This window comes from Brevundimonas sp. GW821-FHT12E07, assembly GCF_058807035.1.
Map to the genome: position 1 here is coordinate 54717 of NZ_JBXAQH010000002.1, position 54853 is coordinate 109569.

At 67.9% G+C, this 54853-nt stretch carries 58 protein-coding genes (2 of these 58 only partly in view); 36 read left to right on the forward strand and 22 right to left on the reverse strand.

Annotated features, from left to right (window positions below):
* From AC1ROD_RS08295 to chrA, 4 genes are all read left to right on the forward strand, one after another.
* Window positions 1–1642, forward strand: the 3' portion of a protein-coding gene (locus AC1ROD_RS08295; RefSeq protein ID WP_492947799.1) for a methyl-accepting chemotaxis protein. Its footprint begins 185 nt before the window's first position; the window shows 1642 of its 1827 coding nt (coding positions 186–1827); its start codon lies off the left edge, out of view; it ends in the stop codon at window positions 1640–1642.
* A 92-nt stretch (window positions 1643–1734) separates the two neighbouring features.
* A complete protein-coding gene (locus AC1ROD_RS08300) occupies window positions 1735–4152 on the forward strand; it encodes a penicillin-binding protein 1A (protein WP_492947800.1) in 2418 nt (805 codons plus the stop codon).
* Between the two features lie 177 nt (window positions 4153–4329).
* Window positions 4330–5452 (forward strand): peptide chain release factor 2 gene (prfB, locus tag AC1ROD_RS08305; RefSeq protein WP_492947801.1). Its coding sequence is split into 2 segments (ribosomal slippage): window positions 4330–4398 and window positions 4400–5452, totalling 1122 coding nucleotides; the frame shifts between segments, so codons are not numbered across the junction.
* A 180-nt stretch (window positions 5453–5632) separates the two neighbouring features.
* Window positions 5633–6847, forward strand: coding sequence for a chromate efflux transporter (gene chrA / locus AC1ROD_RS08310; RefSeq protein ID WP_492947802.1), 1215 nt, complete (start codon window positions 5633–5635; stop codon window positions 6845–6847).
* Window positions 6848–6920: 73 nt separating this feature from the next.
* Here chrA and AC1ROD_RS08315 read toward each other — a convergent pair whose 3' ends face one another.
* The 4 genes from AC1ROD_RS08315 to tyrS all read right to left on the reverse strand — a co-directional run bounded on the left by AC1ROD_RS08315 (window position 6921) and on the right by tyrS (window position 10584).
* The gene (locus tag AC1ROD_RS08315) at window positions 6921–7502 is read right to left on the reverse strand and encodes a bactofilin family protein (RefSeq protein ID WP_492947803.1); all 582 of its coding nucleotides are present in this window, start codon (window positions 7500–7502) and stop codon (window positions 6921–6923) included.
* Entirely contained in the window at window positions 7486–8640 is a 1155-nt protein-coding gene (locus tag AC1ROD_RS08320) for a M23 family metallopeptidase (RefSeq protein WP_492947804.1), read from the reverse strand. The genes AC1ROD_RS08315 and AC1ROD_RS08320 overlap by 17 nt, the downstream gene beginning before the upstream one ends.
* Before the next feature lie 181 nt (window positions 8641–8821).
* Window positions 8822–9298 carry a thioredoxin-dependent thiol peroxidase gene (gene bcp / locus AC1ROD_RS08325; protein ID WP_492947805.1) on the reverse strand — a complete coding sequence of 159 codons (477 nt, stop codon included), beginning with the start codon at window positions 9296–9298 and terminating at the stop codon, window positions 8822–8824.
* 17 nt (window positions 9299–9315) lie between these two features.
* Window positions 9316–10584: a tyrosine--tRNA ligase gene (gene tyrS, locus AC1ROD_RS08330; protein WP_492947806.1), complete on the reverse strand. Its 1269-nt coding sequence runs from the start codon at window positions 10582–10584 to the stop codon at window positions 9316–9318.
* Between the two features lie 201 nt (window positions 10585–10785).
* On the opposite strand from tyrS, the gene AC1ROD_RS08335 reads away from it, so the two are divergent.
* Genes AC1ROD_RS08335 through AC1ROD_RS08345 form a run of 3 tightly spaced genes read left to right on the forward strand, consistent with a single transcriptional unit; the run spans window position 10786 to window position 13481 of the window.
* Window positions 10786–11307: a DOMON-like domain-containing protein gene (locus AC1ROD_RS08335; protein ID WP_492947807.1), complete on the forward strand. Its 522-nt coding sequence runs from the start codon at window positions 10786–10788 to the stop codon at window positions 11305–11307.
* Between the two features lie 12 nt (window positions 11308–11319).
* Complete coding sequence (locus AC1ROD_RS08340) at window positions 11320–12522, forward strand: exo-beta-N-acetylmuramidase NamZ family protein (RefSeq protein WP_492947808.1); 1203 nt, start codon at window positions 11320–11322, stop codon at window positions 12520–12522.
* Window positions 12523–12557: 35 nt separating this feature from the next.
* Window positions 12558–13481, forward strand: a complete 924-nt coding sequence (locus tag AC1ROD_RS08345; RefSeq protein WP_492947809.1) for a DMT family transporter — start codon at window positions 12558–12560, stop codon at window positions 13479–13481.
* A 434-nt stretch (window positions 13482–13915) separates the two neighbouring features.
* Here AC1ROD_RS08345 and AC1ROD_RS08350 read toward each other — a convergent pair whose 3' ends face one another.
* Window positions 13916–14566, reverse strand: a complete 651-nt coding sequence (locus AC1ROD_RS08350; RefSeq protein ID WP_207931755.1) for an alpha/beta hydrolase — start codon at window positions 14564–14566, stop codon at window positions 13916–13918.
* Window positions 14567–14724: 158 nt separating this feature from the next.
* Here AC1ROD_RS08350 and AC1ROD_RS08355 point away from each other — a divergent pair, with 158 nt between their 5' ends.
* The 10 genes from AC1ROD_RS08355 to AC1ROD_RS08400 are packed head-to-tail and all read left to right on the forward strand — an operon-like array spanning window position 14725 to window position 22208.
* The gene (locus AC1ROD_RS08355; RefSeq protein ID WP_492947810.1) at window positions 14725–15207 is read left to right on the forward strand and encodes an Rrf2 family transcriptional regulator; all 483 of its coding nucleotides are present in this window, start codon (window positions 14725–14727) and stop codon (window positions 15205–15207) included.
* On the forward strand, window positions 15204–16343 hold the full coding sequence (locus tag AC1ROD_RS08360) for a cysteine desulfurase family protein (protein ID WP_492947811.1): 1140 nt from the start codon (window positions 15204–15206) through the stop codon (window positions 16341–16343). The genes AC1ROD_RS08355 and AC1ROD_RS08360 overlap by 4 nt, the downstream gene beginning before the upstream one ends.
* A complete protein-coding gene (sufB, locus tag AC1ROD_RS08365) occupies window positions 16343–17809 on the forward strand; it encodes a Fe-S cluster assembly protein SufB (protein WP_492032956.1) in 1467 nt (488 codons plus the stop codon). Before AC1ROD_RS08360 ends, sufB begins: the two co-directional genes overlap by 1 nt.
* Window positions 17806–18048, forward strand: a complete 243-nt coding sequence (locus AC1ROD_RS08370) for a hypothetical protein (protein WP_492947812.1) — start codon at window positions 17806–17808, stop codon at window positions 18046–18048. The genes sufB and AC1ROD_RS08370 overlap by 4 nt, the downstream gene beginning before the upstream one ends.
* Window positions 18049–18050: 2 nt before the next feature.
* The gene (sufC, locus tag AC1ROD_RS08375; protein WP_492948425.1) at window positions 18051–18812 is read left to right on the forward strand and encodes a Fe-S cluster assembly ATPase SufC; all 762 of its coding nucleotides are present in this window, start codon (window positions 18051–18053) and stop codon (window positions 18810–18812) included.
* Window positions 18809–19837: a Fe-S cluster assembly protein SufD gene (sufD, locus tag AC1ROD_RS08380; protein WP_492947813.1), complete on the forward strand. Its 1029-nt coding sequence runs from the start codon at window positions 18809–18811 to the stop codon at window positions 19835–19837. The genes sufC and sufD overlap by 4 nt, the downstream gene beginning before the upstream one ends.
* A gap of 2 nt (window positions 19838–19839) precedes the next feature.
* Window positions 19840–21060 carry an aminotransferase class V-fold PLP-dependent enzyme gene (locus tag AC1ROD_RS08385; RefSeq protein ID WP_492947814.1) on the forward strand — a complete coding sequence of 407 codons (1221 nt, stop codon included), beginning with the start codon at window positions 19840–19842 and terminating at the stop codon, window positions 21058–21060.
* A complete protein-coding gene (locus AC1ROD_RS08390) occupies window positions 21060–21443 on the forward strand; it encodes an SUF system Fe-S cluster assembly protein (protein WP_492947815.1) in 384 nt (127 codons plus the stop codon). The genes AC1ROD_RS08385 and AC1ROD_RS08390 overlap by 1 nt, the downstream gene beginning before the upstream one ends.
* A gap of 8 nt (window positions 21444–21451) precedes the next feature.
* Window positions 21452–21847, forward strand: a complete 396-nt coding sequence (locus AC1ROD_RS08395) for a HesB/IscA family protein (RefSeq protein WP_492947816.1) — start codon at window positions 21452–21454, stop codon at window positions 21845–21847.
* A gap of 1 nt (window position 21848) precedes the next feature.
* Window positions 21849–22208, forward strand: a complete 360-nt coding sequence (locus AC1ROD_RS08400) for a TfoX/Sxy family protein (RefSeq protein WP_492947817.1) — start codon at window positions 21849–21851, stop codon at window positions 22206–22208.
* A gap of 157 nt (window positions 22209–22365) precedes the next feature.
* On the opposite strand, the gene AC1ROD_RS08405 is transcribed toward AC1ROD_RS08400, so the two are convergent.
* The 3 genes from AC1ROD_RS08405 to AC1ROD_RS08415 all read right to left on the reverse strand — a co-directional run bounded on the left by AC1ROD_RS08405 (window position 22366) and on the right by AC1ROD_RS08415 (window position 25969).
* Window positions 22366–23142, reverse strand: coding sequence for a lysophospholipid acyltransferase family protein (locus AC1ROD_RS08405; RefSeq protein ID WP_492947818.1), 777 nt, complete (start codon window positions 23140–23142; stop codon window positions 22366–22368).
* Window positions 23143–23231: 89 nt separating this feature from the next.
* A complete protein-coding gene (locus AC1ROD_RS08410; protein ID WP_492947819.1) occupies window positions 23232–24290 on the reverse strand; it encodes a GGDEF domain-containing protein in 1059 nt (352 codons plus the stop codon).
* Between the two features lie 119 nt (window positions 24291–24409).
* Window positions 24410–25969 (reverse strand): DEAD/DEAH box helicase, encoded by a 1560-nt coding sequence (locus AC1ROD_RS08415; RefSeq protein ID WP_492947820.1) that lies wholly within the window; start codon window positions 25967–25969, stop codon window positions 24410–24412.
* A gap of 249 nt (window positions 25970–26218) precedes the next feature.
* On the opposite strand from AC1ROD_RS08415, the gene AC1ROD_RS08420 reads away from it, so the two are divergent.
* The gene (locus tag AC1ROD_RS08420; protein WP_492947821.1) at window positions 26219–26575 is read left to right on the forward strand and encodes a hypothetical protein; all 357 of its coding nucleotides are present in this window, start codon (window positions 26219–26221) and stop codon (window positions 26573–26575) included.
* 24 nt (window positions 26576–26599) lie between these two features.
* Here the strand turns inward: AC1ROD_RS08420 and AC1ROD_RS08425 are convergent, their stop codons facing one another.
* The 3 genes from AC1ROD_RS08425 to AC1ROD_RS08435 form a co-directional block, all read right to left on the reverse strand.
* Window positions 26600–27568, reverse strand: a complete 969-nt coding sequence (locus tag AC1ROD_RS08425) for a hypothetical protein (protein ID WP_492947822.1) — start codon at window positions 27566–27568, stop codon at window positions 26600–26602.
* A 24-nt stretch (window positions 27569–27592) separates the two neighbouring features.
* On the reverse strand, window positions 27593–28561 hold the full coding sequence (locus AC1ROD_RS08430) for a hypothetical protein (RefSeq protein ID WP_492947823.1): 969 nt from the start codon (window positions 28559–28561) through the stop codon (window positions 27593–27595).
* 94 nt (window positions 28562–28655) lie between these two features.
* Entirely contained in the window at window positions 28656–29225 is a 570-nt protein-coding gene (locus AC1ROD_RS08435) for a LabA-like NYN domain-containing protein (protein ID WP_492947824.1), read from the reverse strand.
* A gap of 52 nt (window positions 29226–29277) precedes the next feature.
* On the opposite strand from AC1ROD_RS08435, the gene folK reads away from it, so the two are divergent.
* From folK to AC1ROD_RS08455, 4 genes are all read left to right on the forward strand, one after another.
* On the forward strand, window positions 29278–29790 hold the full coding sequence (gene folK, locus AC1ROD_RS08440; RefSeq protein WP_492948426.1) for a 2-amino-4-hydroxy-6-hydroxymethyldihydropteridine diphosphokinase: 513 nt from the start codon (window positions 29278–29280) through the stop codon (window positions 29788–29790).
* A gap of 103 nt (window positions 29791–29893) precedes the next feature.
* Window positions 29894–30310 (forward strand): hypothetical protein, encoded by a 417-nt coding sequence (locus AC1ROD_RS08445; RefSeq protein WP_492947825.1) that lies wholly within the window; start codon window positions 29894–29896, stop codon window positions 30308–30310.
* Between the two features lie 145 nt (window positions 30311–30455).
* On the forward strand, window positions 30456–30815 hold the full coding sequence (rpoZ, locus tag AC1ROD_RS08450; RefSeq protein WP_207931773.1) for a DNA-directed RNA polymerase subunit omega: 360 nt from the start codon (window positions 30456–30458) through the stop codon (window positions 30813–30815).
* Window positions 30816–31009: 194 nt separating this feature from the next.
* The gene (locus tag AC1ROD_RS08455) at window positions 31010–33106 is read left to right on the forward strand and encodes a RelA/SpoT family protein (protein WP_492947826.1); all 2097 of its coding nucleotides are present in this window, start codon (window positions 31010–31012) and stop codon (window positions 33104–33106) included.
* Between the two features lie 19 nt (window positions 33107–33125).
* On the opposite strand, the gene AC1ROD_RS08460 is transcribed toward AC1ROD_RS08455, so the two are convergent.
* Entirely contained in the window at window positions 33126–33626 is a 501-nt protein-coding gene (locus tag AC1ROD_RS08460) for a hypothetical protein (protein WP_492947827.1), read from the reverse strand.
* Between the two features lie 96 nt (window positions 33627–33722).
* Here AC1ROD_RS08460 and pyrE point away from each other — a divergent pair, with 96 nt between their 5' ends.
* The 8 genes from pyrE to AC1ROD_RS08500 all read left to right on the forward strand — a co-directional run bounded on the left by pyrE (window position 33723) and on the right by AC1ROD_RS08500 (window position 40036).
* Window positions 33723–34307: an orotate phosphoribosyltransferase gene (gene pyrE / locus AC1ROD_RS08465; protein WP_492947828.1), complete on the forward strand. Its 585-nt coding sequence runs from the start codon at window positions 33723–33725 to the stop codon at window positions 34305–34307.
* 14 nt (window positions 34308–34321) lie between these two features.
* On the forward strand, window positions 34322–35077 hold the full coding sequence (locus AC1ROD_RS08470; RefSeq protein WP_492947829.1) for a pyridoxine 5'-phosphate synthase: 756 nt from the start codon (window positions 34322–34324) through the stop codon (window positions 35075–35077).
* Window positions 35074–35475, forward strand: a complete 402-nt coding sequence (gene acpS / locus AC1ROD_RS08475; RefSeq protein WP_492947830.1) for a holo-ACP synthase — start codon at window positions 35074–35076, stop codon at window positions 35473–35475. Before AC1ROD_RS08470 ends, acpS begins: the two co-directional genes overlap by 4 nt.
* Window positions 35476–35882: 407 nt before the next feature.
* Window positions 35883–36662 carry a signal peptidase I gene (gene lepB, locus AC1ROD_RS08480; RefSeq protein ID WP_492948427.1) on the forward strand — a complete coding sequence of 260 codons (780 nt, stop codon included), beginning with the start codon at window positions 35883–35885 and terminating at the stop codon, window positions 36660–36662.
* Window positions 36662–37375: a ribonuclease III gene (gene rnc, locus AC1ROD_RS08485; RefSeq protein ID WP_492947831.1), complete on the forward strand. Its 714-nt coding sequence runs from the start codon at window positions 36662–36664 to the stop codon at window positions 37373–37375. Before lepB ends, rnc begins: the two co-directional genes overlap by 1 nt.
* Window positions 37376–37380: 5 nt before the next feature.
* Window positions 37381–38331 (forward strand): GTPase Era, encoded by a 951-nt coding sequence (gene era, locus AC1ROD_RS08490; protein ID WP_492948428.1) that lies wholly within the window; start codon window positions 37381–37383, stop codon window positions 38329–38331.
* Between the two features lie 28 nt (window positions 38332–38359).
* Window positions 38360–39625, forward strand: coding sequence for a serine hydrolase domain-containing protein (locus tag AC1ROD_RS08495; protein ID WP_492947832.1), 1266 nt, complete (start codon window positions 38360–38362; stop codon window positions 39623–39625).
* A gap of 63 nt (window positions 39626–39688) precedes the next feature.
* The gene (locus AC1ROD_RS08500) at window positions 39689–40036 is read left to right on the forward strand and encodes a hypothetical protein (protein ID WP_492947833.1); all 348 of its coding nucleotides are present in this window, start codon (window positions 39689–39691) and stop codon (window positions 40034–40036) included.
* Window positions 40037–40104: 68 nt separating this feature from the next.
* Here the strand turns inward: AC1ROD_RS08500 and AC1ROD_RS08505 are convergent, their stop codons facing one another.
* The 3 genes from AC1ROD_RS08505 to plsY all read right to left on the reverse strand — a co-directional run bounded on the left by AC1ROD_RS08505 (window position 40105) and on the right by plsY (window position 43164).
* A complete protein-coding gene (locus AC1ROD_RS08505) occupies window positions 40105–41349 on the reverse strand; it encodes a sensor histidine kinase (protein ID WP_492947834.1) in 1245 nt (414 codons plus the stop codon).
* A gap of 100 nt (window positions 41350–41449) precedes the next feature.
* Window positions 41450–42529 (reverse strand): DNA-processing protein DprA, encoded by a 1080-nt coding sequence (gene dprA, locus AC1ROD_RS08510; RefSeq protein WP_492947835.1) that lies wholly within the window; start codon window positions 42527–42529, stop codon window positions 41450–41452.
* Window positions 42526–43164, reverse strand: coding sequence for a glycerol-3-phosphate 1-O-acyltransferase PlsY (gene plsY, locus AC1ROD_RS08515; protein WP_492947836.1), 639 nt, complete (start codon window positions 43162–43164; stop codon window positions 42526–42528). Before plsY ends, dprA begins: the two co-directional genes overlap by 4 nt.
* A gap of 146 nt (window positions 43165–43310) precedes the next feature.
* On the opposite strand from plsY, the gene AC1ROD_RS08520 reads away from it, so the two are divergent.
* Complete coding sequence (locus tag AC1ROD_RS08520) at window positions 43311–44237, forward strand: glycerophosphodiester phosphodiesterase family protein (protein WP_492947837.1); 927 nt, start codon at window positions 43311–43313, stop codon at window positions 44235–44237.
* Window positions 44238–44400: 163 nt separating this feature from the next.
* Here the strand turns inward: AC1ROD_RS08520 and pyrC are convergent, their stop codons facing one another.
* Genes pyrC through ruvX form a run of 4 tightly spaced genes read right to left on the reverse strand, consistent with a single transcriptional unit; the run spans window position 44401 to window position 48078 of the window.
* On the reverse strand, window positions 44401–45678 hold the full coding sequence (gene pyrC, locus AC1ROD_RS08525; protein ID WP_492947838.1) for a dihydroorotase: 1278 nt from the start codon (window positions 45676–45678) through the stop codon (window positions 44401–44403).
* Window positions 45675–46655: an aspartate carbamoyltransferase catalytic subunit gene (locus AC1ROD_RS08530; protein ID WP_492947839.1), complete on the reverse strand. Its 981-nt coding sequence runs from the start codon at window positions 46653–46655 to the stop codon at window positions 45675–45677. Before AC1ROD_RS08530 ends, pyrC begins: the two co-directional genes overlap by 4 nt.
* Before the next feature lie 23 nt (window positions 46656–46678).
* Window positions 46679–47608: an AEC family transporter gene (locus tag AC1ROD_RS08535; protein WP_492947840.1), complete on the reverse strand. Its 930-nt coding sequence runs from the start codon at window positions 47606–47608 to the stop codon at window positions 46679–46681.
* A complete protein-coding gene (gene ruvX / locus AC1ROD_RS08540; protein ID WP_492947841.1) occupies window positions 47599–48078 on the reverse strand; it encodes a Holliday junction resolvase RuvX in 480 nt (159 codons plus the stop codon). The genes AC1ROD_RS08535 and ruvX overlap by 10 nt, the downstream gene beginning before the upstream one ends.
* A gap of 139 nt (window positions 48079–48217) precedes the next feature.
* Between ruvX and AC1ROD_RS08545 the strand changes: the two genes are divergently transcribed.
* Together AC1ROD_RS08545 and AC1ROD_RS08550 are read left to right on the forward strand one after the other, a co-directional pair.
* A complete protein-coding gene (locus AC1ROD_RS08545; RefSeq protein WP_492947842.1) occupies window positions 48218–49051 on the forward strand; it encodes a flagellin in 834 nt (277 codons plus the stop codon).
* Between the two features lie 72 nt (window positions 49052–49123).
* Entirely contained in the window at window positions 49124–49684 is a 561-nt protein-coding gene (locus AC1ROD_RS08550; protein ID WP_492947843.1) for a hypothetical protein, read from the forward strand.
* On the opposite strand, the gene AC1ROD_RS08555 is transcribed toward AC1ROD_RS08550, so the two are convergent.
* On the reverse strand, window positions 49681–50295 hold the full coding sequence (locus AC1ROD_RS08555; protein WP_492947844.1) for a hypothetical protein: 615 nt from the start codon (window positions 50293–50295) through the stop codon (window positions 49681–49683). The genes AC1ROD_RS08550 and AC1ROD_RS08555 overlap by 4 nt on opposite strands.
* 142 nt (window positions 50296–50437) lie before the next feature.
* On the opposite strand from AC1ROD_RS08555, the gene gatC reads away from it, so the two are divergent.
* A complete protein-coding gene (gatC, locus tag AC1ROD_RS08560) occupies window positions 50438–50725 on the forward strand; it encodes an Asp-tRNA(Asn)/Glu-tRNA(Gln) amidotransferase subunit GatC (protein WP_207931788.1) in 288 nt (95 codons plus the stop codon).
* A gap of 2 nt (window positions 50726–50727) precedes the next feature.
* Window positions 50728–52206 (forward strand): Asp-tRNA(Asn)/Glu-tRNA(Gln) amidotransferase subunit GatA, encoded by a 1479-nt coding sequence (gatA, locus tag AC1ROD_RS08565; protein WP_492947845.1) that lies wholly within the window; start codon window positions 50728–50730, stop codon window positions 52204–52206.
* Window position 52207: 1 nt separating this feature from the next.
* Here the strand turns inward: gatA and AC1ROD_RS08570 are convergent, their stop codons facing one another.
* Complete coding sequence (locus AC1ROD_RS08570) at window positions 52208–53539, reverse strand: glycoside hydrolase family 1 protein (RefSeq protein WP_492947846.1); 1332 nt, start codon at window positions 53537–53539, stop codon at window positions 52208–52210.
* 133 nt (window positions 53540–53672) lie between these two features.
* Window positions 53673–54002: a hypothetical protein gene (locus AC1ROD_RS08575; RefSeq protein ID WP_492947847.1), complete on the reverse strand. Its 330-nt coding sequence runs from the start codon at window positions 54000–54002 to the stop codon at window positions 53673–53675.
* A 97-nt stretch (window positions 54003–54099) separates the two neighbouring features.
* On the opposite strand from AC1ROD_RS08575, the gene gatB reads away from it, so the two are divergent.
* A protein-coding gene (gatB, locus tag AC1ROD_RS08580; RefSeq protein WP_492947848.1) for an Asp-tRNA(Asn)/Glu-tRNA(Gln) amidotransferase subunit GatB crosses the window boundary here: on the forward strand, window positions 54100–54853 show its 5' portion. It continues 752 nt past the right edge of the window; the window shows 754 of its 1506 coding nt (coding positions 1–754); the start codon lies at window positions 54100–54102; the stop codon falls past the right edge of the window.

The window sequence follows — 54853 nt, forward strand, 5'->3', positions numbered from 1 at the left end:
CGTCTCGGGCGGCCGGATGACCATCGGCTCGACCGCCCTGAACGACTTCTTCGCCCCCGTGGACAAGATCAAGACCCTGGTCGGGGGCACCGCAACCGTCTTCATGGGCGACACCCGCATCACCACCAATGTGAAGAAGCCCGACGGCAGCCGGGCGGTCGGTACGCCTCTGGCCAAGGGGCCGGTCTATGACGCCGTCCTGACCCGGGGCGAGACCTATCGCGGTCGGGCGGACATCCTCGGCAAGCCCTTCTTCGTCGCCTACGACCCGATCAAGAACGTCCGGGGTGATGTGATCGGCGTTCTCTATGTCGGCATCCCCGAGGCCGAGTTCATGAAGTCGGTCACCGACACCCGCAACGCCCTGATGATCATCGGCGGCGTCTTCACCCTTCTGGCCACCCTGATCTGCCTTCTGGCCACGCGTCGGCTGCTCAAGCCGCTGGAAGGGCTGGGCGCCTTCATGCACCGGCTGGCCGGCGGCGCGATGGACGTCGAGACGCCCTGGGCGAACCGTCGCGACGACATCGGCCAGATGGCCCAGGCCGTCGAACGCTTCCGTGTCGCCGCTCTGGACCGCGAGCGCCTCGCCGCCGAGGCCCAGGAGACCCGCGCCGCGACCGAAGCCGAGCGCGCCGCCGTCAGCGCCGACAAGGCCCGCGAGGCGGCCGACGACCAACATCTGATCGAGGTTCTGGCCGAGGGGCTGGCCGCCCTGGCCGACGGCAATCTGACGTATCGGATCTCGACCCCCGTCGCCCCCAAGGCCGAGCGGCTGAAGGAGGACTTCAACGCCGCCGCCGCGACCCTGGGCGAGGCGCTCGGCGCCGTCGCGGGCGCCGTGGACGAGATGCAGAACGGCGCCGGCGAGATCACCACCGCCGCCGACGACCTGTCGCGCCGCACCGAACAACAGGCTGCGGCTCTGGAAGAGACCGCCGCCGCCCTCGACCAGATCACCGCCACCGTCCGCTCCACGGCCGAAAGCGCCGGCAAGGTCGCGGGCGTGTCCAATACCGCTATGGACGCCGCCCGCGCGGGCGGAGAGGTGGCGCACGACGCCAACACCGCGATGACGGCCATCGCCGCCAGCTCGCAGCAGATCAGCCAGATCCTCGGCGTCATCGACGAGATCGCCTTCCAGACCAATCTTCTGGCCCTGAACGCGGGCGTCGAGGCGGCGCGGGCGGGTGACAGCGGTCGCGGATTCGCCGTGGTCGCGCAGGAAGTCCGGGCCCTGGCCCAGCGCTCGGCTGACGCCGCCCGCGAGATCAAGGCGCTGATCACCGAATCCAGCCGTCAGGTCGAGGCCGGGGTGAAGCTTGTCGACCAGACCGGCTCGGCCCTGAGCGCCATCGCCGAAGAGGTCGATCAGGTCCGCGTCCTGGCCGCCGAGATCGCCGCCTCGGCCCGCGAACAGGCCAGCGGCCTGCAGGAGGTCAACACCGCCATCAACCAGATGGACCGCGTGACCCAGCAGAACGCGGCGATGGTCGAGGAATCCACCGCCGCCAGCCACATGCTGGCCCAGCAGTCGCGCGAGCTGGCCGATCTCGTCGCCCGCTTCGAGCTGGATCATCGCGCCCAGCCCGCCCGGAACAGCGCCCACGCCACAGGGCGGGGATATTCGCGAGCCGCCTGAGGCTTTTAACGGCCCGGTTTCGTCGATGACTGTTTGCGCAGACGGCGACGCGGGCTAAACCCACCTCTGGGGAGTTCCCGTCGGAGTTTGCGGTGAAGGTTGCGGAACGCTGGTTCGTGTGGGCGGGCATCGGCCTGCTGGGCGCTATTGCGCTGGCCGGACTGGTGGTCGCCGTCTATGCGGCCTGGCTGTTCCATGACCTGCCGGACGCCTCCGAACTGGCCGACTATCGCCCGCCGACCGCGACGCGCGTCTATGCCGGCGACGGCACCCTGATCGGCGAGTTCTCGGACGAGCGGCGCATCTATGTGCCCTATGAGCAGATCCCGCAGCAGGTCGTGCACGCCTTCATGGCGGCCGAGGACAAGAATTTCTTCCAGCACGGCGGCATCGACGTCTCCGGTCTGGGCCGGGCCATGTTCAAGAACGTCTTCAACTTCGTCTCCGGACGGCGTCTGGAAGGCGGCTCGACCATCACCCAGCAGGTGGCGAAGAACGTTCTGCTGACCAATGAATCGACCGTGGGCCGCAAGCTGAAGGAGGCCATCCTCTCCAGCCGCCTGGAAGCGACCCTGACCAAGGAGCAGATCCTCGAGCTCTATCTGAACGAGATCTTCCTCGGCTACCGGTCCTATGGCGTGGCCTCGGCCGCCTACAACTACTTCGGCAAGTCGCTGCAGCAGCTGACGCCGGACGAGGCGGCCTTCCTCGCCTCCCTGCCCAAGGGCCCGAACAACTACCATCCCAAACGCCACCCCGGCGCGGCCAAGGGCCGGCGCGACTGGGTGCTGGGCGAGATGGAGCAGAACGGCTGGATCACCGAACAGCAGATGATCGACGGCCGCGCCCGGCCCCTGATCACCCAGGACGCCCCCAAGCGCGCCCAGTACGCCGACGCCGACTTCTTCGTCGAGGAAGCCCGCCGTCAGGCCCTGGCCAACACCGACATCGGCGACCAGCTGAACGCCGGCGGCTTCTATATGCGCACGACGCTGGATCCGACGCTGCAGACGGCGGCCCGCGACGCCCTGATGACCGGGCTCGAGAACTACGACCGCCGCCACGGCTGGCGCGGCGCCTGGGGTTCGACCGACTTCGCCGACGGCTGGCAGGCCCAGGCCCTGAAGAAGACCGCGCCGCCCGAACGCCGCGCCTGGCAGGCCGCCGCCGTGACCTCGGTCTCGGGCAACAGCGTCTCGATCATCACCGCGCGGGACGGAGACACCGGCAGCCTGATCGTCGCCGACGCTGCCTGGGCCAACGCCAACCGCCAACTGCGTCGCGGCGACCTGATCTTCGTCGAGAAGAAGGGCGGCCAGTACGCCCTCAAGCAGATCCCCGCCGTCAACGGCGCCCTGGTGGCCATCGAGCCCCAGTCGGGCCGGGTCCTGGCCATGGTCGGCGGCTATTCCTACGCCCTGTCGAGCTTCAACCGCGCCACCCAGGCCGAGCGCCAGCCGGGTTCGGCTTTCAAGCCCATCGTCTACGCCACGGCGCTGGAGACTGGCGACTTCACCCCGGCCTCGGTCGTGCTGGACGCCCCGATCAGCTTCGCGGGCGGCGCCAACGGCGGCCGCTGGACGCCTGAGAACTATTCGAAAGAGTATTACGGCCCCTCGACCCTGCGTCGCGGTCTGGAGCTGTCGCGCAACGTCATGACCGTGCGTCTGGCCTCGACCATCGGCATGCCGCGCATCATCGATCTGGCCAAGAAGATGGGCGTCTCGAACACCCTGCAGCCCAATCTGTCGGTGTCGCTGGGGGCAGGGGAGACGACCCCCTATCGCCTGACCGCCGCCTACGCCGCCTTCGTCAACGGCGGCCGCCGGGTCGATCCCTATCTGATCGAGATGGTCCAGGACCGGAACGGCGAGACCGTCTATCGCGCCGACCGCCGCCAGTGCCGCGAGTGCGATCGCGGCTTCAGCGGCCAGCCCTCGCCGCGTCTGGAGCCGCGCGGGACCCAGGTCATCGACCCGATCACCGCCTATCAGATCTCCTCCATGCTGGAAGGCGTGGTCCAGCGCGGCACCGCGGCCAGCGCCCGTGGCCTGGGCCGCTGGATCGGCGGCAAGACGGGCACGACCAACGACTATCGCTCGGCCTGGTTCGTCGGCTTCTCGTCCGACATCGTGGTCGGGGTCTTCATCGGCTTCGACGACAACCGCTCGCTGGGTTCCGGCGAGACCGGCGCCGCGACCCCGGTGCCGATCTTCACCGACTTCATGCAGCGCGCCCTGCGCGAGCGTCCGGCCCGGCCGTTCGTGCGTCCGCGCAACGCCGTCTTCCGTACGGTCAACGGCATCGAGGAGGCCTTCCGCCCCGGCACCGAGCGCGCGCGCAACGACCAGGCGCCGGATCCGAACGCCCCCGTCGGCCCGATGAACTACAATGACGTCATCCGTCAGGAGCAGCAGGGCGTCGGCCCGACGATCCCCAACCTGCCGCCGCCCTCGGCCCCGCCGCCGCCGCAGAAGCCGCCGGCCGAGGACCTGAGCGGACTGTACTGAGGCCGTGAGGCGTGATTGGTGAGTCGTGAGGGGTGAGTGTGGCTGGTTCCGCGCCGGTCCGCCGCGGTCTCAGCTGGTTGAACCGCCAATCACGACTCACGGGTTACCATTCACCCTTCCTATTCCCCCCGGCGCGCTCTATGTCCGCGCCTCACTTATGTATCGCCGGAGATTGCGATGAGACCGGATGTCGAGGCCATGAAGGCCGACATCGAGCAGAGCGTCGCTCTGCTCAGGAGGCGTCTTTGACTGGGATGTCGCCGTCAGAAAGCTCGATGAGCTGAACGCCCGGGTCGAGGACCCGACCCTGTGGGACAAGCCCGACGAGGCCCAGGCCGTCAGTCGCGAACGCGCCCAGCTCGAAGGCAAGATCAACACCGTCAAGGAGATGGTGCGCGACCTGGAGGACGGCGTCATGCTGTCCGAAATGGCCGACGAGGAGGGCGACGAAGCCACCCTCGAGGAGGCCCGCGCCCAGCTCAAGGCTATCAAGGACCGCGCCGCCCGCGCCGAGCTGGAGGCCCTGCTGTCCGGCGAGGCCGACGGCAACGACGCCTATCTGGAAGTGAACTCCGGCGCCGGCGGCACCGAGTCCAACGACTGGGCCGGCATGCTGCTGCGCATGTACACCCGCTGGGCCAAGGCCCACGGCTATGAGGTCGAGATCGAGGCCATGGAAGACGGCGAACAGGCGGGGGTCAAGTCGGCGACCGTCCTGATCACCGGCCCCAACGCCTATGGCTGGCTGAAGTCGGAATCGGGCGTCCACCGCCTGGTCCGCATCAGCCCCTATGACGCCGCCGCCAAGCGCCACACCTCCTTCGCCTCCATCGGGGTGTCGCCGGTCGTGGACGATGCGATCGAGATCGACATCAACCCGTCCGACGTTCGCACCGACACCTATCGCGCGTCCGGCGCGGGCGGTCAGCACATCAACAAGACCGACTCGGCCGTGCGCCTGACCCACATCCCGACCAACACCGTGGTCGCCTGTCAGGCCGGCCGCTCCCAGCACCAGAACCGCGAGATGGCGTGGAAGATGCTGCGCGGCCGTCTGTACGAGCTGGAGCTGCAGAAGCGCGAGGCCGCGGCCCAGGCCCTGGCTGACGCCAAGACCGACATCGGCTGGGGTCACCAGATCCGCTCCTACGTCCTGCAGCCCTATCAGATGGTCAAGGACCTGCGCACCGAGGTCGAGACCTCGGACACTGCCGGGGTCCTCGACGGCGACCTCGACGCCTTCATGGGCGCCGCCCTGGCCCAACGGGTCGGCGAGACCCGCGGATCGTCGGTGGACTAAAGACAAGGGGCCCGGAGCGATCCGGGCCCTTTTGCTTTCGGGCGCGCTCAGGCCCCCCCTTTGACAAAGCCTCATCCGACCCACTAGCGTGATCATATCGGGCTCATGCGGACGCCCGGTCAGACGGAACCCGTCCAAGCGCCGCTCCTTGAACCGCGCCCGTCGCGGAGGAGACTGGCTATGACGACCGCCCTCGAAGACGCACGTCCGCCCGCCCTGTCCTACAGCCAGCTGTTTCTGCGGTTTCTCCGCTTTGGCCTGCTCGCGTTCGGAGGGCCGGTGGCGCAGATCGCGATGATCCGACGCGAACTGGTCGAGGAGGGGCGCTGGATATCGAGCGCCGGGTTCAACCGGTTGCTGGCCGTGATGCAGGTGCTTCCCGGACCCGAGGCCCACGAACTCTGTGTCCACCTCGGCATTCGGGCGAAGGGGCGGTGGGGCGGGCTTCTGGCCGGGTTTGCGTTCATGCTGCCCGGTTTCGTGCTGATGCTGGGCGTCGCCGCCGCCTATGTCGCGCTGGCCCCATCGAGGGACCTATTGGCGGGCGCCTTTCTGGGTGTCCAGATCGCCGTCATCGCCATCATCGTGCGGGCCGTTCAGCGCATCGGCAAACACGTTCTGGAGGACCGTGTGCTGTGGGGGCTCGCCTTCGCCAGCCTGGCCGGATCACTGATTGGCGTCAGCTTCTGGATTATCCTCGGGGCGAGCGGAGCGCTCTACCCGCTCGTTCAGTCACGGCGTTGGGGCTGGGCAGCTGGCGTCACAGGTCTCGCCATCCTGGCGGCCTTCGGGCTGTCTCATCTCTCCGGGCGATCGGTCTCGCTGGATGGTCTGGCCGTGGCGGGGGCGGCGGCGCCCGGCGCCTTGCTGATGTTCTGGACAGGACTGAAGGCCGGTCTGCTGACGTTCGGGGGAGCCTATACCGCAATCCCCTACGTCCGCACGGATACGGTCGGCCGGGGCTGGCTGTCGGACGCGACATTCCTGGACGGCGTGGCCTTCGCCGGGATGCTGCCGGCGCCTCTCGTCATCTTCTGCACCTTCGCGGGCTATGTGGTCGCCGGATGGGGCGGGGCGGTCGCGATCACGGCAGGGGTCTTCCTTCCCGCCTTCGCCTTCTCGATGCTCTTCTATGAACGTCTGGAGGAGTTCGCCGAAAACCCGCGGCTTCATCAGATTCTGGCCGGGGTCGCCGCCTCGGCGGTCGGGATCATTGCCGCCACCAGTCTGCAGCTGGCGTGGACGACGGCGCAAAGGGTCGCGCTGGCCGACGTCATTCCGGCCGTTCTCATCTTCCTTGGCGCCATGGCGGTGACGGTCAGGTGGAAGAGCCGGTTCAGCGCGCCAGTCGTCGTTCTTGTGGCCGCGCTCGCGGGTTGGGCCGCTCTGGCTTGAGGCGCCGCGTCGCCCAAACAGAAAGGGCCCGGATCGCTCCGGGCCCTTCTATGGTTCAGCCTGTGGCCAGTCCTCAGAAGCTGGGGATCTGGGGCTTGTCTTCGGCCGGCAGCGGCGGGGCGCTGAAGGCGTCGGCGGCCGGGGCGGGCGTCGGGACAGGCGTCGGAGCCGGGGCCACCGGAGCCACCACCGGAGCCTGCGGGCGGCTCTGCAGGACGCGGCCCTGGAAGTAGGCGCCGATGTCGATCGACAGCTGTTCGGCGGTGATGTCGCCGTCGACATAGGCGGTCGAGACCAGCTTGACCTGCTTGCCCGTGACGCCGCCGACGATGCGGCCGCGCACTTCGAGGTAGTCGGCGCTGACATTGCCCTCGACGGCGCCGGTCTCGCCGACGATCAGGCGGCCGACGCGGATGTCGCCCTTTACCGAGCCGTCGACCTGCAGGTCGCCGCCGCCGGTGACCGTGCCCTCGAACTGGAGGTCCGACGACAGGGTCGACAGGCCGCGCGACGAGATCGACGGGGCGGGAGCCGGGGTGGGGGCGCTGGTCATGGGACGTCCTGGCGAGGGCAGATCCGGCAGGGGCGGGATCGGCGCGGGTGTCGGCCGGGCTTGGCCGGGAGCGGGCGTGGCGGGCTTAGTCTTGTTGAACAAGTTGGTCTCCTGCTCTGAGGAAGCGGGCTGGATTCTGGGCTCGGCCGTTGACCCACACCTCGTAGTGCAGATGAACGCCCGTGGAGCGGCCGGTGGTTCCCATCGCGCCGATCCTCTGGCCAAGCGCGATCGCCTGGCCGGACTTGACGGCGATGGAGTTCAGATGGGCGAACCGGGTCTTGAAACCGTGCCCATGGTCTATCTCAACGGTGTTGCCATACCCTGAACGAACGCCCGTAAAAGAGATGACGCCGGGCGCCGTCGCATAGATGGGGGTGTTCAGCGGGGCGGCGAAGTCCTGGCCCTGATGCAGGGCGGGACGGCCGTTGAAGGGGTCGAAGCGGACACCGAAGCCCGAGGTGGTGCGGGCCTGGGTCGGGCGGGCGAACGGCAGGCCATCGGCGACGTCGGCCAGCCGGCGCATGTCGTTCAGATTGTCGGCGGCGTTGCGGATGCGGACGGCGAAGCCTTCATCGACGTCCAGGATGGCGGCCAGGGCGCGCGGGTCCTTGGCCTCGACCAGCGGACCGCCGAGGCCGGCGCCGTGGACGACATAGGCGGCCGGGTTCAGGCCGGCGAGGCGGAAGGCGAGGCGCAGCCGCTCGGCGCGGCTCTGGGCGACGGTCTCGGCGCGGGCGATCAGGCGGTCCTGATCCAGCCGCACGGCCATGACGCGCTGGACCGGGCTGTGGTTGGCGGGGTTCAGACCCTCGGCGGGCTTCAGGGCCGCCGAGGCGCCCGGGACGCCGTGGAACATGGACATGACGCCGGTCAGGGCCGCGTGGCGGTGCTCGACCATCTGGGCCATCTCGTCCAGCGAGCCGTTGGTCGCCGACATTCGCACCACGGCGGTCTCGAGGCGGGCCTGAAGGTCGGCGTTGGCGCGTTCGGAGGCGGCCCGGGCGCGCACGACCTGGCTGTCCGCCTGGGTCTGGGCCACGACGTCGAAGAGGAAGCCGCCCGAGGCGACCAGGGTCCAGCCGACCGCCAGCGCCGCGACGCCGGCCATGATCATCTGGCGTCCCGTCGTCAGCACATAGCCACGAACCTCGCCGTTGCTCTCACGCAGATAGAGACAACGCTCGGGGAATAGGCGTTCGATCAAGGAGCGCCTGACCACTCCTGTATCTTCCTGCATTGTAATCACGCCCCCACGCTTACGGGGACACTTATCCGGGAACAGAGGCAGGACGGCAACAGCGTTCACGCGTTGTTAACCATCATTGTGCGCCGCAACGCCTGAAACGAATCTAGGGCAGGGCCAGATTCGCGCCATTGGGGTATTGTTGCAGGGGCGCACTCTGCTTGCGCGGGTTAGATCAGGAGGCGGACAGTTCCTGGGCGGCCGCGAGCACCGCCGCCGCGTGGCCCTTGACCGACACCTTGCGCCATGTGCGGCGCACAACGCCTTCACCGTCGATCAGGAAGGTGGCGCGCTCGATGCCCATATAGACCCGGCCGTAGAGGGTCTTCTCGCCCCAGACGCCCCAGGCTTCGGTGACCGAGCCCGTCTCGTCCGAGCCGAGGATGACGCCCAGCGCCGCCTTGGTCTTGAACCGGTCCAGCTTCTTCACCGGGTCGCGGGAGACGCCGATGACGACGGCGTTGGCGGCGGCGAACTCATCGCCGAGGGCGGTGAAGTCCTGGCCCTCGGTCGTGCAGCCGGGGGTGTCGGCCTTGGGGTAGAAGTAGAGGACCACGGTCTTCCCCTTCAGCCCTTCGAGCGAGACGGAGCCGCCGCCGTCGACAGTCAGGTCGAACGCGGGGGCCTTTTGGCCTTCGGTGATGTCGGTCATCGGCGGCGGCTCCGGGCTCAGACGGGTTTGACCAGGACGATCTTCTTCTTGCCGGCGGCCAGCTTGATCACCCCGTCGGCATTGACGTCGGAGGCCTCGATCAGACGGGCGCCGTCGGCGATGGCCTCGTCGTTCAGACGCAGGCCGCCGCCCTGGGCCAGGCGACGCGCCTCGCCGTTGGACGCGGTCAGGCCGGCCTTGGTCACGACGGCCGCGACCATGGCCCCGATGACTTCGGCGGACGGCAGTTCGACGGTCGGCAGGTCGGCCGACAGCTGGCCCTTCTCGAAGGCGCTTTCGGCGGCCGCGCGGGCGGTCGCCGCCGCCTCGGCCCCGTGAAGCAGGGTCGTGGCGGCGTCGGCCAGCGCCTTCTTGGCGTCGTTGATGGCGGCGCCTTCCAGCGCCTCCAGACGGGCGATCTCGTCCAGCGGCAGGTCGGTGAACAGGCGCATGAACTTGCCCACGTCGCCGTCCTCGGCGTTGCGCCAGAACTGCCAGTAGTCGTAGGGGCTCAGCTGTTCGGCGTTCAGCCAGACCGCCCCTTGAGCCGTCTTGCCCATCTTGCCACCCGAGGCCGTGGTCAGCAGCGGCGTGGTCAGGCCGAAGGCCGATTTCTGGTCCACGCGGCGCACCAGGTCGACGCCCGAGACGATGTTGCCCCACTGGTCCGACCCGCCCATCTGAAGCGTGACGTTGTGGCGGCGGTTCAGCTCCAGGAAGTCCACCGACTGCATCAGCATGTAGTTGAACTCGAGGAAGCTCATCGGCTGCTCGCGCTCGAGCCGCAGCTTGACCGAGTCGAAGGCCAGCATGCGGTTGACCGTGAAGTGGGTCCCGTAGTCGCGCAGGAACTGGATGTAGCCGTACTGCGACAGCCAGTCGTCGTTGTTGATCAGGATGGCGTCCGTCGGGCCGTCGCCGAAGGTCAGGAAGACCTCGAACACCGACTTGATGGAGGCGATGTTGGCGGCGATGTCGGCGTCGGTCAGCTGGGGGCGCGAGGCGTCGCGGCCGGTCGGGTCGCCGACCTTGGTCGTGCCGCCGCCGATGATGACCACGGGCTTGCCGCCCGCCTGCTGCAGCCGGCGCAGCATCATGACCGAGATCAGGTTGCCGACGTGGAGGCTCTTGGCCGTCGCGTCGAAGCCGACATAGCCGACCACGATCCCGGCGGCGGCCGCCGCGTCCAGCTCGGCCGGATGGGTCACCTGATGGATGTAGCCGCGGTCACGCAGGGTGGTGAGGAAAGCGGACTTGAAGTCGGTGGGGGCAGGGGTCTCGGTCATGGCGGTTCCGTTAGCAGGGAGGCCGACGGGCGTCATCCGTTTCCGGAGGGGGCGCGCCGCCAGCGGGGGCGGCGCGTGGGTTCGCGGCCGCTCGCTAGCTCAGCGAGCGGTAATAGAGGCCGGTGCGGGCGAGGCGTGCGAACATGGTCCCTGCGTAGCTTCTGACGTTGACCCGCGTCAAGGTCGCGCTATCGAGGGAGGATGCGCGCCTCCCTGATCCCCTATCCCGGCACAACCGGCTCTCCGGCCGAGTCCATCGCGGTGGACATCCGGCGCAAGGGTGACCGGCTGGAACTGACCTATCGGGTGAGTGGCGACACGGCCCGGATCCGGCCGGCCGCGCCCGGGGAGGCGGTGCGGACCGACGAGCTGTGGCGGCGCACCTGCTTCGAGGCCTTCATCAGCACCGACGACGGCTACCGCGAGTTCAACTTCGCGACCACGGGCCAGTGGGCCTCCTACAGCTTCAGCGGCTATCGTCAGGACATGGCCGCGGCGCCCGAGGAGGCGGTGCTGACCAGCCTCGAAGGGCGGGGCGACTACCTCGACCTCGGCTTCGTCGTCGACCTGCCGGCCTCGGCCGACCGGCTGGCCCTGTCGGCCGTGATCGAGGACATCGACGGCGGTCTGTCCTACTGGGCTCTGGCCCATCCGTCGGCTAAGCCCGACTTCCACAACGCCCGTTCGTTCACGCTGGTCCTGCCGGCGTCCGACACCGAGTAGAGACGCCCGCCCATGAAGTTCGGCATCGACCGCCTGCTGTCCGACCCCGCCCTTCAGGCCGAGCTGAAGGGGCGGCGCGTGGCGCTGCTGGCCCATCCGGCCTCGGTGACGGCGGACCTGACCCACTCCATCGACGCGCTCGCGGCCCTGCCGGACATCACGCTGACCGCCGCCTTCGGGCCCCAGCACGGGATGAAGGGCGACCTGCAGGACAATATGATGGAGACGCCGGACGAGACCGATCCGGTCCACGGCATCCCCGTGTTCAGCCTGTACGGCGAGGTGCGCCGCCCGTCGGGCCAGTCGATGACCACCTTCGACGTCATCCTGATCGACCTGCAGGACGTGGGCTGCCGCATCTACACCTTCGTGACGACCCTGCTGTACGTGCTGGAGGCCGCAGCCGAGCACGGCAAGACGGTCTGGGTGCTGGACCGGCCCAACCCGGCGGGGCGGCCCGTCGAGGGGCTGACGCTGAGGCCGGGTTGGGAGAGCTTCGTCGGGGCCGGGCCCATGCCGATGCGGCACGGCATGACGCTCGGCGAGATGGGCCTGTGGTTCATCGACCACTTCGGGCTGAAGGTCGACTATCGCGTCATCGAGATGGAGGGCTGGGAGCCGGAAGAGGGCCCCGGCTACGGCTGGCCGCTGAGCGAGCGCAGCTGGATCAACCCCAGCCCCAACGCCCCCAATGTCTCCATGGTCCGGGCCTATGCCGGCACCGTCATGCTGGAGGGGGCGACCCTGTCCGAGGGACGCGGCACGACCCGTCCGCTGGAGCTGTTCGGGGCTCCCGACATCGTCGCCCGCGACGTCATCGCCGAGATGCGGCGCCTCGCGCCCGAGTGGCTTCAGGGCTGCGTCCTCAGGGACTGCTGGTTCCAGCCGACCTTCCACAAGCATGTCGGCCAGCTCTGCAACGGGGTCCAGATCCACGTGGACGACCCCCACTATGACCACGCCGCCTTCAAGCCGTGGCGGGTCCAGGCCCTAGCCTTCAAGGCGGTTCGCAACCTCTATCCCGACTACGACCTGTGGCGCGACTTCCCCTATGAGTACGCCTTCGGCAAGCTGCCGATCGACACGATCAACGGCGGTCCGGCCCTGCGCGAGTGGGTGGACGACCGGTCGGCCACGGCCGCCGATCTCGACGCCCTGACCCTGCCGGACGAGGCGGCCTGGGAAGAGGCGCGGAAGCCCTTCCTGCTCTATTGAACGCTCCCTCGAACCGGTGGCCCCAAGGACGCTGGATGGGCGTCGCCTGCGGTGTCGGGGCCGGGGCCATGTGGGGCATGGTCTTCCTGGCGCCCAAGGCCACGCCGGACGCCTCTCCGGCCCTGATGGCGGCCGGGCGCTACCTCGCCTATGGCCTGATCGCGGCGGTGCTGGTGGCCCCGCGCTGGCGGCGGCTGACGGCCCTGCTGACAGGTGAGGCCTGGCGGGCGCTGGTGCTGCTGAGCGTGCTCGGGAACCTGCTCTACTACGCCCTGCTGGTGGTCGCCGTGCACTGGGCCGGGGTCTCGGCCAGCGCCCTGATCGTCGGGATGGTGCCGGTGGTGGTGGCCCTGTGGGGTCTGCGCGAGCCCGGCGCGGCGCCGTTGAAGCGGATCGCCCCGGCTTTGGCGCTGGCGGTCATCGCCGTGGTCCTGATCGGGCACGAAGCCTCGCATGGCGGAGCCGGGGAGGGCGCGCGATCCCTGTGGAGCAGCCTGCTCGGCCTCGCTTGCGCCATCGCCGCCCTGCTGTCCTGGTCGGCCTATGCGGTGTTCAACAGCCGCTGGCTGGACGGGCTGCCGCAGGTCTCGGCCCACGACTGGTCGCTGCTGACCGGGGTGGTGACGGGCGGGCTGTCGCTGGGGCTGGCGGTGCTGGTCCTGTTCGATCCGCCGGCTTGGGGAGGAGCCGACTGGGGCCTGTTCGCCGGCGTCTCGGCGGCGGTGGCCTTCGGCGCCTCCATCGTCGGCAACGCCTTCTGGAACCGCGCCAGCCGCCTGCTGCCCATGACCCTGATGGGCCAGATGATCGTCTTCGAGACCCTGTTCGCCCTGGCCTACGGCTTCCTTCTGGCCCGGCGCGGACCGACCCTGCTGGAGGGGTTGGCCGTGGTCCTGATGGTCGCCAGCGTCCTGCTCAGCGTCCGGGCCCATGGTCCGGAGGTGGAGGCGGAGCGGTAGGTTTTGCACTCGGAAAAGAGTGGGTGCAAAAGGTGCAATTGCGAAGGTGGCGGGTCAGGTATCGGTTGTAAATATCTGAATCTGAAGGATCGGTATCGCGATAGGGATTTGCACTCGGCTTGCACTCAGGGTGCGAGGCGTGGCGGGATGTCAAAGACCGGGGAGAAGGAGTCTAACCCGGATTTGGGGCATGCTGGGCCGATTGGCTGGTGGCGCGAAGAAGGCGCGGCGGATCAGCCGGTTGGATGTCGAGGGTATGCGCATTCGACCCCTCTCCCGGAGGGAGAGGGAGGGGCCCGCGAACGGAGTGAGTGGGAGGGTGAGGGGTTCTGTCGCTCACCGGTGAGGGGATAACCCCTCACCCTTTCGGCTGGCGGATCGCCTGCGGCTTTCTGAGCCTCAAGCCCTCTCCCGACGGGAGAGGGTGATGGTTATCAGGCCGGCTTTTCTTCCAGGCGCTTGTCGAGGTAGGCGCCGACGCGGCGGTCGACGGCGTCCATGTGGTTTTGCCAGAAGTGGCTGGCGCCGTCCTCCAGCTCATAGTCGATGACGATACCCTTCTGGGTGCGCAGCTTGTTGACCACGCGCTCGACCTCGACCGGCGGCACGATGCTGTCGGCCGTCCCGTGCAGGAACAGGCCCGAGGCCGGGCAGGGGGCGAGGAAGGAGAAGTCGTACATGTTCGACGGCGGCGACACCGAGATGAAGCCGTCGGTCTCGGGCCGGCGCATCAGCAGCTGCATGCCGATATAGGCGCCGAACTGATAGCCGGCGACCCAGGTCTGGGTGGCGGCGGGGTTGTTGGCCTGGAGCCAGTCCAGGGCGGTGGCGGCGTCGGCCAGCTCGCCGATGCCCGAATCGAACTCGCCCTGGGACTTGCCCACGCCGCGCGAATTGTAGCGCAGGGTCGCGAAGCCGCGCTTCACGAACAGCTGGTACAGGGTCACCGCCACCGGGTTGTTCATGTGACCGCCCGCCTTGGGGTGCGGGTGCAGGATCAGGGCGATCGGGGCGTTGGCGCGCTTGCCCGGGGAATAGCGACCTTCGATACGACCGGAGGCGCCGGGCAGGATGACTTCAGGCATGAGGCTCTGGAATCCGTTCACATATGTCGTTTCAGCGGCATGAATACTTGACCGCTGCAGTAGGACTTTCTAAGTCCCCCGTGCGCGCCGCCGCCTTGCAGAAGGCGCGGGTCTTAGCACAGGACCCCCGAAAAGCGCGAGAATTTTGAAGGTGCGGGATGCGTCTGTCGACCAAGGGACGATACGCCGTGATGGCGATGGCCGATCTGGCGAAGAACAGCCGGGCGGATGACGGCGCCGCGCGTGCGGTTTCGCTCGCCGAAATCGCACAAAGGCAAGAGATTTCGCTGAGTTATCTGGAACAGCTGTTCGCTCGACTGAGGAAGGGTGGCCTGGTCCAGAGCGTACGCGGTCCCGGCGGCGGCTACCGGCTGGCCAAAGGCGCGCATGAGACGGTGGTCGCCGACATCGTTCTGGCGGTCGACGAGCCGATCCGCGCGACCCGCTGCGTCGGCCATTCCTCGCCCAAGGGCTGTATGATGGCCGGGGAACGCTGCATCACCCACAATCTCTGGGAAGACCTCGGCGACGAAATCCACCGCTATCTGGCCGGCGTCTCGCTGGAAGACGTGGTGATGAACCGCACGGGCGCGCGGCGCCGGGAAGCGGAAGCGGTGATCGTCGTGGAGGAGGCCGCATGAGCGTCTACCTCGACTACAACGCCTCGGGGTTGATCCGGCCGGAAGTGCTGGAGGTCATGACGGCGATCCTGGCCGAGGGCGGCAACGCCTCGGCGGTGCACGCCCTGGGCCGCAAGGCGCGGGCGCGGATCGAGACGGCGCGGGCCCAGGTGGCGGCCCTGGTCGGCGCCGATCCGACGGCGGTGATCTTCTCGTCCGGCGGCACGGAATCCAACGGTCAGGGTCTGGCCAGCGCGCTCGCGGCCGGCTGCGAGCGGCTGATCGTCAGCGCGACCGAACACCCCTGCATCCTCGAAGCGGCTGTCGCCTCGGGCAAGCCGGTGAAGATGCTGCCGGTCGACACCAATGGCGTGATCCAGCTGGGCAAGCTGTCCGAACTGCTGCGCCTGCCGGGCAAGGCGGTGGTGGCCATCCACCATGCGAACAATGAGAGCGGCGTCGTCCAGCCCATCGCCGCGGCCGCCCGGATCGTGCGCGAGGCCGGCGGCTGGCTGCACGTCGATGCGGTACAGTCGGCGGGCAAGATCCCGGTCGAGATGCGCAGCCTCGGCGCCGACAGCCTGACCCTCTCGGCGCACAAGCTGGGCGGACCGCAGGGCGTCGGCGCGCTGGTGATGGGCGAGGGCCGGTCGGCGGTCGCCGTGGTCCATGGAGCCGGTCAGGAGCGCGGCATGCGCGGCGGCACGGAGAATGTCGCGGGCGTCGCCGGCTTCGGCGTGGCTGCGGAATGTTCGTTGCGCGACCTGCCCTATGTCGAGGCGCACAAGCCCTGGCGCGACGCGGCCGAGAAGACGGTCACCGCCGCCGGCGCCGTGATCATCGGCGGGGCGGTCGAACGCCTGCCCAACACCCTGTTCATGGCTGTCGCCGACTGGGACAGCCCGCAGCAGGTGATCACCCTGGACCTGGCCGGGATCATGGCCTCGGGCGGATCGGCCTGTTCCTCGGGCAAGACCAGGCCCTCGCGCGCCATCCTGGCCACGGGCCGCGCCGACCTGTCGACCGGAGGCGTGCGCGCCTCGGGCGGCTGGACCACCACCGAAGATGACTGGATCCGTTTCGCGACGACCTGGGCCAAGGCCTATGCCGCCCAGCGCGAACGGATCGCCGAGCGTAGCAAGAGGGAGGTCGCGTAATGGCCGCCGTTCAGGAAACCATCGACGCCGTCGCCGCGCTGGAGAAGTACGAGCACGGCTTCACCTCCGACATCGAACAGGAGTTCGCGCCGCGCGGGCTGAATGCCGATATCGTCCGCTTTATCAGTGAGAAGAAGGGCGAACCTGAGTGGATGCTTGAATGGCGTCTGGCGGCCTATGAGCGCTGGCAGGCCATGGAGGAGCCGACCTGGGCCTCGGTGAAATACGAGCCGGTCGACTATCAGTCGCTGTTCTACTACGCCGCGCCGAAGAAGAAGGACGGGCCCAAAAGCCTCGACGAGGTCGATCCCGAACTGCTGGCCGTCTATGCCAAGCTGGGCATTCCGCTGAACGAACAGGCGGTGCTGGCGGGCGTCGAAGGCGCGCCGAAGTATGCGGTGGACGCCGTCTTCGACAGCGTCAGCGTGGTCACCACCTTCAAGGCCGAGCTGGCCAAGGTCGGGGTGATTTTCATGCCGATTTCCGAGGCCTTGCGCGAATATCCTGATCTGGTGCGTCAGTATCTGGGATCGGTCGTGCCGGTCTCTGACAACTATTTCGCGGCCCTGAACTCGGCGGTCTTTTCGGACGGGTCATTCGTCTACATCCCGCCGGGCGTGCGCTGCCCGATGGAGCTGTCGACCTATTTCCGAATCAATGCGAGCCAGACCGGGCAGTTCGAACGCACCCTGATCATCGCCGACAAGGGCAGCTACGTTTCGTACCTCGAAGGCTGCACGGCGCCGATGCGCGACGAGAACCAGCTGCACGCGGCCGTGGTCGAGATCGTGGCCCTGGACGACGCCGAGGTGAAATACTCGACCGTCCAGAACTGGTATCCGGGCGACGCCGAGGGCAAGGGCGGCATCTACAACTTCGTGACCAAGCGCGCCGACTGCCGCGGCGACCGGTCGAAGGTCAGCTGGACCCAGGTCGAGACCGGCTCGGCCGTGACCTGGAAATACCCTTCCTGCATCCTCAAGGGCGAGGAGAGCTCGGGCGAGTTCTATTCGATCGCCATCACCAACGGACATCAGCAGGCCGACACCGGCACCAAGATGATCCATCTGGGCAAGAACTCGAAGTCGCGGATCATCGCCAAGGCGGTGTCGGCGGGCAAGTCGGACTCGACCTATCGCGGTCTGGTCTCGGTGCATCCGAAGGCCACCGGGGTGCGCAACTTCACCCAGTGCGACAGCCTGCTCATCGGCAAGGACTGCGGCTCGCACACCGTGCCCTATATCGAGGCGCGCAACGGCTCGGCCCAGCTGGAGCATGAGGCGACGACGACGCGCCTGTCGGACGACCAGCTCTTCTACGCCCAGCAGCGCGGCCTGTCGCAGGAAGAGGCCGTGGCCCTGCTGGTCAACGGCTTCGTCCGCGACGTCATGCAGAAGCTGCCGATGGAGTTCGCCGTCGAGGCCCAGAAGCTGGTGGCGATCTCGCTGGAAGGGAGCGTGGGGTGAGTGCGGCTTGGGAACAGGTCGCCGCGAGCCCCGAAGACGTTCCGGTCGTTCTCGCGTGGGAGGCAGTCGATCGTCTTCAGGCGCTGTTTGAGGGCCGAAGTGACCTGCAGCGACGGGCTGCCCTCAAAGGCGTGAGCGAGTTCGCTTATCGCGCTGTGAATATCGGTCTGGTCGATGCCGAAGGCATGGCCAGTCAACTTGAAGCCATGGCGGGCTATGTCCGCAAGAATATGAAGTGACCATGCTCTCCATCTCCAACCTCCACGTCTCCGTCGGCGACAAGCCGATCCTCAAGGGGCTCACGCTCGATGTGCCCGCCGGGGAGGTGCACGCCATCATGGGGCCGAACGGGGCGGGCAAGTCGACGCTGGGCTACGCCCTGTCGGGCCGGCCGGGCTATGAGGCGACCGAAGGCTCGGTCGAATGGAACGGCGACGACATGCTGGCGCTGGATCCGGCCGAGCGCGCCGCGAAAGGCGTCTTCCTGTCCTTCCAGTATCCGGTCGAGATCCCGGGCGTGCCGGCCATGACCTTCGTGCGCACGGCCCTGAACGCCCAGAAGCGCGCGCGCGGCGAAGCCGAGGTCTCGGCGCCGGAGTTCCTGAAGCTGGTCAAGGCGGCCTCGGCCAGGCTGAAGATGAATTTCGACATGCTCAAGCGGCCGCTGAACGTCGGCTTCTCGGGCGGCGAGAAGAAGCGGATGGAGATTCTGCAGATGGCCCTGCTGGAGCCGTCGCTGCTGATCCTCGACGAAACCGATTCCGGCCTGGACATCGACGCCCTGCGCATCGTGTCGGAGGGGGTGAACGCCCTGCGTTCGCCCGACCGCTCCATGCTGGTCATCACCCACTATCAGCGGCTGCTCGACTACATCAAACCCGACCGGGTGCATGTCCTGGCCGCGGGCCGCATCGTCGCCTCGGGCGGGCCGGAGCTGGCGCTCAAGCTGGAGGCGGAGGGCTACGACCAGTACCTGCCGCCCGTCCCCGAGATTGCCGCGTGACCGCGCTCGACATCACCGACGCCTCCACCTTCCCCTCGCGGCGGACGGAGGCGTGGAAATACAGTGATCTGCGCCGGGTTCTGAAGGACGCGCCTCAGCCGTCGCCGAGCGGCGTCCTGAACGGCCCCGGCGCCTTCGACGCCCTGAACGGCGACGCCATCGTCTTCGTCAACGGGGTAGCGGTGGGCGTGGACGCCTTCGTGGCCTCGGGCGAACAGACCCTGCGCCTGCGCTTCATCTCCGACGCGACCGACGCGGCGCAGGTCGGGACAGGCCATTCGACCGCCGTTCAGGTCGCGGCCCGGGCCGGGGCGAAGCTGCTGCTGCTGGAGACCCATGAGGGTCGCGGCGGCGCCTATGTGGCTCACAACCGCCTGACCATCGACGTGGCGCCGGGCGCCGAGGTGACCCGCATCGTCCTGGTCGAGGAGCCGGCCGACGCCATCTCGGTGACCGAGGCCCAGGTCAAGGTTGCGCCGGGCGGCCTCTATCGCCAGACCATCGTCGCCACGGGCGCGAAGCTGCAGCGGCTGGAGACCCACGTCGCCCACGGGGCCGAGGGCGCCGATGTGCGTCTGGACGGCCTCTACGCCCTGACCGGGGCGCGGCACACGGACCTGACCAGTGTCGTCGACCATCTGGCCGCCGACGGTCAGACCTCGCAGCTGACCAAGGGCGTGGTGCGCGACACGGCGCGCGGCGTCTTCCAGGGCAAGATCGTCGTCGAGCGCGGCGCGGACGGCACCGATGCGCGGATGGGCCACCATGCGCTCATTCTCGGTGAGCGGGCCGAGATCGACGCCAAGCCCGAACTGATCATCTATGCCGACGACGTCCAGTGCGCCCACGGCAATACGGTCGGCAATCTGGATGAGAGCGCCCTGTTCTACATGCAGCAGCGCGGCATTCCGGCCGACGAGGCGCGCGCGCTTTTGACCCAGGCCTTCCTGATCGAGGTCGTGGACCGGATCGAACACGAACAGGCGCGGGAGGTGGTCCGGTCATGGCTGACGGAACGCCTCTGATCATGACGGCTTTTGATCCCTACGCCGCGCGCGCCCAGTTCCCGATCCTGTCGCGGACGGTGAACGGCAAGCCGCTGGTCTATCTGGACAATGCCGCCTCGGCCCAGAAGCCGCGGGCGGTGATCGACAATCTGGTCGCCCAGATGGAGGGCAGCTACGCCAACGTCCATCGCGGCCTGCACACCCTGTCGAACGAGGCGACCGACGCCTTCGAGGCGGCGCGCGAGACCGTGGCGCGGTATCTGAACGCCCCCAGCCCTGAGACCATCGTCTGGACCAAGGGCGGGACCGAGGCGATCAATCTGGTGGCCAATGGCATCGGCCTGTCCATCCAGCCGGGCGACGAGATCATCATCTCGGAGATGGAGCACCACTCCAACATCGTGCCCTGGCATCTGCTGCGTGAGCGGCGCGGGGCGGTGCTGAAGTGGATCCCGGTGCTGCCGGACGGCTCGCTGGACATGGCGGCCTATGCCGAACTGCTGGGGCCGAAGACGCGGATGGTCGCGGTCACCCATATGTCGAACGTGCTGGGGACCATCAATCCGGTCGCCGAGATCACCCGACTGGCCCATGCGGCCGGAGCCCGCGTCCTGATCGACGGCTGTCAGGGGGCGGTGCACGCCGCGCCGGATGTGCAGGCCATCGGCTGCGACTTCTATGTGGTCACGGGCCACAAGCTTTATGCGCCCACCGGCATCGGGGCCCTGTACGGGACCGCCGAGGCGCTGGAGAGCCTGCCGCCCTATCAGGGCGGGGGCGAGATGATCGAGACGGTCGAGCGCGACCGGATCACCTATGCGAAGCCGCCGCATCGGTTCGAGGCGGGCACCCCGCCGATCATCGAGGCCATCGGCCTGGGCGCGGCGCTGGAATGGCTGTCGGGCTTCGACCGGGCGGCGATCGCGGCCCATGAGCACGCCCTCTACCAGCACGCGGTCGCGCGTCTGGAGGGGCTGAACTGGCTCCGGATTCTGGGGCAGGCCGAAGGGAAGGGGGCGATCCTCGCCTTCACCGTGGACGACGCCCACGCCCACGACATCGCCCAGATCATGGATCGCTATGGTGTCGCCGTGCGCGCGGGCCTGCACTGCGCCGAGCCGCTGGCGAAAAGAATGGGCGTAACGTCGAGCACCCGCGCCAGCTTCGCCCTATATAACACCATGGAGGATACAGACGCCTTCGTGGATGCGCTGATCAAGGCGCGCGAGTTCTTTGTGTGATGACCGACCAGACCGACACCGACGCCTTCGCCGCCGCCTGGGACGAGCCCCAGAAGAGCGCCCTGTCGCAGGCCGAGCTGAACAAGCTGACCGACGACCTGATCGAGGCGCTGAAGACCGTTTATGACCCGGAAATCCCGGTCGACATCTATGAGCTGGGTCTGATCTACAAGGTCGACGTCAACGACGACCGCGACGTGATCATCGACATGACCCTGACGGCGCCGGGCTGTCCGGTGGCCGGCGAGATGCCGGGCTGGGTCGAGGATGCGGTGACCAAGGTGGACGGTGTGAAGTCGGCCAAGGCCAATCTGGTGTTCGACCCGCCGTGGGATTCCTCCAAGATGAGCGACGAGGCCAAGCTGGCCCTGAACATGTTCTGAGAGCGCAGATGACCGAGCTTCAGACCACCACCCGTCCCCGCCGTCCGCGCCCCAAGGCCGTGACCCTGACCGACGCCGCCGCCGGGCGGGTGCAGGAGATCATGACCAATGCGGACAAGCCGTACATCGCCCTGCGCGTCGGGGTGAAGAACGGCGGCTGCGCGGGTCAGGAATACACCTTCGCCTATGCCGAACAGATCGAGCCGCTGGACGAGGTGGTCGAGGACAAGGGCGTCACAATTCTGATCGATCCCAAGGCGATCCTGTTCCTGATCGGGTCCGAGATCGACTATGAGACGACGAAGCTGTCGTCGAAATTCGTGTTCCGCAATCCGAACCAGACCGACGCCTGCGGCTGCGGCGAGAGCGTGACCATCATCCCGGCCAAGGCGCTGGAAGCCTAGGTTGGGCGCGCGCGATCCGGATTTCGAGGAATGGGTGCGCGAGCATTTTGCGGCGCTGGGGCCTCTCGAGATCAAGCGGATGTTCGGCGGGGCCGGAGTCTATCGCCAGGGCGTCATCTTCGCCCTTCTGGACGACGGCGTGGTCTGGCTGAAGGGCGACGAGACCAATATCCCGGCGCTGGAAGCGGCGGGCTCGCGCCAGTTCACCTATCCGGGCAAGGACGAGGTCGAGATGAAGCTCGGCTACTGGAGCCTGCCGGACAGCGCGACGGATGATCCCGACGAGGCGGCGGAGTGGGGCCGCGGGGCGTTCGAGGTGGCGCTCAGGAAGGCCGCGGCGAAGCCGGCTCGGAAGAAGTGATCCTTCTCCCCCTGCGGGAGAAGGTGGCCGAGCGCAGCGAGGTCGGATGAGGGGTTGTGCCGTCGTCTGACGCTGGAAAGCGGCTCACCGGACAGGCCTGCGTGACCCCTCATCCGTCAGCCTTCGGCTGCCACCTTCTCCCGCAGGGGGAGAAGGGTCAGGAACTGGTCTTCACCCGCGCCGCCTCATCCTCGGACAGCACGCGCACGGCGTGCGATACCGGCTTGCCCGTGGCCTCGGCGATCAACTCGTCGGTCTTGCCCTCGATCACCCCTTCGAGGCGGGCGAGGAATTCCTCCTTGCCGAGGCCGGTGGGGATGGGGTCGAGGAACTCCAGCGTCGCCACGCCAGGATGCTTCTCATACTTTTCCTCGGGCCAGAACAGGCCGAGGTTGGTGGCCAGAGGGACCACCTGCATGTCGAAGTCGCGGTACATGTGCCAGACGCCGGAGCGGTAGCGGTATTTGGTCCCGATCTTCGCCAGATGGCCCTCGGGGAAGATCAGGATCTTCCGTCCCTCTGCATGGGCGTCGGCGCCGCGCTGCTTGAGGGAATCGCGGGCCTCGCGGCCGCCGCAGCTGTTGACCACGATGGCGCCCAGCTTGTTGAGCACCGCGCCCAGCAGCGGAAACTTCTCCAGATGGTCGCCGGTGACGAAGGCCAGGTCGTCGAACTGGTCGTAGGTGGCGAAGCCGTCGCCCCAGGACTGGTGTTTGGAGGCGATGATGAAGGCGCCCGTCGGCAGCCGCTCGCGCCCGCGCACCTGGATCGAGATCCCGGCGAAGACGCGCATGGCCTGCACCATCCGCTTCACATAGCGGCGGATGACCCAGGTCGTGGCCTCACGTCCGGGCGTCAGGGCCGCGAAGGCCGCCGTCAGGCCGTAGAAGATCGACAGAGCCCAGTAGGCGACGTTGAAAGCAAAGCTTCGCATAGACATCCTTGGGCGCTAGCGTTCGCGGCGCGGCCGCTCACTGCTTGAGCGCAGGACTATGGCACGGTTCGCGGCGACGTCTCGCCTGATCAGGCGGCGGCGGGCAGCCGTTCGCCGTTGGTGACCATGTTCCGGCCGCCACGCTTGGAGGCGTAGAGGGCCTCGTCGGCGCGGTCGAGCAGCAGGGTGCCGGTCTCGCCGGGGCGGCGCTGGGCCAGACCTGCAGAGATGGTTACGGCGCCGAGCTCGTCATTGGTCGAGCGGCGACGCAGGGCGCGCGAGCCGATTTCCTCGCGGATGGCGTTGAGCGCGGCCTCGACCTGCAGGGCGCCTTCGCCTGGGAAGATGATGGCGAACTCCTCACCGCCGTAGCGGGCCGCGACGCGCGGGTTTTTGGAGATGCGGCCGATGACGCTGGCGACGTAGCGCAGGACTTGGTCGCCGGTCTGGTGGCCCCAGGTGTCGTTGAACCGCTTGAAGTGGTCGATATCGAGGACGGCCAGGGTCACGACCGAGTTGTCGGCCTCGGCCTGGTCGCAGGCGCGCAGCAGCTCTTCGTCGAAGGCCTTGCGGTTGGCGAGGTTGGTCAGGGCGTCGGTCATGGCGTCGCGGCGCACCTGTTCCAGGTGTTCGCGCAGGCGGGCCACTTCCTTCGTCGAGGTTTCCAGGCGGCGTTCCAGGGTGGCGTTCTCGCGCTGGACGCGGGTGGTGGCGTCGGTCAGGCCGGTGACCAGTTGCTTGAGGTCGGCCGGGGCGGCGCCGACGCTGTCGATCTTGGCTCCGGTCTCGGCCAGGGTTTCGCCATAGGCCGCCTGGGACTCACGGGCTTTGGCGATGGCGTCGGAAACGCTGGACAGTTCGCGGTTCAGCACGGCGCCGGCGTCGCGGATCTCTTCCGACAGGCGGCCGCGCGGCAGATATTCGGCGGCCAGCATCTCGGCCGTGCCTTCGGTGAAGGCGTCCTTGGCGCTCAGCAGGCGGGTGATCTCACGGCCGAGCGGGCCTTCGGGATCGCCGACATAGTGCAGCCACAGCTCGAAATTCAGCGGCGTCGGCCAGACGCCGGCGGTTTCCATCTCGGACAGGGCGCGCCTGGCGAGTTGGAAGGCCTCCGGGCCCCGAAGCGCTGTTTCGACCTGACTGGCCATCGATATCCCCCGATACGTCTTCTGACGCCGACGGGAGAGAGGTTAGCGGCGGTTCCGTAACGGCGAGTTAAGCGGAGCAGGAAAACGCCGATGTTCGTCCATTAATCGGGCGCGGCCCCTCAGGCGCGAACCGGAACCGGACGGCGCAGGAAGGCCGGGATGTCGGTGCCGAAGCCGGAGCCTTCCTTGGCGGGCGGCAGTTCGCGGTCCTTCGAGGCGCCCGGGCGGTCGGCCTGACGCAGCTTGGGTTCGCGGGCCGGGCGGGCGTCCGATGCGGCTTCAGCGGCGACCGGAGCGACGGCTTCGGCGACGGCTTCAACCGGGGCGGCCTTGTCGGCGCCGCGGCCACGGCGGCTGCGGGTGCGGCGGGCCGGGGCCTCGTCGGTTGAGGCGACGGCTTCGGCGGCGGGGGCGGCGACGGTCTCGACGACCTCGGCCTCGGCGGTCTTCTCGCCACGGGGGGCGCGGCCACGGCTGGAGCCCCGGCCTTCCGGACGGCCCTCGGGCTTGTCACGGCCGGAATCGCGGCGGCCGCCGAGTGCAGACCAGTCGATGTCCAGCTTCAGCTCTTCGGGGGCCATCTTGATCAGCTTCAGGACCTTATCCAGGCCCTTGTCGTCGGCCGGGGTCACGATCATGAAGGCCTGACCCTTCTTGCCCGCGCGACCGGTGCGGCCGATGCGGTGCACGTAGTCGTCGGCGTGGTGCGAGACGTCGTAGTTGAAGACGTGGCTGACGTCCGGGATGTCCAGGCCGCGCGCGGCGACGTCGGAGGCCACCAGGATCTTGAGCGCGCCCGAGCGGAAGTCCGCCAGGGTCTTCATGCGCAGCGACTGGTCGAGGTCGCCGTGGATCGGGGCGGCGTCGAAGCCGTGCGACTTCAGCGACTTGGCGACGACGTCGACTTCGGATTTGCGGTTGCAGAAGACGATGCCGTTGCGGACGTCCTCACGACCGACCAGCTCGCGCAGGGCGGCGCGCTTGGCCTTGGGGTCCGAGGTCGGGATGCGGACCAGATACTGGGTGATGGTCTCCGCGGTCTGGGCCGGGCGCGAGGCCTCGATCCGGGTCGGGTCCTTCAGGAAGGCCTGGGTCAGGCGGGTGATCTCAGGCGGCATGGTCGCCGAGAAGAACAGGGTCTGGCGCTTGGGCGGCGTCAGTTTGAAGATGCGTTCGATGTCCGGGATGAAGCCCATGTCCAGCATGCGGTCGGCTTCGTCGACGACCATCAGCTCGACGCCGGTCAGCAGCATCTTGCCGCGCTCGAACAGGTCCAGCAGGCGGCCGGGGGTCGCGATCAGGACGTCCACGCCCTTGTTCAGCGCCGCGACCTGGTCGCCCATGGAGACGCCGCCGATCAGCAGCACCCAGCTCAGCTTGGTGCCCTTGGCGTATTTCTCGAAGCTCATCGCGACCTGGTCGGCCAGCTCGCGGGTCGGGGCCAGGACGAGGGCGCGGGGCATGCGGGCCCGGGCGCGGCCCTTGGACAGCTTGTCGATGAGGGGGAGGGTGAAGGCGGCGGTCTTGCCGGTGCCCGTCTGGGCGATGCCCAGCACGTCGCGGCCGGCGAGGGCCACGGGAATGGCCTGGGCCTGGATCGGGGTCGCGGTCGTATAGCCGGTATCGGCGACCGCCTGCAGGGTCGTGGGCGAGAGGCCCAGGTTTGCGAATTCAGTCATGGGTCCTTGGGAAGTCAGGGGAACGCCCAGCGTGGGCGTGCGTGCGATGCGCGGAACCGCCCCTCGGTGGGCGAGCGGGCGGCGCGGATTCGCCAGACCTGTCCCGAACGTGGGCCGCATATAGAAGCCCCCTCGCCAGAGTCAAGTATTCCGGGGATCTCAGGGCCTCTGCGGGCGTTCTCTGGACGAAGGTTGCAAAACCCGTTCGATAGACGATAGTTAACGCGGGGAAGGTACGAGGGCTTTGAAATGAAGCGCTTTTTGTGCGCTGCAATAGCAGCGGCATGGGTCTGCGCGTCACCGGCTTCGGCCGACGTCAGCGCGGCTTTCGGCAATACGGTCGTATCCCACTATCCGGACGGCGGCTGGGTCAAACACTGGTTCAACCGCGACGGCAGCTATTCGGCCGAGTTCTCGGACGGGCGGCGGATCACCGCGACCTGGCGGGTCGAGGGCGACAGGGTCTGCCTGAACGGCATCCGGCCCTCCTTCATGATGATCTCGCGGTTCTGCTCGCCGATGATCGAGGGCAGGGTCGGCGACCGCTGGGCGTCGCGTGATCCCCTGGGCCGCCGGGTGCAGAACGAGCTGATCCCGGGGCGCTGACCCCGGGACCAGAGACGGTCCGGCTTATTCGCCCTGTGAGGCATCGTCCTGCGTCGTCAGACGGTGATGCGCTCGCACGATGGCGCTGGCGACCTCGTTGCGGGCGGTGTTCTGGTTCCGGCGGGTCATGACGCTGTGGTACAGCCCCTGGAGATAGGTCTTGTCCCAGTTGGTCAGGCCGGGCGTGTCGGCAGGATCGGCGAACACGTTCAGGATGGTGGAGTAGCCGCTGGTGTCGGCGTCCGGGTCGATCTGCGCCAGACCAACCATCGCGACATAGTCGGCCAGTTGCGCCAGTCCAACGTTCGACACCTGGTCCACGTCGACGATGACGAAGACCTGTTTGATGTCGTCTTCGGTGGAGCTCAACACGCGCGAGGCGCTGGTTCTGACCGACGGGGCGAAATCGCTCGCGTGTCCCGTGCAGCCGCTGTCCGCGCACGTGCCCGGAAGACGCACAGCGACCTCGCCTTCGTCGTTCGTCGGGACGCTGACGTGCCACCAGCGAACGGGGCGATCGGTAGTTTCGAAGGCTTCCAGGGCGCTGCGGCCCCGGTCCATTCCGGCGCCCCCGACACGGAAGACGCGCTCGCGGCCGGCGACGAAGGCCGGGGTGAAGCTCTGGGCGTCGACCGTGGCGATGATCGTGAGATTGGGCCTGCAGCCCGGTTGACCCGGAGTCAGACCGACCTCACGGGCGACGTCGGACACGCGGTCGACCAGATACCGGGCGGCTTCACCCCTCAGATTGGCGACGCCGACGCAGACGCCGTCGCGCCAGCGCGCCAGCCCGCGGTTCCGGGCCGGAGCGCCGACCTCGCGCACGAAATTCTGGACCTGCTCATCCAGACGACGCCCTTCGACGACGACGTCTTCCAGATCGGTCGGGGCGTCGGCGGACGGGATGGCGGGCGCGGTTTGCGGCAGCGTCTGGGCGGAAGCGGCGTCCGGCGTGCTCGAAAGCACCAGGGCGGCGAGGAGAGTGGCGAGCATGGCGTATGGCTCCCTTGGGACCGGCTACTGGGCTTCTTCGGCGGCGATGAGCGTGCGGTGGGCGCGGATGATCGAGTTGGCGACCTCCGTGCGGGCCCCGTTGCGATTCCTGAGGGTCCGCTGGGTCTGATAGAGGCCTTCCAGATAGGCCATGTCCCAGTTGGTCAGGCCCGAGGTCTGGGCAGGGTCGTCGAACAGGTTGAGCACGGTCGCATAGCCGCTGGTGTCTGCGTCCGGATTGATCTGCGCCAGGGAGACCATGGCGATATAGTCGGCGAGTTGTGCGAGCGACACCGTATCGATCTTGTCGACGTCGACGATGACGAAGATCCGCTTGGAATCGTCGACGATCTGGGTGGTCAGGCGGGACGCCGTGCGGACGTTGATGATGGGCGCCGCCGCCAATGTGCTGCCTTCCCCGTAGGCAAGGTTGCCGTCGCCGGGCAGGCGCACGGCGCGGTCGCCGGTGTCCCTGTCGACCGGAATGCTGACGTTCCACCAGCGGATGGGCCGATCGATGGTCTTGAAGCGTTCAAGGCTGTTCCGGCCAAGATCCATGCCGGCTCCGCCGACAATGAAGAGGCCGGGACGCTCCTCCACGAACTGTTGGGTGAAGGCGGAGGAATCAACGGTGGCGATCACGATGACGCTGGGGCTGCAGCCGGGGCCGCCGGCGCGAAGGCCGATATCCTGAGCCACGGTCGAAACCCGGTCCGCGATATATTGCGCTGTTTCCGCCCGCAGGTTCACCACGCCGACACAGACGCCGTCACGCCAGCGCGCCAGGCCGCGCCCCCGTGCAGGCTGGCCCACCTCGCGCACGAAGTCCTCGGTCATGTCCTGAAGACGGCGTCCCTCGACCACGATGTCGTCCAGATCGGTCGGAGCTTCGACTGAAGGAATGGCGGGGGCCGTCTGCGGGGCCGGGGTCTGGACTGAAACGGCGTCCGGCGCGCTCGAAAGCATCAGGGCAGCGAGGAGAGGGGCGAGCATCGGCGGGTCTCCCAAAAGCATTTAGCAACCGACGCTATCGCGGATAGGGAAGACTGACAATCGGAAGTGGAGTCGCGCGGAAGATTTCTCGCGATCAGGTTTCGTCGCTGAAATTGCGGACGGACGGGGAGGGCGAGGCGCTCTTCGGCCGGGTCCAGTCGTCCAGCCGGTCGGCCAGATCGATATAGTCGTCCGCCTGACGCCGCAGCTCGTCGGCGATCATCGGCGGCTGGCTTTTTGTCGTGGAGACGACGGTGACGCGCACCCCCTTCGCCTGCACCGCCTGGACCAGCCGGCGGAAGTCGCCGTCACCCGAGAACAACACCCTGTGATCCAGATGCGGGGCCATTTCCAGCATGTCGACGGCGATCTCGACGTCCATATTGCCCTTGGTTCTGGTGTGCCCTTGGGCGTCGGTGAACCGCTTGACCGGCTTGGTCACGACCGAGAAGCCGTTGTAGCCCAGCCAGTCGACCAGGGGGCGGATCGGAGAGAACTCTTCGCCCTCGACCACGGCCGTGTAATAATAGGCCCGAACAAGGACGGCCTTTTCGCGGAACGACCCGAGAAGTTTTCGGAAATCCAGATCGACGTTCAGCGCCCTGGCTGCCGAGTAGAGATTGGCCCCGTCGATGAACAGGGCGATGCGATCGGACGGGTACATGGAAGGCTCCAGCGCAATATCGACCTCAGGCCGCGTGGGCGTCAGCGTCAATATGGACGCCGATCTCGACCTGGACGGAGCTGTCATCGTCGCCCTGGGGTGCAATGACAAGGGGGTCTGGCCGTCGTGCCGCGATGCGCTCGAGGCCGCCCTGACCCGGTTCCGCTCCGAGGGCATTGATGTGGTGGCGAAGTCGTCGTGGTGGAGCTCGCAGGCCTGGCCCGATCCGAGCGATCCGCCGTTCCTGAACGGGGTGGTGCTGGTGCGCACCGATCTGGACCCCCACGCCCTGATGGCGGCGCTGGGACGGATCGAGGAATGCTTCGGCCGCCAGCGCAGCGTGCCCAATGCGCCGCGGACCCTGGACCTCGACCTGATCGCCTATGGCCGCGAGCGCGGCGACTGCGAGGGTCTGATTGTGCCGCACCCGCGTGCGGCCGACCGGCTGTTCGTCATGGGGCCCCTGGCCGAGATCGCGCCGGACTGGCGACACCCGGGCGGCGGCTTCGCCAAGGCTCTGGCCCTGACGGCGACCGTGGGGACGGATGCGCGACCGTTGAGTTGAGGCCAACTCGCCTGACGGGAAATCGGCTTTGACAACGCCCGTTCGCGCTGAATAACGTCAAGCTTGTCGCCCGGGGGAAAACGAGGCGACGGGGGGACTTCACATGATTATCGTCTGGTCGGGCTGGGGCGCGCTTGTCGCCGTGTTTGTCGTCGTCGGCTTCTTTGTCGGCATTCCTCTGGGCGGGCTGATCTCTCCCGACCAGAACATCGGCATGGGGGTGGCCTTCATCACCAGCGGCCTGCTGGCCGGGCTGGGGAGCTTCTTCCTGGCCCGCAAGATCGAGAGCGGCGAATCGCGCGCCTTCATCGACGAAAAGACCCAGGAGCGCATCGTGGTGCGCAAGAGCGCCGGGTCTCTGTTCTTCATCCCGACCCGCTACTGGGCCTATGTCGCGCCGGTGCTGGGCATCGTGCTGGCGGTTCTCGTGATGATGAACCCGTCGACGGGCGGCGGGACCGGAGCCGCCACGGCCGGGGTTCCGGCAGCGCCTGCCTCGGGGCCAGCGCCCACCGCCTGAGACCTCGCGCGCGGCAGGATCAGGGTGACAATCGTCGCGCGGGTTGATCCCCGCGCGCCGCCGCCTCACAATCGCCCCTCTGGCGTTGCACAAATCCGTGCATACCTGTATTGGGCGCGGTTCTCCCGCCGCACGAGGATTCTTGATGGCTCGCGTCACTGTCGAAGACTGCATCCAAAAGGTGCCGAACCGCTTTGGTCTGGTTCTGCTGGCCGGCAACCGCGCCCGCGCGATCGCCAACGGCGCCGCCCTGACCCTGGATCGCGACAACGACAAGAACCCGGTCGTCGCCCTGCGCGAGATCGCGGACGAAACCGTCCTGCCGGCCGAGCTGATGGAGACCGTCGTGGTCGCCCTGCAGCGCGTCGACGAGCGCACGGAAGCCGAGGACGAAGCGGAAATCGTCGGCCTGCTGGCTGAGCCGCAGCACATGAACATGGCCGAGCAGGAGCTGATCCGCGCCCTGCAGAGCGACCGGGACGGCGGGCAGGAGGAACGGTACTGACGGCGGAACCCGCCAACGGTATCACGATCCTCCCGGCGCGGGCCGGCAAGTCCCCGCCGCAGCCGAATGTCGCCAATAACAACGACCCTGTTTCGCCGTCGGAGACGCCTCCGGCGGCGAAACGCGTTCCGATCCTGCGTCAGTTCGAGCTGATCGAGGCGGTCAAGGCCTATGACCCCACCGCCGACGAGGCGATGCTCAACAAGGCCTATGTCTATGCGATGAAGATGCACGGCTCGCAGCTGCGGGCCTCGGGCGACCCCTATTTCGGCCATCCGATCCAGGTCGCGGGCATCCTGACCGACTACCGGCTGGACACGGCCACCATCGTCACCGCCCTGCTGCACGACGTGGTCGAGGACACCTCGGCGACGCGCGACGACATCGCGGCCATGTTCGGCGAGGAGATCGCCGTCCTGGTCGAGGGTGTGACCAAGCTGTCGCGGCTGGAGCTGCAGGCCGAGCACACCCGCCAGGCCGAGAACCTGCGGAAATTCATCCTCGCCATCAGCCGCGACGTGCGCGTGCTTCTGGTCAAGCTGGCCGACCGTCTGCACAACATGCGGACGCTTCAGTATGTGAAGCCCGAGAAGCGCGAGCGGATCAGCCGCGAGACGCTGGAAGTCTATGCCCCGCTGGGCCGGTCGATCGGCATCCACTCGATCGCCTCCGAGCTGGAAGAGCTGGCGTTCGAACACATCAATCCGACCGCGCGCACGGCCATCGAGCGCCGTCTGGAAGCCCTCAAGCTGGAACACGGCCGCGCTATCGAGGGCGTTTCGGTCGAGGTCGAGCGGGTCCTGTCCGAGGCCGGTATCGCGGGCGCCCACGTCTTCGGCCGGCAGAAGACGCCCTATTCGATCTGGCGCAAGCTGCAGCGGAAGACGGTCGGCTTCTCGTCCCTGTCCGACATCTACGGCTTCAGGGTGATCGTGCCGTTCGAGGACGACTGCTACCGCGCGCTCGGCGTCATTCACCGCGCCTGGCCGATGGTGCCCGAGCGGTTCAAGGACTTCATCTCGACGCCCAAGTCGAACAACTACCGCTCGCTGCACACCACGGTGGTCGGGCCGGGCGGTCTGCGCATCGAGATGCAGATCCGCACCGAGGCCATGGACCGGGTCGCCGAGGACGGCGTCGCCGCCCACTGGGCCTACAAGAACAAGTCCTACGGCTTCGACAAGGAAGGCATGCAGGCCGAGGGCGGGCGCGACCCGCTGCAGAACCTGCGTCACCTGGTTCAGGTCATCGAGCACGGCGAGGGCGGCGAGGACTGGGTCGAGCACGCCAAGCTGGAGATGTACCTGGATCAGGTCTTCGTCTTCACGCCCAAGGGCCGGCTGATCACCCTGCCGCGCGGCGGCATGGCCCTGGACTTCGCCTATGCCGTCCACACCGAGGTCGGCGATACGGCCGCCGGGGTGAAGATCAACGGCGAGCTGAAGCCGATGCGGACCCCGCTGCAGAACGGCGACGTGGTCGAGATCATTCGCGGCGCCAAGCGCGAGGCGCCCGCCGACTGGCGCAGCCTGACCGTCACCGGCCGGGCCCGGTCGGCGATCCGTCGCCACATCCGCGGGGCCGAGCGCGAGGAATTCCTGCGTCTGGGCCGCGTGACCCTGGAACAGACCATCGCCAAGGCCGGCAAGTCGATCGACGACGTCTCGCTGAAGCCGGTGCTGGAAGTCCTGGCGGTGGCCAATGAGGCCGATCTGTTCGAGGCCATCGGCCGGGGCCGCATCTCGCCGGTCAAGGTCGCCGAGACCCTGTTCCCGGCCCTGATGGGCAAGATCAAGCCGGCCCAGCAGCGCAAGCCCATCCAGGACGCCCGCGCCCGGCTGTTCGTGCGCGGCGGCGGCCTGACGCCCGGCGTCAGCGTCCATTTCGGCCAGTGCTGCACCCCTCTGCCCGGCGACCGCATCGTCGGCATTCTGGAGAAGGACAAGGGGCTGACCGTCCACACCATCGACTGTCAGAAGCTGGCCGAGTTCGCCGATGACGACAGCGTCTGGCAGGACCTGCAGTGGACGCCCCAGGCCGAGCAGAGCGCGGTCGGCGTCGCCCGCCTGCGCGCGACGGTGCGCAACGGCGTCGGCGTCCTGGGCCAGGTCACCACCCTGATCGGCGAGGCGGGCGGCAATATCCGCAACCTGTCCCTGACCCATCGCCAGCAGGACTTCTTCGACCTCAACTTTGACGTCGAGGTCGAAGACGCCAAACACGCCACCATGATCATGGCGGCGCTGCGCACCAATCCCTCCGTCGATACGGTGGAGCGGGTGAGGGGCTAGGCCCCGGTCAGCTTTCCGGTCAGCTCTCCGGTCGGGGCATGTGGATCACGTGCCGTCGGAAGTTGATGCAGTTGCCGCTCAGGGCGTTGGTCAGGACGAAGGCGATCGGCATCCCGGGCTCGACGTCCAGCACCACATCGGCGGTGAAGCCTCGCGACTTCAGGAAGGCCGCCGCCTTTCGCGCCGCCGCCGCCGGGTCGTCGGCGACCAGACCGATGCAGCCTGTCGCCCCGCCGACCTTGCCCACCACCTCGGGCGACGAATGGTTGATGATGGTGCCGTCCATCAGGATCGTGCGGCTGACGCCGGGCGTATTGGCCTGAAGCCGTTCCTTGAGCCCGTGTTGCTCCAGCAGGGCGACAACCGCGTCGCGCCCCTCGACGGACGACGCCGCGAAGATGCGCGAGCCCGGATCGGGAAAGGGCAGGGGATTGCGCCCCGTCGCCAGCAGGAAGGACCAGACGGTCAATCCGACGAGATAGACGCCGACGACGATCAGCAGCCATCTGGGCACGCGCATGACGGGTCTCCTCGTTTGGATCAATTGGGCTCCATGTAACGTCGTTTGGCAAGTGGTGAGTTGCACCGTCAGGGGGCAGGGATTAATCGCTGCGCCATGAACACCGAAGACGTCCTCAACGAGTTCCGAGCCGCCGGCGCCCTGCGCGAGGGGCATTTCGTCCTGTCCTCCGGCCTGCACAGCCCGGTCTTCCTGCAGAAGAACCTGGTCTTCATGCACGCCGACCGCTGCGAGCGGCTGTGCAAGGCCCTGGCCGAGAAGATCGTGGCCACCGTCGGCCCGGTCGATGTGGCCATCTCGCCCGCCGTGGGCGGCATCATTCCCGGCTATGAGACGGCGAGGCACCTGAAGGTGGCCTCGCTCTACGTCGAGCGCGAAGGCGGCGCCTTCAAACTGCGTCGCGGCTTCCAGATCGAGCCGGGCCAGAAGGTTGTGATGGTCGAGGATATCGTCACCACGGGGCTCTCCTCGCGCGAATGCATCGCGGCCATCAAGGAAGCCGGCGGCGACGTGGTCGCGGCGGCCTGTATCGTCGACCGCTCGGGCGGCCGCGCCGACGTCGGCGTGCCCCTGATCGCCCTGGCGACCCTGGACGTGCCCGCCTATCACGCCGACGAACTGCCCGCCGAACTCGCCGCCATTCCGGTGCAGGACCCGGGCAGCCGGCGGCTGTCGAAGTAAGGAACGGACCGCAGTTGCTCAGGCTCGGCGTCAATATCGATCACGTCGCGACCGTGCGGAACGCGCGCGGCGGTCTGTATCCCGACCCGGTGCGGGCGGCGCGCGAGGCCCTGGCGGCCGGCGCCGACGGCATCACCGCCCACCTGCGCGAAGACCGGCGCCATATCTCGGACGCCGACATCGACGCCCTGGCCGTCGTGCTGCGTGATGAGGCCCGGCCGCTGAACCTCGAGATGGCCGTGACGCAGGAGATGCTCGACATCGCCCTGCATCACCGGCCCCACGCCGTCTGTCTGGTGCCCGAGAAGCGCGAGGAGCGCACGACCGAGGGCGGGCTGGACGTGGTCGGCGGCCACAACTGGATCGCCCCCTTCGTCGGCCAGCTGAAGGCGGCGGGCTCGCGCGTGTCCCTGTTCATCGGCGCTGATCCGCTGCAGATCGAGGCCGCGCACCGCACGGGCGCCCAGGTGGTCGAGCTGCACACCGGCGCCTTCTGCGACGCCTTCCGCGACGGTCATGATGAGGAAGCGGCCGAGCATCTGGCGGCCCTGACGACCGGTGCGGCCCTGGCCGCCGATCTGGGGCTGGAGGTCCATGCGGGCCACGGCATCGACTATGAGACGGTCAAGCCGGTCGCGGCCATTCCGCAGATCATGGAGCTGAACATCGGTCACTTCCTGATCGGGGAGGCGATCTTCGTGGGTCTGGGTCCCGCCATCGCCCGGATGCGTGCCCTGATGGACGAGGCCAGAGCCGAGGTCGCGGCGTGATCATCGGGGTCGGCGCCGATCTGTGCGACATCCGCCGGATCCAGGAATCGCTCGACCGCTTCGGGGATCGCTTCAGGAACAGGTGCTTCACCGAGATCGAACGCACTCGCTCGGACCGCAAGCCGGACGCCGCCTGGAGCTACGCCAAGCGGTTCGCGGCCAAGGAGGCCTGCGCCAAGGCCCTGGGCACCGGCATGCGCCGCGACGTCTACTGGAAGGACATGGGCGTCGTGAACCAGCGCAGCGGCCAGCCGACCCTGCAGCTGACCGGTCCGGCCGCCGATCACCTGACCCGGCTGACGCCGCCGGGCCACACCGCCAGAATCCATCTCACGCTCAGCGACGAACACCCCTATGCACTCGCCTTCGTGGTGATCGAGGCCTTGCCGCTGTCGTAATCACGCTATAGTGCGGCCTTCATGCGCCGCGCGAAGCGGTCGGGGACCGGGCCTACTCAACGATGAGCGAAGAACACAAGCCGCACGCGCCTGAAACGCCGGAAACGGGCGTGGACGCCGAAGCGACGCCGACTGTGCAGGCTCCTGTTGAAACTCCCGTCGAGGCGGAAGGCGACGCCGTCGTCGAAGCCGCCGCGCCCGAACACGAAATCGTCTCCACCGAAGCTCCCGTCGAAGCGCGTGTCGCCGACGAGCCGGTGATTCCCGAACCGGCTTCGGACGAGCCTGACCCTGCTGTCCCCGCCGCCGTTCCGGCCGCCGCCACCACCGCCGAAAAGCGCCCGATCTGGAGCGACCACGGGGACGCCCCGTTCGAGGACGATCCCATCGCCGCCAAGAAGGAAAAGATGCCCAAGGCCGCCCGTGTCGACGACCCTGAAGAACGCTCCGCCGGCAGCGAAGGCGTGGAGATCGTCAAGACGGTCGTCTTCGCCCTGCTGATCGCCTTCGTGCTGCGGGTGCTGCTGTTCCAGCCCTTCACCATTCCGTCGGCCTCGATGGAGCCCAACCTCTACGAGGGCGACTACATCGTCGTGTCCAAGTGGTCGTACGGCTATTCCAAATATTCCAGCGGCCTGCCGATCAACCTGCCGATCGGCGAGGGCCGGGTCTTCGGCCGCGCGCCGAACCGCGGCGACATCGTCGTGTTCAAGCTGCCGCGCGACAACAAGACCGACTACATCAAACGGGTAATCGGCCTGCCCGGCGACAAGATCCAGATGATCGCCAACAAGCTCTACATCAACGGCGCGCCGGTTCAGGACGCCGTGGTGTCGAGCACCGAGGTCGCCGACGCCTGGGGCGCCCGCGCCGCCACCGAGGCCCGCGAGACCCTGCCCAACGGCAAGAGCTTCATGACCCAGGACTTCGGCCCCGGGAACGACCTGGACGACACCCCGGTCTATGAGGTGCCGACCGGCTACTACTTCATGATGGGCGACAACCGCGACAACTCGATCGACAGCCGTGTCGAACAGTCCTCCGGCGTGGGCTTCGTCCCGGCCGAGAACCTGGTCGGCAAGGCGCAGATCATCATGTTCTCGTGGAAGCCCGGCGCCAGCCTGTGGAACCCGATCAGCTGGTTCTCGAAGATCCGGCCGAGCCGCTTCTTCCACCTCCTCGACTGATGGCGAATTCAAGGACAGAGGCGGTGGCCGAACTGGTCCGCCGGCTCGGTCACGATTTTCGCGACCCGCGTCTGCTCGACCGGGCCCTGACCCACGCCAGCGTGGGCGAGGGCGTCGCGCCGCAGACCTCGAAGGCGCCGCGCGACAACGAGCGGATGGAGTTCCTGGGCGACCGGGTGCTGGGCCTGCTGGTCGCCGACCGGCTGCACCGCGACTTCCCCGAGGCCGACGAGGGTCAGCTGTCCTCGCGCCTGCATACGCTGGTGGACAAGCATGCCTGCGGCCGCGTCGGCGTGGCGCTGGGCATCGGCGACGCCGTGCGTCTGTCGCCGGGAGAGACCAAGTCGGGCGGCCGCCGCAAGGAGGGCGTCATCGCCGACGCCATGGAGGCCGTTCTGGCGGCCGTCTATCTGGACGGCGGTCTGGATGCGGCCCGCAAGGTGTTCGAACGGGCCTGGGCCGAGGAACTGGCCCGCCCGCCCGAACGCGCCACGGCGAACCCGAAGTCCGCGCTGCAGGAATGGTCGCAAGGCCGGGGCCTGCCGCTGCCGACCTATGCCATTACGGGCCGCTCCGGCTCGGACCATGCCCCCACCTTCACCGTCCAGGTGTCGGTGGAGGGGTTAGAACCCATATCCGCCCCCGGACGTTCGCGTCAGGATGCGGAAAAGGCCGCCGCGACGGCCATGCTGCAACGAGAAGGCGTCATTTGACCGATATCCCTGAACTGAACCCCAATTCGAAGGCCGGATTCGCGGCCATCATCGGCGCGCCCAATGCGGGCAAGTCGACGCTGGTCAACCGGCTGACGGGGTCAAAGGTCTCGATCGTCACCCAGAAGGTGCAGACGACGCGTTTTCCCGTGCGCGGCATCGCCATCCAGGGCGACGCCCAGATCGTGCTGGTCGACACCCCCGGAATCTTCACCCCGCGCCGCCGTCTGGACCGGGCCATGGTCGCCTCGGCCTGGGGCGGGGCCTCGGACGCCGACGTGGTGGTCCATCTGATCGACGCCCCGTCGCACATCGCCTCGGAAGGCAAGGACGGCACGCCCGCCGACCGCAAGTCGGCCGAGGACACCGAGACCATCATCGAGAACCTGAAATCCTCCGGGACCAAGGTCATCCTCGGGCTCAACAAGATCGACGGCATGCGCCGCGACACCCTGCTGGCCCTGTCGCATCAGCTGTTCGAAACCGGCGTCTATTCCGAGGTCTATATGATCTCCGCCGAGACCGGCGACGGCGTCGACGATCTGAAGTCGCGTCTGGCCATGTCGATGCCGGCCGGTCCGTGGCTCTATCCCGAGGACCAGAGCGCCGATGTGCCGATCCGGGTGCTGGCCGCCGAGATCACGCGCGAGAAGGTCTATCTGCGCGTCCACGAGGAACTGCCCTATTCCGCGGCGGTGGAGACCACGGCCTTCGACGAAAAGGCCGACGGCTCGGCCCGGATCGAACAGACCATCTATGTCGAGCGCGAGAGCCAGCGCCCGATCATCCTGGGCAAGGGCGGCCAGACCCTGAAATGGATCGGCCAGAAGTCGCGCGAGGAACTGACCGAGCTGCTGGACCGTCCCGTCCATCTTTTCGTCACGGTCAAGGTCGATCCCAAGTGGCAGGACAGCCGGGCCCTCTATGCCCAGTTCGGTCTGGAGTACGACGTCTGATCCGACGTCCGGTTTTCAAGGTTCGCGTTTGTTTATCGTCCCAAAGACCGCCGGTGGTCCGCCCCGGCTGCTGATCGGCATTCTGGCCGTCCTCCTCCTGGCGCTGCTCGTGACCGGGGGCGTGGTGCTGGCCCGGGGCCAGGGCAAGCCGGAGACCGTCCATCAGAAGATCGCCCAGCTGCCGCTGCGCCCGCCCGTCGTGGTGGTCGAGGACCTGCCGAAGCTGAAGGCCGCGCTGGACGCCCAGCCGCGCTTCATGGGCGCCGTGCTGGTGGCGAAGGGCGACACCGTCCTGTTCCGTCAGGCCTATGGCCCCGCGGAGGTGTCCAAGGGCGAACGTTCGACCATCGAGACCCGTTATCGCCTGGCCTCGATCAGCAAACAGTTCACCGCCGCCGCCATCCTGAAGCTTCAGGACCAGGGCAAGCTGACCATCAATGACGCCGTCTGCAAATGGATCCAGCCGTGCCCGGCCGCCTGGGCGCAGATCAAGATCCACCACCTCTTGTCGCACACCTCGGGCATTCCCGACCTGATGGCCCGGCCCTACTGGGGCATGCGGCGGGTGACGCCGGCGACGCTTGCGGAGCTGACCGAGGACTCGAAACGCTTCCCCCTGCGGTTCCAGCCGGGGACCAAGGTCTCCTACGACAACGCCGGCTTCAACCTGGCCGCCGCCATCGTCGAGAAGGCCAGCGGCATGCCGTACGAGACCTATATGCAGACGGCGGTCTTCGCGCCGCTCGGCATGGACCGCACCGGCCTCGGCGACGCGCCCGACGTGGCCATGGGATACGCCAACTATCCGTCGGGCCTTGCCGCCCAGACCATTCCGAACGTGAGTATCGTGATCGGCGCGGGCGCCATCTATTCGACGCTCGACGACATGCTGGCCTGGGAACGCGCCCTGCACCGCGGCCACGTCCTGACGCCCTTCAGCTATGGCCAGATGCTGGCCGACCACGCCCCCGTCGATACGCCCGACGAACGCGGACGCACGCGCCGCACCTGGGGCTATGGCATCTTCACCAAGCGGCTGGGCGAGATGGTGTCGCCGTCGTTCGAGGACCTGCAGGTCTATCACACCGGCAGCTGGTCGGGCTTCCGCAACCTGATCACCTACCAGCCCGACGCCGACGTCACGGTGATCGTCCTGTCCAACAACTATCACCAGCGGGACCAGGTCTTCCTGATCGCCGAACAGGCCATGGCCGAGGCGCTGGGCCGGGAGTTCCCGAGGACGGGCTCGCCGGTCAGGCCGGCGGCGCGGGGGGCGCTGGCGCGGCCGGACTGAGGGGGCGGAAATGGATCACAGCCTGCCCTTGGCAGCTATGAACTTCGGCTCCTAACATACCCCATGTCTGACGCCGTCGAACTCGTCCGAAACCAGATTGAAGCGGTCACCCGTTTCGATTGGGCTGCGCTGGATGCATCGATGGCGGCCGATGCGATCCTGACCCTAGAGGGCGTTGAGGATTGGAAATGGGAGGTCGCAAACCTCTACAGACACATCACCCAAGCTTGGGACTTCGCCATATCCGGGGCTGTTCTGACCAACGATGGCACAGGCAGAGTGACCGGGGAGATTGTCCTGCTGAACGGCAAATGGAGAAAGGAGGTCGCCTGCGAGTATCAGGTCGCCTCTGACCTGATCACGTTCATCGCATTCTCCGCAAGCAGGCCCGTCGATACAGCGGATAAGTGACGGGGCAGAGAGACCTGCCTCCTGCAAAGCGATCGCCACGCAGCTGTCGGGCGAAAGACTACGTCAGATCACGCCGTCGCCCGGTCCAGATCAAACACCGGATCCTTACGGGGGAGGGTGATAACGAATGTGGCGCCCCTGTCCGAGGTATCTCCCAGAGAGACGCTGCCGCCCATCTGGTCGATCATGGTCCTGGTGATGGCCAGCCCCAATCCCGTGCTGGGCGTGCTGATGGCAGGGGCGACCGAATTGTCCTGGGCGAAGGGCTGGAAAAGTCGATCACGGAAGGACGGGGAGACGCCCGGTCCCTGATCGCTGATCGCGATCCGGACCTGATCGCCGACCTCGGCGACATTGACCCGCACCTCGGCGTTCTGCGGCGAGAATTTGATGGCGTTCGACAGCAGATTGGTCACGCACTGGGTCAGTCGATGGGCGTCGGCGACGACCCAGAGCCGGTGATCGTCCGGAGTTTCCAGCCGGATGTCGACGGCGTGCTGTGACGCATAGGCCTGATTGTCCTCGACCATCTCCCTCAGGGCCGAGGCCACATCGACGGGCTGGAAGTCGAACTCCAGCGGACCGGCGCTGACCCTCTCGAAGGTGAGGAGATCGTCGACCAGCCTCTTCATCCGGCCGGCGTTGCGGGCCGCGATGCCGACGATGTTCTCGGCCTTCGGCGGCAGGGCGCCGCCGGCCCCGGCGGCGACCAGACCCAGTGCTCCGGTGATGGCCGTCAGGGGTGTGCGCAGTTCGTGCGTCACTCGGGCCACGAAATCCTGCTTCATCTCGATCAGCCGACGCAGTTCGTCGGTGATCCTGTGGGCGTCGGACTCGGCGACACTGCTGAACCCGACGGCGATCGGCCCCACCAGAAGGTGGGCCAGCATCATGTCTTCATCGGTGAAGGCGGCCGGGTCAGCCGAATAGTATTTCAGCACGCCGACCGTCTCCCCGGCGTGCGGGATCGGCACCACGATCATGGACCTGAGGTTCACCCGTCGGCAGGCGGCGCGGTTGACCCGGGGATCGGTTTCGCTGTCCTCGCAGGAGAGGGGGCGGCCAGTCAGGATGCACAGGCCGGAAAGACTGCCGTTCACGGGCAGGCGCAGGCCGACGAGGTCCTCAGACGTGCCGCTGGCGGCGGCGTAATAGACCTGATCGGTATCTCTCAGCTCGACCACGATGCCGTTCGCCTGCGGCATGACGGAGTATTCCGATACGATGGCCTGCATGATGGCCGTCAGGTCCGCGCCTGCGTCCTTGACGCCGGCCTGCAGCGCAATCAGGCCCCGAAAGCGATCATCCTGCATGTCTGGCCGTCCGGTTCATCAGAGGTTGCCGTCTGGGTCGTACCTGAGATTGTGCGGCATTTCTTAAGTTCCAACTTATCTCGCGACGCAAATCGAGGACCTACTGGCTCGCCAGTCCGCCCGGCAGCAGGGTCGCACGACCGGCCAGACTGAGCTCCAGCAGGGCCGCCGCCACATGGCTGACGGGGGCTCCGCAGGCGCGGGCCAGTTCGTCGCGGGGCGTGGGGGTGGGGGAGAGCAGGGCGGCGACGCGCTCCAACAATCCCTGATCGACCTCGTCCGGCATGCCGTCGAAGGCGTCGGCGGGCGGTTCGGACAGGGTGCGCAGGGTCTCGAAGGCGCGGCGGACGTCGTCGATCCCCTCGCACAGGATGGCGCCCTGACGCAGCAGTTCGTTGGGGCCCTTCGAGCGCGGGTCGAGCGGCGAGCCCGGCACGGCGAAGACGTCGCGGCCCTGTTCCGCCGCCAGCCGGGCGGTGATCAGGGAGCCGGACTTGAGTTCGGCCTCGACCACGATGATCCCGCGCGACAGCCCCGAGATGATGCGGTTGCGGCGCGGAAAGTCCCGCGCCTGGGCCCGGGCGCCCATGGGGCTTTCGGAGACGACGCAGCCCTGTTCGACGATCTGGTCATAGAGGCCGGCGTTGTCGGGCGGATAGACGTCGTCGACCCCGCCGCCCAGCACCGCCACCGTCCCGGTCTCCAGCGAACCCGCATGGGCGGCCGCGTCGATGCCGCGCGCCAGACCCGAGACGACGACGAAGCCCGCCTGACCCAGCGACTGCGACAGGCCGCGCGCGATCCTCTGACCACCCGCCGAGGCGATGCGGGCGCCGACGACCCCGACGGCCTCCTTCGACAACAGGGCGACGTCGCCGAGCGTCCAGAGCAGGGGCGGGGGCGGATCGACGGCCGCCAGCATGGGCGGATAGTCCGTGTCGCCGAAGACCAGCAGCCGCGCGCCCTTACGCTCACCGGCGGCGAGTTCGGCTTCGATACGATCAAGCGGGGGCAGGGCGTATCCGCTCGAACCGCCCTTGCGCACCAGATCGGGCAGGGCGTCCAGCGCGCGTTCGGCGCTGCCGAAGCGCTCCAGCAGCTGACGAAAGGAAACCGGACCGACGCGGTCGGCGCGGGCGAGACGCAGGCGGGCGAACCGTTCTGCGTCGGAGAGGCTCACGCCTTCTTGGCCCCGATGCGGGGTTCCGCGCCTTTCAACAGGCGGGCGATGTTCTCGTGGTGGCGGATCCAGATCAGCAACGCCGTCACGAAGGCGAGGATCAGGATCGGCTCCCCGACCGGCAAGCCCAGCGGAGGGACCGGCAGGACGGCATAGATCGGCGCCATGAAGGCCGCGACGAGCGCCGCCAGCGAGGAGTAGCGCAGCAGGAAGGCCACCAGCAGCCAGGTCGCCCCGGCCATCAGCCCCAGAGGCCAGTGGGCGGCGATCAGCAGGCCGAAGAAGGTCGCGACCCCCTTGCCGCCCTTGAACCTGAGCCAGACCGGAAACAGGTGGCCGATGAAGGCCGCGCCCCCGGCGATGGCGCCCGCCAGCTCGGAGTTGAACAGCCAGCGGGCGATCAGCAGGGCCACGGCGCCCTTGCCCGCGTCGAGCAGCAGGGTGGCCAGGGCCAGGTCCTTGCGGCCGGTGCGCAGGACGTTGGTCGCGCCGATATTGCCGGAGCCGATGTTGCGCACGTCGCCCGCGCCGGCGGCGCGGGTGATGACGACGCCGAACGGAATGGAGCCCAGCAGATAGCCGCCGATCGCTACGAGGGCGAGCGAGCCCAGAGCCGGCGCTACAAGATCCTGCAAGGTGATTCGCTCCCGAAGTCGTGTTTCGCGGCACGATGCGTCGCGACTAACGTGACGGCAAGCGTCTGATCCATCCCGGTCGTCAAACCTTGTCTTGACCTGGCCGGGTGTTGCGGATTTGGTCCGCCTCCTTCTGGAGTTCGCGCATGATCCGTTCCCTTTTCGCCGCCGCCGCTGTCGCCGCGCTTCTGGGCGCCCAGCTGGGGGGATGCGCCGCCACGCCGCGCGCCGGATCGTCCGAGCCGCATCTGGCCGCCTGGTTCGACTGTGTGCGCGACGGCGGCATCGTCATCTCGGCGCACCGGGGCCAGTCGGCGGACGACCAGCCGGAAAACTCGCTGGCCGCCATCCGCGCCACGGGCCGGGCCATTCCGAATGCGATCGTCGAGATCGACGCCGTCCTGACGAGCGACGGTCAGCTGGGTCTGATGCACGACGACACCATGGATCGGACCACGACCGGTCACGGCAAGGTCGCCGATCTGACCCTGGCGGAGTTCAAGACGGCTCGCTTGCGCGCGCCCGACGGCCATCTGACCGACGAGGCGCCGCCGACCCTGGCCGAGGCCCTTGCCGCCGCCGGCCAGGTCCACGCCATCGCCAGCATCGACCTGAAGCCCGCCTCGGAAGAGGCGACGCTGACACTGGCCCGCGCGGTCATCGACGAGGTGCGCCGCGTCGGCGCCGCCGACCGGGTGATCCTGATCACCTACAGCCCTGAGACCGCCCGCGCCGTCGCCGACATGGCGCCGGAGATGATGATCTCGGCCGGGGTCAAGTCGGTCGCGGAGCTGGATGGCCTGCGTCGCCCGCAGATCCTCGCCTGGACCGGCGCCGGCCGCCCCAATCCCGAGCTGTGGAGCGCCATGAAGGCCGTGGGCGTCGAGGCGCAGTTCGGGACGCTGGGCGGCTCCGACAGGGCGCTGGACCGCGTCTATGCGGCGGACGGCGACGTCAGCGAATACCGCAGCCTGTTCGATCAGGGCGTGACGGTCATCGCCACGGACACGCCGCTGGCCGTGAAGTCGGTGCTGGGCGCGGAAGTGGCCAAGGCGGAGACGTGTAAGCGCTGAACTTCCTTCTCCCCCTGCGGGAGAAGGTGGCAGCCGAAGGCTGACGGATGAGGGGTTGTGCGGTGTGTCCGCTGAGGGTTCGCGTGCGCAGACTTCAGACGTCGGCGAGACCCCTCATCCGCCCCTTCGGGGCACCTTCTCCCGCAAGGGGAGAAGGATCAGATCAGTAGATCTTCCGGCCCGCCACCCACGTCCCAAGCACCTTGCCCTGAAGCATCCGCCCGTCGAACGGCGAGTTCTTGGACTTGGACTTCAGCTTCGCGGCGTCGACTACGACCGGGGCGTTGAGGTCGAACAGGACGAGGTCGGCCGGGGCGCCGGCGGCGAGCACGCCTGAGTCCAGACCCAGCAGGCTCGCCGGGCCGTGGGTCAGGGGGCGCAGGATGTCGAGCAGTTCCAGCCCGTCCTCGTGGTGCAGCATCAGGGCGGCCGACAGCAGGGTCTCCAGACCCACGGCGCCGGGCGCGGCCTCGCCGAACGGACGGCGCTTGTCCTCGGCAGGGGCCGGGGCGTGGGCCGAGGTGATGACGTCGATCAGGCCGTCGCGGACCGCTTCGATCAGGGCCTGACGGTCGCTCTCGGGCCGCAGCGGCGGATCCAGCCGGTAGAAGGTCCGGTAGTCGCCGATGTCGATCTCGTTGAAGCACAGGTGGTTGATTGAGACCGAGGCCGCGACCTCCAGTCCCTTTGCGCGGGCCCGGGCGAGGGTATCCAGCGCGCCGGCGGTCGAGATCTGGTCCACCAGGAAGCGCGCGCCGGTCTGTTCGACCAGGGCCAGGTCGCGCTCCAGCTGGATGCGTTCGGCGATGGCGGGCGCGCCTGACAGGCCCAGACGCGTCGCCAGCTCGCCCGAGGTCGCCACCGCGCCTTCGGTCAGCCAGGGGTCGGCCGGACGGCAGGCGATCAGGGCGTTGAAGGCGGCGGCGTAGCTCATCACCCGCTGCAGGGTGCGGCTGTTGGCGATGACCTTGTCGCCGTCGGTGAAATACAGGGCGCCGGCCTCGTCCATCAGGCCGATCTCGGCCATGCGCTGGCCGTCGCGGTTCTTGGTCGCCGCGCCCGCCGCGAAGACGTTGACGAGGTTCAGGGCCGCGCCGCGACGCTGGATGAAGTCGACCATGGCCGGGTCGTCGACGGCCGGGTCGGTGTCGGGCTGGATGACAATGGTCGAGACCCCGCCCGCCGCCGCCGACAGACTGGCCGACTTCAGCGTCTCCTTGGGCTCGGCGCCGGGCTCGCCGGTCTTGACCCGGATGTCGATCAGGCCGGGGGCGAGGCATTTGCCGCCCGCGTCCACGACTTCGATCCCGGCCGGGACCTGGGTCGCGCCGCCGCGCACGACCTCGAGGATCTTGCCGTCCTCGATCAGCAGGGCGCCGGGGCCGTCATAGTCGGTGGCGGGGTCGAGCAGACGGGCGTTGAGCAGAGCGAGGGCGGTCATCGGGCGGCTCCCCGCAGATTGGCGAGGGAGGCGAGGATGGCCATCCGGGCGGCGACGCCCATCTCGACCTGATCCTGAATGAGGGAGACCGAGAGGTCGTCGGCGACGTCGGAATCGATCTCCACACCCCGGTTCATCGGGCCCGGGTGCATGACCTTGGCGTTGGGCGCGGCCCAGGCCAGCTTCTCGCGGTCCAGACCCCAGAAGCGGAAGTATTCGCGCGTCGAGGGGACCAGCGCCCCCTCCATCCGCTCCAGCTGCAGGCGCAGCATCATGACGACGTCGCAGCCGGCAAGGCCCTCGCGCATGTCGTGGAAGACCTCGCAGCCCCAGCGGTCGGCGTCGCCGGGCACAAGGGTCGGCGGGCCTATCAGGCGGACGCGCGCGCCCATCATCGACAGCAGGATGACGTTGGAGCGGGCCACGCGGCTGTGGGCGATGTCCCCACAGATCGCAATGGTCAGCCCGCCGACGTCGCCGAAGGCGCGGCGCAGGCTGAGCAGGTCCAGCAGGGCCTGGGTCGGGTGTTCGTGGCGGCCGTCGCCGGCGTTGACCACCGCGCAGCCGACCTTCTGGGAAAGCAACGCCGCGGCGCCGGACGAGGCATGGCGGATCACCAGAATGTCCGGCTTCATGGCGTTCAGGGTCACCGCCGTGTCGATCAGGGTCTCGCCCTTGGCCACGGAGGAGGCCGAGACCGGCATGGTGACGACGTCGGCGCCCAGCCGCTTGGCCGCGATCTCGAACGAGGATGAGGTCCGGGTCGAGTTCTCGAAGAAGATGTTCACGACCGTGCGGCCGTGCATCAGGTCGAGCGACTTGGCGGACTGGCGATTGAAGTCGACGAAGGCGTCGGCGAGGTCCAGCAATCCCAGAGCGGCGGGCGGGTTGAGATCGCCGGCGGACAGGAAATGGGGGGACGGGAACGGGATCAGGCGTTCGGAGATCAGGTCGGTGACGGTGGCTGAATCGGTCATCGAGGCCCGCCTATAACCGCCCTTCAGGTCAGATGATAGATGAACAGCAGAAGTGGGATCATCAGGGCGCTGATGACCATGGTCAGGGCGATGATCCCGGCCATCAGGGGGGCGTCGCCGCCCATCTGCCGCGCCAGCAGATAGGCCGCCGCCGCGCCGGGGGCCGCGCCGCACAGCATGGCCACGCCCTGGGCCAGGTGGTCGCCGCCGAACAGGATGCACAGACCCCACATCAGGGGCGGCATGATGATCAGCTTGACGAAGGAGACGCCCGCGATGGTGACCTTGCGCCGCGCCACCTCGGCGAAGCTCAGGCCCGCGCCGGCGATGATCAGGCCCGTCGGCAGGGCGGCCGAGCCGAGCAGTTTCAGAGTCTCTGTCACGCCCGGGATGAAGGGCACGCGGGCCAAGTTGAGCGCCAGGCCGATCAGGCAGGCCAGCAGGATCGGATTGGCCAGCATGGCCTTGAGCAGCGCGAGGGGCCGCATGCCGCGCTGATCCGCCCCCCAGCGGGCCAGGACGCCGACGCACAGGATGTTGGTCACCGGAATGATGCTGGCGATCATGACGGCGGCGAGGGCCAGACCCTTCTCGCCGAAGGCCGCCTGGATGACCGGCAGGAAGACGAAGCTGTTCCAGCGGATCGTGCCCTGGAAGACGCTGGTGTAGCCCGGCCCGTCGATGGTCATGAAGGGCTTGGCCGCGAAGGTGCCGAGGGCCACGATGATCACCGCCGTCACCGCCGCGCCCGCCGCCGCTCCGGCGCCGCCGCCCGACATGTCGGCGCCCCAGATCGAGGGGATCAGGAAGCCCGGGTACATGAAGTTGATCGACAGCTTCTCGATCGGCCGCCAGGTCGCATCGGGAAGGAAGTCCGACTTGCGCAGGCCATAGCCGAGGGCGATCAGGACGAAGACCGGCATCACCCCGGCCACCATGGGGATCAGACCCATGTCGCCTGGTCCCTGACGCGGTCCAGCGCGCCCTGGAGGATCCAGGCGGCGGCGGTGCGGTCCACGACCCCGGCGCGGCGCTTGCGGCTGAGGTCGAGGTCCTCGATCAGGAAACGCTCGACGGCCGAGGTCGACAGCCGCTCGTCCCAGAAGGCCACATTGATCGGCTTGATGCGGTCGAGGTTGCGGGCGAAGGCGCGGCACGACTGGGCGCGCGGTCCCTCGGTGCCGTCCATGTTCATCGGCAGGCCGATGACCAAGGCCGAGACGTTCCTGCCGTTCATCAGCTTGATCAGCCGCTCGGCGTCCTGGGTGAACTTGACCTTGCGGATCAGCTCCAGCGGGCTGGCGATCATGCGCGAGGTGTCGGAGGCGGCGACCCCGATGGTGTTCTCGCCGAGGTCCAGCCCCAGCCAGGGCGTTCCGGGCGGGCAGGCGGCTGGCAGGTCGAGAAGGTCGAGGACGGGCACGGGGAGGCGATAGGCGCAGCGGCGGGGCGAGGCAAGCCGCCGTTCAGCCCTTGGTAACCCGAAGGCGGCACAACCGACGTCGGGATAAAACATCCTGCGGTTGCCGTGCGGCGTCGCTCCGGAAATCTGGACGAGTTCGATGTCGCTGTTCAGCGTCAATACGAACGTGGGCGCGATGATCGCCCTGCAGAGCCTCGCGGCGATCAACCGCGAGCTGTCGGTCGCACAGAATCGTATTTCGACCGGGCTCAAGATCGCCAGCGCCAAGGACGACGGCGCCATCTGGGCCATCGCCCAGGGCCAGCGGGCCGAGTCCAAGGCCTATGACGCGGTCATCGCCTCCCTGCAGCGCGGGCAGTCCGCCGTCGACGTCGGCTTGGCCGCCGGTGAGACGGTCTCCGATCTGCTGATGCAGATGAAGGAGAAGATGCTGGCGGCGTCGGATCCGTCGCTGACCACGGCGTCGCGCAAAGCGCTGGATCAGGACTACCGGCTGCTGCGCGACCAGATCGACCAAACGGTGGGCAATGCCGGCTTCAACGGGCTCAATCTGGTCGGGGCCGCCGCCGTGGCCAATGGGGTCAAGGCCCTGGCCGACACGCGGGGCGTTTCGACGATCAACGTCGATGCGATCGACCTGTCGACGACCGGATCCTTGCTGGGGGGCCTTCCGGCTGACCTGACCGCGTTGAACGCCACGACCGATCTGCCGATCCTGAGCTCGGCCATGGACAAGGTGAACGCCGCGCTCGGACGGCTGGGGACAGGCGCGAAGGCCCTGGACACCCATCTGACCTTCGTCCGCAAGGTGCAGGACGCCATCGACACCTCGGTCGGCCGGCTGGTCGACGCCGATCTGGCCGTCGAAAGCGCGCGGCTTCAGTCGCTTCAGGTCAAGCAGCAGCTGGCGATACAGGCCCTCGGCATCGCCAACCGGACGCCCTCGCTGCTGCTCCAGCTGTTCCAGCACTAGGCGGCTCCAGAGGCGAACGGTGTTGTGCCAACTGCGTGTTGCGCTCAATGTCGCTACGGGAGGGCTCAAAAAATGAAATCCACTGCCTCGATACTCATCATCGCCGCGGTCGCCGTGTCTCTGTCGGGTTGCGACCGCCTCGGCGCCGCCTGGACCGCGTTCCAGGCTCCGAAAGCGCCCGCCGCGCCTGCTGCTGTGCCTGCGGTACCTGCCGAACCGGCCGCCGCCGCATTGACCGCGAGCGGGCATGGCCTGCCGGTCAAGGCGTTGCCGGACGCCAATCTCCAGTCCTACGCCTCGGTCGTGGAGGTGCATGCGCTGGCCGAAGCCACGGGCATGGACGGCAAGATCTTCGGGGTGGCGGGCGGCGACCCGGCCATGAACGGAGAACAGACCTATATCGCCTTCTACCGCAGCCCGGCCGAGGGCTGGTGGGTCTATCAGATCGGCGATTTCCTCTCGTTCAAGGTCCTGGGCCAGTCGTCCGGACGGGTCGATCTGGAGGTCGAGGAAAGCACCATGGATCAGGCGACCGGGACCATCGGAACCCGCACCCGCCGCATGATCATCGGCTTCGACGTCCGGCCCGCGGACGACCAGCCGGTCATGCTGGAGATCACGCCCGCGACCTAGTGGGCGGCGGCCTGGGGCCGGCACGCCCGGCTGTAGGCCTCGTCATAGGGTTTGCCGAAACAGGCGATCAGGCCGTCGAGGACCTCGAGGTTCATCGGCCATTTGACCTCGACGCCGAACCGGGAACGGAAGTCGGCGACGGTCTCGTCCCAGGTCGGCGGGGGCGGCGTCGCGGCCAGCCGGGCGCGGGCGGCTTCCAGCGCCGCGCGGTCGCCGTTCAGGAAGGCCACGGTGCCGATGGCGTACTCCTGGAAGCCGTCGCCGGTCGATGTCGGGTTCACCCCGGCCATCAGCAGGCGCACGGCCCGCTCGGTCTGGCCCAGACCCGCGCGCAGCTGGCCTTCGTGCCAGTAGTTGATGTGCAGATCGCCGGCCTTGAGCTCGGCCCGGTGCGCCTCGCGCCAGTCGGCCAGAAGATCGGCGGCGGCCGCGGTGCAACCCGGCTTCTGCTCCAGCGCCCGCCAGCCGCCGGACAGGTCCTGATCGAAGGCGTCGGGCGACAGGGCCATCATCGCCTCGCGGTCGTAGGCGCAGGCGGGGGCCATCGTGAGTTCGGGCGGGGGCGCGGACATGGTCTGGAGGGCGGCGGCGAAGGCGAGGGCGGTCAGCATGCGCGAAGCTCCGATGAGGACGGCCAAGGCTAAGCTTGCGATTGCGGCGCCCGTGCGGCCTCGAACACGCCGCTGAATCCTTGTGCATCCGGCCGTGGCCCGCTAGTCACCGCCCCTTGCACTTTGACTATCGGAGGGCCGCATGGCCATCGACGCCGCGACGGTGCGCAAGGTCGCCCACCTCGCCCGCATCAAGACCCCTGAAGACCGCCTGGAGCCGCTGGCCCAGCAGTTGAACGGCATCATGGCCTGGATCGACCAGCTGAACGAGGTCGACGTCGAGGGCGTCGAGCCCATGACCTCGAACGTGGCCCAGCCCCTGCGTCTGCGCGAAGACGTCGTCACCGACGGCGCCAAGGTCGACGCCGTCCTGTCGAACGCCCCGAAGTCGGCGGACGGCTTCTATGTCGTGCCCAAGGTGGTCGAATAGTCATGAGCGACCTGACCAAATTGACCCTCAAGGGCGCCGTCGACGGCCTGAAGGCGAAAGACTTCACCTCCGAGGAAATCACCCGCGCCTTCCTGTCCAATATCGAGGCCGCCAACCCGACCCTGAACGCCTATGTCGAAGTGACGGGCGAGAAGGCCATCGGCATGGCCAGGGCCTCCGACGCGAAGCTGGCGGCCGGCGAGGGCGGGGTGCTGGAAGGCGCGCCGCTGGGCATCAAGGACCTGTTCTGCACCGACGGCGTCCAGACGACCGCCGGCTCCAACATGCTGCGCGGCTTCGTGCCGCCGTATGAATCGACCGTGACCGCCAATCTGTGGCGCGACGGGGCGGTCATGCTGGGCAAGCTGAACATGGACGAGTTCGCCATGGGCTCGTCGAACGAGACCTCGGCCTTCGGTCCGGTGGTCAATCCGTGGAAGTCGAAGGGCTCCAACGCCGACCTGACCCCGGGCGGCTCTTCGGGCGGTTCGGCCTCGGCCGTCGCCGCCGACCTGTGCCTGGCCGCCACGGCGTCCGACACCGGCGGCTCGATCCGCCAGCCCGCCGCCTTCACCGGCACGGTCGGGATCAAGCCGACCTATGGCCGCGCCAGTCGCTTCGGCATGGTGGCCTTCGCCAGCTCGCTGGATCAGGCCGGACCGATCGCCAAAAACGTGGAAGACGCGGCCCTGCTGCTCAACTCCATGTGCTCGTTCGACCTCAAGGATTCGACCAGCCTCGACGTCCCGACGCCGGACTGGACCCAATCGGTCGGCAAGTCGGTCAAGGGCCTGCGCATCGGCGTGCCCAAGGAATATGTCGTCGACGGCATGCCCGCCGAGATCCAGGCCCTGTGGGACCAGGGCATCGCCTGGCTGAAGGACGCCGGCTGCGAGATCGTGCCGATCAGCCTGCCGCACACCAAGTACGCCCTGCCGGCCTATTACATCGTCGCCCCGGCCGAGGCCTCGTCCAACCTGGCCCGCTATGACGGCATGCGCTTCGGCCATCGCGCCGAAAACACGACCAGCCTGACCGACCTCTATGAGACCTCGCGCGCCGAGGGCTTCGGCAAGGAGGTCCAACGTCGCCTGACCATCGGTGCCTATGTGCTGTCGGCCGGATTCTACGACGCGTATTACGTCCGCGCCCTGAAGGTCCGTCGCCGCATCGCCGAGGACTTCGACAAGGTCTGGGGCCAGGTCGACGCCATCGTGACGCCGTCCACGCCGTCCGCCGCCTTCGCCATCGGCGACAAGGAGGTCGATCCGGTGCGGATGTACCTGAACGACGTCTTCACCGTGACCACCAACCTGGCCGGCCTGCCGGGCCTGTCGGTGCCCGCGGGCATCGACTCGAACGGCCTGCCGCTCGGTCTTCAGGTCATCGGCAAGGCGCTGGACGAGGCCACGGTCTTCCAGGTGGGCGCCGCGCTTGAAAAGGCCGCCGGCTTCACCGGCAAGGCGGAGAAGTGGTGGTAGGCTAGATCACATTCGCCTTCGCGATCCGGCCGAGATGCAGCGCGCTCGGCCGGGGTTTCCTCTCGAACGTCACCCGATCCACCGCCGCCAGGCCGAACGGCATCGAATAGCCCGAGGTCCATTCGAAATTGTCGAGCAGCGACCAGTAGAGGTAGCTGTGCACCGGGATGCCCTCGTCGAGGCATTCCCGCACCCCGTCCAGCGCGGCGTCGATGAAGGCGATGCGGCGGGCGTCGTCGGCGACGGCCGTGCCGCTTTCGGTGACATAGACGGGCTTGCCGACGGCGGCGTGGGCCCAGCGGATAGTGTTCGCCAGCGCCTGCGGATAGAATTCATAGCCTGACATCGTCAGTTCGGCGCCCGGCGGCGGCGGCAGGACGCCGTCCTCGCCGACCGTGAAGCGGGTGTAGGTCTGGACCCCGAAGACGTCGGCATGGCTGCGCGCCACGGCGATCCAGTCGCCGTAGAGCTTCTGACGATACCGTTCGACCAGATCGGGCCGGCCGGGCGACTGGATGTCCTGGGTGGTCAGGGTGATGCCGACCGGCAGCTCGGGGCGGATCGCCTTGATGGCGTCAAAGGCCTTGCGGTGGGCCTCCTGCATCAGCGGGCCCGCGACCGCCGCGTCGGCGAAGGCCAGGCGGGAAAAGCGCGGGGAATCGGTCGCTTTCGCCGCCGCCGCGATGGCCGCCGCCACCGTCGCCTTCGCCGCCACTGTCGAGGGCATCATATCGACCAGCAGGCGGATATTGGCCTCGTTGAAGGTTGTGACGATGTGCATCCGGTCGCCCAGCCGCTCGACCACCTTCGCGCAATAGCGGGCGAAGAGATCGGGCGAATCCGGCGCCTCGAACCCGCCGCGCTTCGCGAACCACAGGGGCGTGGTGAAGTGGTTCAGGGTGATGACCGGCTTCAGCCCCCGCGCCACGCAGGCGTCCAGCATCCGGGAATAGTGGTCCAGTTCGGCGTTGGAGAAGACGCCCTCGCTCGGCTCGATCCGCGCCCATTCCACGCCGAAGCGATGGCAGTTGAAGCCCAGGGCCTGGGCCAGGGCGAAGTCCTCGTCGAAGCGGTGATAGCTGTCGCAGGCGTCGCCCGAGCGTTCGCGGAACATGCTGGGCTGGAGGTTCTCCATCAGCCAGGCGTCGGCGTTCGTGTTGTTGCCCTCGCTCTGATAGGCCGAGATGGCCGTACCCCAGAGGAAGCCGGGCGGAGCGGGCTTGCGGCGCTTCTGCGGGGGCTGGGCGGCTGCGGGAGCGGCGCTCGCGGCGACGAGGCCCGCGCCTCCGGTCGTGAGCAGGCGGCGACGCCCGATACCGGTGTTGTGGTCCATGTCGTCCTCCCGGCGGCCTCTGTTCGGGCGGCTCAGGGGAAGACGATAATCCTGGTCAAAGAGTCAGTAAAGTGATCCGGAAGCCGGCCCGGAGCGCGAAACGTCGCGGCTCCGGACCGTTCGGGGAAGGGGGTTAGTGAGCCGCCAGGGCCTTCAGATCGGTGTCGATGGCGGCGATCAGCTCGTCGGTGATGTGGCCCTGGGAATAGGGGGCGACGGCGCGCAGGGTCATGCCCTTGAACTGGCCATAGGCGGGGTGCTGGTCGAGGCCGGGAAGGTGCTTGAGCACGACGGCCTTGGTCTCAGCATCGGCCATCAGGGCCTCGATGGAGCTTTCGATGGTCGGATGGGCGGCGTGGGCCGCTGGGGCGGGCGCCGGAGCCGGGGCAGGGGCCGTCTGGGCCGAGGCGGCGCCGGCGATCAGCAGGGAGGCCGCGGCGGCGGCGAACAGGGTCTTTTGCATCTTCTTCTCCGTGGAATGCGCGCCAGATGAGCGTGGTTTGGCGACAACCTCAAGACAGCCTCTTTCTCCCCGCGCCCGACGGCGCTAGGACGACCGGATGACCGACACGACCACTTCCACCGCCAAAACCATTCAGGGCCGGACCGGCCCTTGGGAACTCGTCATGGGGCTGGAGATCCACGCCCAGGTGGCCTCGAAGGCCAAGCTCTTCTCCGGCGCCGCCGTGGGCTTCGGCGCGGGTCCGAACGAGCAGGTGTCGCTGGTCGACGCCGGCTTCCCCGGCATGCTGCCGACCCTGAACAAACACTGCGTCGAACAGGCGGTGAAGTCGGGCCTGGGCCTGCGCGCGAAGATCAATCTGAAGAGCCAGTTCGACCGCAAGAACTACTTCTATCCCGACCTGCCGACCGGCTATCAGATCTCCCAGCTCTATTTCCCCATCGTGGGCGAGGGCGTGGTCGAGGTCGAGGCCGAGGACGGCAGCTTCTTCAACGTCGGCATTGAGCGCCTGCACCTGGAACAGGACGCGGGCAAGCTGATCCACGACCTGTCGCCGACCGAGAGCTTCGTCGACCTGAACCGCGCCGGCACGGCCCTGATGGAGATCGTGTCGCGTCCGGACATCCGTTCGGCGGAAGAGGCGGTCGCCTACGTCAAGAAGATCCGGACCATCCTGATCTATCTGGGCACCTGCGACGGCGACATGGAGAAGGGCAATCTGCGCGCCGACGTCAACGTCTCGGTCTGCCGTCCCGGCCAGTACGAGAAGTTCAAGGCGACGGGCGACTTCTCGCACCTCGGCACGCGCTGCGAGATCAAGAACGTCAACTCCTTCCGCTTCATCTCCCAGG

Coding starts and splice junctions, on each gene's coding strand:
- chrA (WP_492947802.1), top strand. CDS start 5,633: ATGACGACCGCCCTCGAAGACGCACGTCCGCCCGCCCTGTCCTACAGC.
- AC1ROD_RS08320 (WP_492947804.1), bottom strand. CDS start 8,640: ATGCAGGAAGATACAGGAGTGGTCAGGCGCTCCTTGATCGAACGCCTA.
- bcp (WP_492947805.1), bottom strand. CDS start 9,298: ATGACCGACATCACCGAAGGCCAAAAGGCCCCCGCGTTCGACCTGACT.
- tyrS (WP_492947806.1), bottom strand. CDS start 10,584: ATGACCGAGACCCCTGCCCCCACCGACTTCAAGTCCGCTTTCCTCACC.
- AC1ROD_RS08335 (WP_492947807.1), top strand. CDS start 10,786: ATGCGCGCCTCCCTGATCCCCTATCCCGGCACAACCGGCTCTCCGGCC.
- AC1ROD_RS08340 (WP_492947808.1), top strand. CDS start 11,320: ATGAAGTTCGGCATCGACCGCCTGCTGTCCGACCCCGCCCTTCAGGCC.
- AC1ROD_RS08345 (WP_492947809.1), top strand. CDS start 12,558: ATGGGCGTCGCCTGCGGTGTCGGGGCCGGGGCCATGTGGGGCATGGTC.
- AC1ROD_RS08350 (WP_207931755.1), bottom strand. CDS start 14,566: ATGCCTGAAGTCATCCTGCCCGGCGCCTCCGGTCGTATCGAAGGTCGC.
- AC1ROD_RS08355 (WP_492947810.1), top strand. CDS start 14,725: ATGCGTCTGTCGACCAAGGGACGATACGCCGTGATGGCGATGGCCGAT.
- AC1ROD_RS08360 (WP_492947811.1), top strand. CDS start 15,204: ATGAGCGTCTACCTCGACTACAACGCCTCGGGGTTGATCCGGCCGGAA.
- sufB (WP_492032956.1), top strand. CDS start 16,343: ATGGCCGCCGTTCAGGAAACCATCGACGCCGTCGCCGCGCTGGAGAAG.
- sufC (WP_492948425.1), top strand. CDS start 18,051: ATGCTCTCCATCTCCAACCTCCACGTCTCCGTCGGCGACAAGCCGATC.
- AC1ROD_RS08385 (WP_492947814.1), top strand. CDS start 19,840: ATGACGGCTTTTGATCCCTACGCCGCGCGCGCCCAGTTCCCGATCCTG.
- AC1ROD_RS08390 (WP_492947815.1), top strand. CDS start 21,060: ATGACCGACCAGACCGACACCGACGCCTTCGCCGCCGCCTGGGACGAG.
- AC1ROD_RS08395 (WP_492947816.1), top strand. CDS start 21,452: ATGACCGAGCTTCAGACCACCACCCGTCCCCGCCGTCCGCGCCCCAAG.
- AC1ROD_RS08405 (WP_492947818.1), bottom strand. CDS start 23,142: ATGCGAAGCTTTGCTTTCAACGTCGCCTACTGGGCTCTGTCGATCTTC.
- AC1ROD_RS08410 (WP_492947819.1), bottom strand. CDS start 24,290: ATGGCCAGTCAGGTCGAAACAGCGCTTCGGGGCCCGGAGGCCTTCCAA.
- AC1ROD_RS08415 (WP_492947820.1), bottom strand. CDS start 25,969: ATGACTGAATTCGCAAACCTGGGCCTCTCGCCCACGACCCTGCAGGCG.
- AC1ROD_RS08420 (WP_492947821.1), top strand. CDS start 26,219: ATGAAGCGCTTTTTGTGCGCTGCAATAGCAGCGGCATGGGTCTGCGCG.
- AC1ROD_RS08425 (WP_492947822.1), bottom strand. CDS start 27,568: ATGCTCGCCACTCTCCTCGCCGCCCTGGTGCTTTCGAGCACGCCGGAC.
- AC1ROD_RS08430 (WP_492947823.1), bottom strand. CDS start 28,561: ATGCTCGCCCCTCTCCTCGCTGCCCTGATGCTTTCGAGCGCGCCGGAC.
- AC1ROD_RS08435 (WP_492947824.1), bottom strand. CDS start 29,225: ATGTACCCGTCCGATCGCATCGCCCTGTTCATCGACGGGGCCAATCTC.
- folK (WP_492948426.1), top strand. CDS start 29,278: ATGGACGCCGATCTCGACCTGGACGGAGCTGTCATCGTCGCCCTGGGG.
- AC1ROD_RS08445 (WP_492947825.1), top strand. CDS start 29,894: ATGATTATCGTCTGGTCGGGCTGGGGCGCGCTTGTCGCCGTGTTTGTC.
- rpoZ (WP_207931773.1), top strand. CDS start 30,456: ATGGCTCGCGTCACTGTCGAAGACTGCATCCAAAAGGTGCCGAACCGC.
- AC1ROD_RS08455 (WP_492947826.1), top strand. CDS start 31,010: ATGCTCAACAAGGCCTATGTCTATGCGATGAAGATGCACGGCTCGCAG.
- AC1ROD_RS08460 (WP_492947827.1), bottom strand. CDS start 33,626: ATGCGCGTGCCCAGATGGCTGCTGATCGTCGTCGGCGTCTATCTCGTC.
- pyrE (WP_492947828.1), top strand. CDS start 33,723: ATGAACACCGAAGACGTCCTCAACGAGTTCCGAGCCGCCGGCGCCCTG.
- lepB (WP_492948427.1), top strand. CDS start 35,883: ATGCCCAAGGCCGCCCGTGTCGACGACCCTGAAGAACGCTCCGCCGGC.
- rnc (WP_492947831.1), top strand. CDS start 36,662: ATGGCGAATTCAAGGACAGAGGCGGTGGCCGAACTGGTCCGCCGGCTC.
- AC1ROD_RS08500 (WP_492947833.1), top strand. CDS start 39,689: ATGTCTGACGCCGTCGAACTCGTCCGAAACCAGATTGAAGCGGTCACC.
- AC1ROD_RS08505 (WP_492947834.1), bottom strand. CDS start 41,349: ATGCAGGATGATCGCTTTCGGGGCCTGATTGCGCTGCAGGCCGGCGTC.
- AC1ROD_RS08520 (WP_492947837.1), top strand. CDS start 43,311: ATGATCCGTTCCCTTTTCGCCGCCGCCGCTGTCGCCGCGCTTCTGGGC.
- pyrC (WP_492947838.1), bottom strand. CDS start 45,678: ATGACCGCCCTCGCTCTGCTCAACGCCCGTCTGCTCGACCCCGCCACC.
- AC1ROD_RS08530 (WP_492947839.1), bottom strand. CDS start 46,655: ATGACCGATTCAGCCACCGTCACCGACCTGATCTCCGAACGCCTGATC.
- AC1ROD_RS08535 (WP_492947840.1), bottom strand. CDS start 47,608: ATGGGTCTGATCCCCATGGTGGCCGGGGTGATGCCGGTCTTCGTCCTG.
- AC1ROD_RS08545 (WP_492947842.1), top strand. CDS start 48,218: ATGTCGCTGTTCAGCGTCAATACGAACGTGGGCGCGATGATCGCCCTG.
- AC1ROD_RS08550 (WP_492947843.1), top strand. CDS start 49,124: ATGAAATCCACTGCCTCGATACTCATCATCGCCGCGGTCGCCGTGTCT.
- AC1ROD_RS08555 (WP_492947844.1), bottom strand. CDS start 50,295: ATGCTGACCGCCCTCGCCTTCGCCGCCGCCCTCCAGACCATGTCCGCG.
- gatC (WP_207931788.1), top strand. CDS start 50,438: ATGGCCATCGACGCCGCGACGGTGCGCAAGGTCGCCCACCTCGCCCGC.
- gatA (WP_492947845.1), top strand. CDS start 50,728: ATGAGCGACCTGACCAAATTGACCCTCAAGGGCGCCGTCGACGGCCTG.
- AC1ROD_RS08570 (WP_492947846.1), bottom strand. CDS start 53,539: ATGGACCACAACACCGGTATCGGGCGTCGCCGCCTGCTCACGACCGGA.
- AC1ROD_RS08575 (WP_492947847.1), bottom strand. CDS start 54,002: ATGCAAAAGACCCTGTTCGCCGCCGCCGCGGCCTCCCTGCTGATCGCC.